The 54,140-nt window shown below is 66.9% G+C and carries 58 protein-coding genes and 2 riboswitches; of the genes, 21 read left to right on the top strand and 37 right to left on the bottom strand.

From position 1 onward, the window contains the following. The first annotated feature begins 25 nt into the window (after positions 1-25). On the top strand, positions 26-1,243 hold the full coding sequence (locus DU478_RS14360; RefSeq protein WP_114511657.1) for an MFS transporter: 1,218 nt from the start codon (positions 26-28) through the stop codon (positions 1,241-1,243). Between the two features lie 29 nt (positions 1,244-1,272). Further along, positions 1,273-2,610 (top strand): glutamate--tRNA ligase, encoded by a 1,338-nt coding sequence (gene gltX / locus DU478_RS14355; RefSeq protein ID WP_114511656.1) that lies wholly within the window; start codon positions 1,273-1,275, stop codon positions 2,608-2,610. On the opposite strand, the gene DU478_RS14350 is transcribed toward gltX, so the two are convergent. Both DU478_RS14350 and DU478_RS14345 read right to left on the bottom strand, forming a co-directional pair. Continuing rightward, positions 2,607-3,833, bottom strand: coding sequence for a DUF2254 domain-containing protein (locus DU478_RS14350; RefSeq protein ID WP_233501288.1), 1,227 nt, complete (start codon positions 3,831-3,833; stop codon positions 2,607-2,609). The two genes, gltX and DU478_RS14350, sit on opposite strands and share 4 nt — an antisense overlap. A gap of 17 nt (positions 3,834-3,850) precedes the next feature. Further along, entirely contained in the window at positions 3,851-4,414 is a 564-nt protein-coding gene (locus DU478_RS14345) for a gamma-glutamylcyclotransferase family protein (protein WP_114511654.1), read from the bottom strand. A gap of 93 nt (positions 4,415-4,507) precedes the next feature. On the opposite strand from DU478_RS14345, the gene DU478_RS14340 reads away from it, so the two are divergent. The 4 genes from DU478_RS14340 (at position 4,508) to gcvP (ending at position 9,996) form a co-directional block, all read left to right on the top strand. Further along, positions 4,508-4,996 (top strand): RrF2 family transcriptional regulator, encoded by a 489-nt coding sequence (locus DU478_RS14340; RefSeq protein ID WP_114511653.1) that lies wholly within the window; start codon positions 4,508-4,510, stop codon positions 4,994-4,996. 6 nt (positions 4,997-5,002) lie between these two features. Continuing rightward, positions 5,003-5,089: riboswitch (glycine riboswitch) on the top strand. A gap of 4 nt (positions 5,090-5,093) precedes the next feature. Continuing rightward, a riboswitch (glycine riboswitch) is annotated at positions 5,094-5,160 on the top strand. Between the two features lie 88 nt (positions 5,161-5,248). Then, on the top strand, positions 5,249-6,502 hold the full coding sequence (gcvT, locus tag DU478_RS14335) for a glycine cleavage system aminomethyltransferase GcvT (protein WP_114511652.1): 1,254 nt from the start codon (positions 5,249-5,251) through the stop codon (positions 6,500-6,502). 2 nt (positions 6,503-6,504) lie between these two features. Continuing rightward, complete coding sequence (gene gcvH, locus DU478_RS14330) at positions 6,505-6,885, top strand: glycine cleavage system protein GcvH (protein WP_114511651.1); 381 nt, start codon at positions 6,505-6,507, stop codon at positions 6,883-6,885. Positions 6,886-7,149: 264 nt separating this feature from the next. After that, positions 7,150-9,996, top strand: a complete 2,847-nt coding sequence (gene gcvP / locus DU478_RS14325; RefSeq protein ID WP_114511650.1) for an aminomethyl-transferring glycine dehydrogenase — start codon at positions 7,150-7,152, stop codon at positions 9,994-9,996. A 126-nt stretch (positions 9,997-10,122) separates the two neighbouring features. Here the strand turns inward: gcvP and DU478_RS14320 are convergent, their stop codons facing one another. The 3 genes from DU478_RS14320 to DU478_RS14310 form a co-directional block, all read right to left on the bottom strand. Then, entirely contained in the window at positions 10,123-10,986 is an 864-nt protein-coding gene (locus tag DU478_RS14320) for an inositol monophosphatase family protein (RefSeq protein WP_114511649.1), read from the bottom strand. 72 nt (positions 10,987-11,058) lie between these two features. Then, complete coding sequence (locus tag DU478_RS14315) at positions 11,059-13,575, bottom strand: ABC transporter permease (RefSeq protein WP_114511648.1); 2,517 nt, start codon at positions 13,573-13,575, stop codon at positions 11,059-11,061. After that, positions 13,572-14,264 (bottom strand): ABC transporter ATP-binding protein, encoded by a 693-nt coding sequence (locus DU478_RS14310; RefSeq protein WP_114511647.1) that lies wholly within the window; start codon positions 14,262-14,264, stop codon positions 13,572-13,574. The genes DU478_RS14315 and DU478_RS14310 overlap by 4 nt, the downstream gene beginning before the upstream one ends. A 16-nt stretch (positions 14,265-14,280) precedes the next feature. Between DU478_RS14310 and DU478_RS14305 the strand changes: the two genes are divergently transcribed. Beyond that, positions 14,281-14,955, top strand: a complete 675-nt coding sequence (locus tag DU478_RS14305) for an arylesterase (protein ID WP_114511646.1) — start codon at positions 14,281-14,283, stop codon at positions 14,953-14,955. Positions 14,956-15,006: 51 nt separating this feature from the next. On the opposite strand, the gene DU478_RS14300 is transcribed toward DU478_RS14305, so the two are convergent. Further along, the gene (locus DU478_RS14300) at positions 15,007-15,213 is read right to left on the bottom strand and encodes a cold-shock protein (RefSeq protein ID WP_114511645.1); all 207 of its coding nucleotides are present in this window, start codon (positions 15,211-15,213) and stop codon (positions 15,007-15,009) included. A gap of 289 nt (positions 15,214-15,502) precedes the next feature. Here DU478_RS14300 and DU478_RS14295 point away from each other — a divergent pair, with 289 nt between their 5' ends. Further along, a complete protein-coding gene (locus tag DU478_RS14295) occupies positions 15,503-15,766 on the top strand; it encodes a hypothetical protein (RefSeq protein WP_114511644.1) in 264 nt (87 codons plus the stop codon). A gap of 43 nt (positions 15,767-15,809) precedes the next feature. Here DU478_RS14295 and DU478_RS14290 read toward each other — a convergent pair whose 3' ends face one another. From DU478_RS14290 to DU478_RS14275, 4 genes are all read right to left on the bottom strand, one after another. Then, positions 15,810-16,013, bottom strand: coding sequence for a hypothetical protein (locus DU478_RS14290; protein ID WP_114511643.1), 204 nt, complete (start codon positions 16,011-16,013; stop codon positions 15,810-15,812). A 75-nt stretch (positions 16,014-16,088) separates the two neighbouring features. After that, positions 16,089-17,273, bottom strand: a complete 1,185-nt coding sequence (locus DU478_RS14285) for a geranylgeranyl reductase family protein (RefSeq protein WP_114511642.1) — start codon at positions 17,271-17,273, stop codon at positions 16,089-16,091. Between the two features lie 25 nt (positions 17,274-17,298). Further along, positions 17,299-17,859 carry a L,D-transpeptidase gene (locus DU478_RS14280; protein WP_199488348.1) on the bottom strand — a complete coding sequence of 187 codons (561 nt, stop codon included), beginning with the start codon at positions 17,857-17,859 and terminating at the stop codon, positions 17,299-17,301. A 223-nt stretch (positions 17,860-18,082) separates the two neighbouring features. Next, positions 18,083-18,289 (bottom strand): cold-shock protein, encoded by a 207-nt coding sequence (locus DU478_RS14275; protein ID WP_114511641.1) that lies wholly within the window; start codon positions 18,287-18,289, stop codon positions 18,083-18,085. A gap of 382 nt (positions 18,290-18,671) precedes the next feature. Here DU478_RS14275 and DU478_RS14270 point away from each other — a divergent pair, with 382 nt between their 5' ends. After that, the gene (locus DU478_RS14270; RefSeq protein WP_114511640.1) at positions 18,672-18,956 is read left to right on the top strand and encodes a hypothetical protein; all 285 of its coding nucleotides are present in this window, start codon (positions 18,672-18,674) and stop codon (positions 18,954-18,956) included. A gap of 35 nt (positions 18,957-18,991) precedes the next feature. Beyond that, positions 18,992-19,312 (top strand): REP-associated tyrosine transposase, encoded by a 321-nt coding sequence (locus tag DU478_RS14265; protein WP_407703168.1) that lies wholly within the window; start codon positions 18,992-18,994, stop codon positions 19,310-19,312. Between the two features lie 41 nt (positions 19,313-19,353). On the opposite strand, the gene DU478_RS22695 is transcribed toward DU478_RS14265, so the two are convergent. After that, positions 19,354-20,076 (bottom strand): hypothetical protein, encoded by a 723-nt coding sequence (locus DU478_RS22695; RefSeq protein ID WP_147276352.1) that lies wholly within the window; start codon positions 20,074-20,076, stop codon positions 19,354-19,356. A gap of 9 nt (positions 20,077-20,085) precedes the next feature. Continuing rightward, complete coding sequence (gene ettA / locus DU478_RS14260) at positions 20,086-21,741, bottom strand: energy-dependent translational throttle protein EttA (RefSeq protein ID WP_114511638.1); 1,656 nt, start codon at positions 21,739-21,741, stop codon at positions 20,086-20,088. A gap of 253 nt (positions 21,742-21,994) precedes the next feature. On the opposite strand from ettA, the gene DU478_RS14255 reads away from it, so the two are divergent. The 3 genes from DU478_RS14255 to dacB all read left to right on the top strand — a co-directional run bounded on the left by DU478_RS14255 (position 21,995) and on the right by dacB (position 26,625). Continuing rightward, complete coding sequence (locus tag DU478_RS14255) at positions 21,995-24,310, top strand: methyl-accepting chemotaxis protein (RefSeq protein ID WP_158545790.1); 2,316 nt, start codon at positions 21,995-21,997, stop codon at positions 24,308-24,310. Positions 24,311-24,394: 84 nt separating this feature from the next. Further along, a complete protein-coding gene (locus DU478_RS14250; protein ID WP_114511636.1) occupies positions 24,395-25,009 on the top strand; it encodes a nicotinate-nucleotide adenylyltransferase in 615 nt (204 codons plus the stop codon). A gap of 122 nt (positions 25,010-25,131) precedes the next feature. Further along, positions 25,132-26,625, top strand: a complete 1,494-nt coding sequence (gene dacB, locus DU478_RS14245; RefSeq protein WP_114511635.1) for a D-alanyl-D-alanine carboxypeptidase/D-alanyl-D-alanine endopeptidase — start codon at positions 25,132-25,134, stop codon at positions 26,623-26,625. An 18-nt stretch (positions 26,626-26,643) separates the two neighbouring features. Here dacB and DU478_RS14240 read toward each other — a convergent pair whose 3' ends face one another. Both DU478_RS14240 and DU478_RS14235 read right to left on the bottom strand, forming a co-directional pair. After that, positions 26,644-27,072, bottom strand: coding sequence for a L,D-transpeptidase (locus DU478_RS14240; protein WP_114511691.1), 429 nt, complete (start codon positions 27,070-27,072; stop codon positions 26,644-26,646). 153 nt (positions 27,073-27,225) lie between these two features. Next, the gene (locus tag DU478_RS14235) at positions 27,226-27,627 is read right to left on the bottom strand and encodes a tellurite resistance TerB family protein (RefSeq protein WP_114511690.1); all 402 of its coding nucleotides are present in this window, start codon (positions 27,625-27,627) and stop codon (positions 27,226-27,228) included. Positions 27,628-27,802: 175 nt separating this feature from the next. On the opposite strand from DU478_RS14235, the gene DU478_RS14230 reads away from it, so the two are divergent. Both DU478_RS14230 and DU478_RS14225 read left to right on the top strand, forming a co-directional pair. Beyond that, positions 27,803-29,380 (top strand): lysine--tRNA ligase, encoded by a 1,578-nt coding sequence (locus DU478_RS14230; RefSeq protein WP_114511634.1) that lies wholly within the window; start codon positions 27,803-27,805, stop codon positions 29,378-29,380. An 83-nt stretch (positions 29,381-29,463) separates the two neighbouring features. Then, complete coding sequence (locus tag DU478_RS14225; protein ID WP_114511633.1) at positions 29,464-29,874, top strand: DUF4864 domain-containing protein; 411 nt, start codon at positions 29,464-29,466, stop codon at positions 29,872-29,874. Here DU478_RS14225 and dtd read toward each other — a convergent pair. The 11 genes from dtd to DU478_RS14170 all read right to left on the bottom strand — a co-directional run bounded on the left by dtd (position 29,871) and on the right by DU478_RS14170 (position 39,203). Continuing rightward, the gene (gene dtd / locus DU478_RS14220) at positions 29,871-30,314 is read right to left on the bottom strand and encodes a D-aminoacyl-tRNA deacylase (RefSeq protein WP_114511632.1); all 444 of its coding nucleotides are present in this window, start codon (positions 30,312-30,314) and stop codon (positions 29,871-29,873) included. The two genes, DU478_RS14225 and dtd, sit on opposite strands and share 4 nt — an antisense overlap. Continuing rightward, positions 30,311-31,213, bottom strand: coding sequence for a carbohydrate kinase family protein (locus DU478_RS14215; protein ID WP_114511631.1), 903 nt, complete (start codon positions 31,211-31,213; stop codon positions 30,311-30,313). The genes dtd and DU478_RS14215 overlap by 4 nt, the downstream gene beginning before the upstream one ends. A 61-nt stretch (positions 31,214-31,274) precedes the next feature. Further along, on the bottom strand, positions 31,275-32,384 hold the full coding sequence (locus DU478_RS14210; RefSeq protein WP_114511630.1) for a TFIIB-type zinc finger domain-containing protein: 1,110 nt from the start codon (positions 32,382-32,384) through the stop codon (positions 31,275-31,277). Positions 32,385-32,426: 42 nt separating this feature from the next. Beyond that, a complete protein-coding gene (locus DU478_RS14205; protein ID WP_114511629.1) occupies positions 32,427-32,852 on the bottom strand; it encodes a hypothetical protein in 426 nt (141 codons plus the stop codon). A gap of 13 nt (positions 32,853-32,865) precedes the next feature. Further along, a complete protein-coding gene (locus DU478_RS14200) occupies positions 32,866-33,984 on the bottom strand; it encodes an SPFH domain-containing protein (RefSeq protein ID WP_114511628.1) in 1,119 nt (372 codons plus the stop codon). A gap of 26 nt (positions 33,985-34,010) precedes the next feature. Continuing rightward, positions 34,011-34,985, bottom strand: a complete 975-nt coding sequence (locus DU478_RS14195) for a DUF2927 domain-containing protein (protein WP_114511627.1) — start codon at positions 34,983-34,985, stop codon at positions 34,011-34,013. Beyond that, positions 34,982-36,181, bottom strand: coding sequence for a toxic anion resistance protein (locus DU478_RS14190; protein ID WP_114511626.1), 1,200 nt, complete (start codon positions 36,179-36,181; stop codon positions 34,982-34,984). Before DU478_RS14190 ends, DU478_RS14195 begins: the two co-directional genes overlap by 4 nt. Positions 36,182-36,208: 27 nt before the next feature. After that, on the bottom strand, positions 36,209-37,093 hold the full coding sequence (locus DU478_RS14185) for a 5-bromo-4-chloroindolyl phosphate hydrolysis family protein (protein WP_114511625.1): 885 nt from the start codon (positions 37,091-37,093) through the stop codon (positions 36,209-36,211). A 177-nt stretch (positions 37,094-37,270) separates the two neighbouring features. Continuing rightward, complete coding sequence (locus DU478_RS14180) at positions 37,271-38,113, bottom strand: hypothetical protein (protein WP_114511624.1); 843 nt, start codon at positions 38,111-38,113, stop codon at positions 37,271-37,273. Next, the gene (locus DU478_RS14175) at positions 38,106-38,303 is read right to left on the bottom strand and encodes a hypothetical protein (protein ID WP_114511623.1); all 198 of its coding nucleotides are present in this window, start codon (positions 38,301-38,303) and stop codon (positions 38,106-38,108) included. The genes DU478_RS14180 and DU478_RS14175 overlap by 8 nt, the downstream gene beginning before the upstream one ends. Positions 38,304-38,408: 105 nt before the next feature. Beyond that, positions 38,409-39,203: a pseudouridine synthase gene (locus tag DU478_RS14170; RefSeq protein WP_114511622.1), complete on the bottom strand. Its 795-nt coding sequence runs from the start codon at positions 39,201-39,203 to the stop codon at positions 38,409-38,411. Between the two features lie 63 nt (positions 39,204-39,266). Between DU478_RS14170 and DU478_RS14165 the strand changes: the two genes are divergently transcribed. Together DU478_RS14165 and DU478_RS14160 are read left to right on the top strand one after the other, a co-directional pair. Beyond that, positions 39,267-39,725 carry a nucleoside deaminase gene (locus tag DU478_RS14165; RefSeq protein ID WP_114511621.1) on the top strand — a complete coding sequence of 153 codons (459 nt, stop codon included), beginning with the start codon at positions 39,267-39,269 and terminating at the stop codon, positions 39,723-39,725. A gap of 1 nt (position 39,726) precedes the next feature. Next, a complete protein-coding gene (locus tag DU478_RS14160; RefSeq protein WP_114511620.1) occupies positions 39,727-40,278 on the top strand; it encodes a pseudouridine synthase in 552 nt (183 codons plus the stop codon). 192 nt (positions 40,279-40,470) lie between these two features. Here DU478_RS14160 and hemF read toward each other — a convergent pair whose 3' ends face one another. The 4 genes from hemF to clpS form a co-directional block, all read right to left on the bottom strand. Beyond that, positions 40,471-41,364, bottom strand: a complete 894-nt coding sequence (hemF, locus tag DU478_RS14155) for an oxygen-dependent coproporphyrinogen oxidase (protein ID WP_114511619.1) — start codon at positions 41,362-41,364, stop codon at positions 40,471-40,473. A gap of 85 nt (positions 41,365-41,449) precedes the next feature. Next, the gene (locus DU478_RS14150; RefSeq protein WP_114511618.1) at positions 41,450-42,250 is read right to left on the bottom strand and encodes an SDR family NAD(P)-dependent oxidoreductase; all 801 of its coding nucleotides are present in this window, start codon (positions 42,248-42,250) and stop codon (positions 41,450-41,452) included. A 46-nt stretch (positions 42,251-42,296) separates the two neighbouring features. Continuing rightward, complete coding sequence (locus tag DU478_RS14145; protein WP_114511617.1) at positions 42,297-43,286, bottom strand: class I SAM-dependent methyltransferase; 990 nt, start codon at positions 43,284-43,286, stop codon at positions 42,297-42,299. 54 nt (positions 43,287-43,340) lie between these two features. Further along, on the bottom strand, positions 43,341-43,703 hold the full coding sequence (gene clpS, locus DU478_RS14140; protein ID WP_114511616.1) for an ATP-dependent Clp protease adapter ClpS: 363 nt from the start codon (positions 43,701-43,703) through the stop codon (positions 43,341-43,343). 86 nt (positions 43,704-43,789) lie between these two features. Here clpS and DU478_RS14135 point away from each other — a divergent pair, with 86 nt between their 5' ends. Both DU478_RS14135 and DU478_RS14130 read left to right on the top strand, forming a co-directional pair. Next, positions 43,790-44,488, top strand: a complete 699-nt coding sequence (locus DU478_RS14135) for an HAD family hydrolase (RefSeq protein WP_114511615.1) — start codon at positions 43,790-43,792, stop codon at positions 44,486-44,488. 254 nt (positions 44,489-44,742) lie between these two features. Then, entirely contained in the window at positions 44,743-46,179 is a 1,437-nt protein-coding gene (locus tag DU478_RS14130; protein WP_233501280.1) for a D-alanyl-D-alanine carboxypeptidase family protein, read from the top strand. 217 nt (positions 46,180-46,396) lie between these two features. On the opposite strand, the gene ccoS is transcribed toward DU478_RS14130, so the two are convergent. From ccoS to DU478_RS14105, 5 genes are all read right to left on the bottom strand, one after another. Next, positions 46,397-46,555 (bottom strand): cbb3-type cytochrome oxidase assembly protein CcoS, encoded by a 159-nt coding sequence (gene ccoS / locus DU478_RS14125; RefSeq protein ID WP_114511613.1) that lies wholly within the window; start codon positions 46,553-46,555, stop codon positions 46,397-46,399. After that, on the bottom strand, positions 46,552-48,738 hold the full coding sequence (locus DU478_RS14120; RefSeq protein ID WP_114511612.1) for a heavy metal translocating P-type ATPase: 2,187 nt from the start codon (positions 48,736-48,738) through the stop codon (positions 46,552-46,554). Before DU478_RS14120 ends, ccoS begins: the two co-directional genes overlap by 4 nt. A 4-nt stretch (positions 48,739-48,742) precedes the next feature. Continuing rightward, a complete protein-coding gene (locus DU478_RS14115; RefSeq protein WP_114511611.1) occupies positions 48,743-49,204 on the bottom strand; it encodes a FixH family protein in 462 nt (153 codons plus the stop codon). Beyond that, on the bottom strand, positions 49,201-50,772 hold the full coding sequence (ccoG, locus tag DU478_RS14110; RefSeq protein WP_233501274.1) for a cytochrome c oxidase accessory protein CcoG: 1,572 nt from the start codon (positions 50,770-50,772) through the stop codon (positions 49,201-49,203). The genes DU478_RS14115 and ccoG overlap by 4 nt, the downstream gene beginning before the upstream one ends. 149 nt (positions 50,773-50,921) lie before the next feature. Continuing rightward, positions 50,922-51,806, bottom strand: coding sequence for a LysR family transcriptional regulator (locus tag DU478_RS14105; protein ID WP_114511610.1), 885 nt, complete (start codon positions 51,804-51,806; stop codon positions 50,922-50,924). A gap of 97 nt (positions 51,807-51,903) precedes the next feature. Between DU478_RS14105 and DU478_RS22930 the strand changes: the two genes are divergently transcribed. After that, complete coding sequence (locus DU478_RS22930; protein WP_158545789.1) at positions 51,904-52,044, top strand: hypothetical protein; 141 nt, start codon at positions 51,904-51,906, stop codon at positions 52,042-52,044. Further along, a complete protein-coding gene (locus tag DU478_RS22925) occupies positions 52,037-52,177 on the top strand; it encodes a hypothetical protein (protein WP_158545788.1) in 141 nt (46 codons plus the stop codon). The genes DU478_RS22930 and DU478_RS22925 overlap by 8 nt, the downstream gene beginning before the upstream one ends. 125 nt (positions 52,178-52,302) lie before the next feature. On the opposite strand, the gene ccoP is transcribed toward DU478_RS22925, so the two are convergent. Genes ccoP through ccoO form a run of 3 tightly spaced genes read right to left on the bottom strand, consistent with a single transcriptional unit; the run spans position 52,303 to position 54,140 of the window. Next, positions 52,303-53,181, bottom strand: a complete 879-nt coding sequence (gene ccoP, locus DU478_RS14100) for a cytochrome-c oxidase, cbb3-type subunit III (protein WP_114511609.1) — start codon at positions 53,179-53,181, stop codon at positions 52,303-52,305. Next, positions 53,178-53,363 carry a cbb3-type cytochrome c oxidase subunit 3 gene (locus DU478_RS14095; RefSeq protein WP_114511608.1) on the bottom strand — a complete coding sequence of 62 codons (186 nt, stop codon included), beginning with the start codon at positions 53,361-53,363 and terminating at the stop codon, positions 53,178-53,180. The genes ccoP and DU478_RS14095 overlap by 4 nt, the downstream gene beginning before the upstream one ends. A gap of 12 nt (positions 53,364-53,375) precedes the next feature. Continuing rightward, on the bottom strand, positions 53,376-54,140 hold the full coding sequence (ccoO, locus tag DU478_RS14090; RefSeq protein WP_114511688.1) for a cytochrome-c oxidase, cbb3-type subunit II: 765 nt from the start codon (positions 54,138-54,140) through the stop codon (positions 53,376-53,378).

The raw sequence follows: 54,140 nt of genomic DNA, 5'->3' as shown, positions 1-54,140 counted from the left end.
ACGGGGCTTGGCGTAGGTTTGGCCCATGAAGGCGCTGCTGAGCAACCCCGTCTACGTGAAGCTTTTCGCGGCGCAGGTCGTGGCCCTGTCCGGCACCGGTCTGCTGACCGTGGCGCTGGGGCTTCTGGCCTATGACCTCGCGGGGGCGCGGGCGGGCGCGGTGCTGGGCCTCGTCTACACGATCAAGATGGTGGCCTACGTGGGGCTGTCGCCGCTGGCGCAGGCCTGGGCGGTGCGCCTGCCGCGCCGCGCGGTGCTGGTGGGGGCCGATGTCGTGCGGGTCGCCGTGGCGCTCTGCCTGCCCTTCGTGGACGCGCTTTGGCAGGTCTATGTGCTGATCTTCGTGCTGCAGAGCGCCTCGGCCACCTTCACGCCGGCCTACCAGGCGGTGCTGCCGGACATCCTGCCGGACGAGGGCGACTACACGCGGGCGCTGTCGCTGTCGCGGCTGGCCTATGACCTCGAGAACCTCACCAGCCCGATGCTGGCGGCGGCGCTTCTGGGCGTTGCGGCCTATCCGGCGCTCTTCTGGGGGACGGCGCTGGGATTCGCCGCCTCGGCGGCGCTGGTGCTCGCGACGGTGCTGCCGGAGCCGGGCGGCGCGGATGCGGCGCCGTTTCGTGAGCGGGTGTCGCGCGGCATCCGCATCTACCTCGCGACGCCGCGGCTGCGCGGGTTGCTGGCGCTGACGCTGGGCGCGGCGGCGGCAGGGGCCTTCGTGCTGGTCAACACGGTGGTGCTGGTGCGCGCCGGGTTCGGCCGCGGCGACGCGGCGCTGGCCCTGGCTATGGCCGCTTACGGGGCGGGGTCGATGACGGCGGCGCTGGCGCTGCCGCGGGTGCTGGAGCGGTGCGGCGACCGCCCCGTGATGATCGTGGCCGGGGTCTGCCAGACCGCACTCACCGTGGCGCTGGCGATCTGGCTGGCCGTGGCGGGGCTGCCGGCCTGGCCGGTGTTCCTGCTGCTCTGGGCCGGCCTGGGCGCCTGTTATGCGGGGGTTCTGACGCCATCGGGACGGCTGCTGCGGCGGTCGTCCGGACCGGCGGACCGGCCGGCGCTCTTCGCGGCGCAATTCGCGCTCAGCCATGCCTGCTGGCTCATCACCTACCCGCTGGCGGGCTGGGCCGGGGACCGGCTGGGCATGGGGGCGGCGCTGGCGCTGCTGAGCGCGCTGGCGGCGCTGGGCCTTTGCGCGGCGTGGCGGCTCTGGCCCGCGGATATGGACAAAAGCCGCGACCTGTGAAAAGGCATCCGCCAACAGGAGACAGCCCGATGACCACCACCCGTTTCGCCCCGTCGCCCACCGGATACATCCACGTGGGCAACCTGCGCACCGCGCTTTTCAACTACCTGATCGCCCGCAAGGCCGGGGGGCAGTTCATCCTGCGCATCGACGACACCGACCCTGTGCGGTCGAAGCAGGAATACGTGGACCAGATCAAGCGCGACCTGGAATGGCTGGGCCTGACCTGGGACCGGGTGGAACGGCAATCCGAACGGCTTGACCGCTATGCCGAGGCCGCGGACAAGCTGCGCGACATGGGGCGGCTCTACGAGGCGTTCGAGACGCCGACAGAGCTCGACCTCAAGCGCAAGAAGCAGCTCAACATGGGCCGTCCGCCGGTCTATGACCGCGCCGCGCTGGCACTGTCCGAGGACGACAAGGCGAAACTGCGCGAGGAACGCGGGCCGGGCGTCTGGCGCTTCAAGCTGGACCAACAGCGTATCGAATGGACCGATGGCATCCTGGGCGACCTGTCGATCGACGCGGCCAGCCTGTCGGACCCGGTGCTGATCAAGGCGGACGGGCAGAACCTTTATACCATGGCGTCGGTGGTCGATGACACGGAAATGGGCGTGACCCACGTGGTGCGCGGCTCCGATCACGTCACCAACACCGCGACGCAGATCCAGATCATCCAGGCTTTGGGCGGCACGCCGCCGGCCTTTGCCCACCACAGCCTGCTGACCGGGCCGCAGGGCGAGGGCCTGTCGAAGCGGCTGGGGTCGCTGGCGCTCAAGGACCTGCGGGCGCAGGGCATCGAGCCCGAGGCGCTGCTGAGCCTGATGGCGCGGCTGGGCTCGTCGCAGCCGGTGGAGCTGCGGATGAGCCTCGACGAGATCGCCGACGGCTTCGATCTGGCGCAATTCGGCTCGGCGCCCACGAAGTTCGACGTGAACGATCTTTTCCCGCTGACCGCGCGCAAGCTGCACCAACTGCCGCTGGAGGCGGTTGCGGACGACATCGCGGCACTGGGCGTGCCCGAGGACAAGGCGGCGCTGTTCTGGCGCGTCACCCGCGAGAACATCACCACCCGCGCGGACCTTGCGGCTTGGTGGCAGATGTTCCGCGACGGGGCGGAGCCGGTCGTGGCCGACGAGGACCGGGACTTCGTCGCCGAGGCGATGGCATTGCTGCCCGAAGGCCCCTATGACGCCGACACCTGGTCCAGCTGGACCGCTGCGGTGAAGGACAAGACGGGCCGCAAGGGCAAGGGGCTTTTCATGCCGCTCCGCCTTGCTGTCACCGGGCAGCAGCGCGGGCCTGAAATGGCCGATGTCATGCCGCTGATGCAGGTGGTGCGGGCGCGCGCCCTGGCGCAGGGCTAGCGCCGGATCAGCTCCCTGACCGCCTCGCGGTCGGCCTGAAGCGTCAGGGCGGCCTCTGCATGTTCACGGGCATAGTCCAGCGTGTCGCGCGCAGCCTCGGCCAGGGGCGGCCAGTCGCTGCCGGCCAGATCGTTCAGCGCCTTGATGATCGTGCCGATCACCTCCGGCCGGCCGGCGCCATCGCGGATGATCACGTCGATGCCATCCTGCACGAGGTCCGCCGCCGTGATGCGTGGCACATAGGCGCGGGGGTAGCGGATGTCGCGCGGTTCGGCCCGCTCCTCGTGGGCATGATCCCAAAGCAGGTTCTTGACCCGCTGGACCACGTCGATGGCGGTGCCGGGGTCGTTGACGCCCGGCGACAGGGCACGGGCGGCGATCTCGGACAGGACGATGAGGCCGAAACGCGCGTCCTGTTCCAGCGTGCGTTCCCGTTCGAGGGTGAAATGGTCCGCTGCCTCTTCGACCAGCTTGGCATCGGCGCCCGAGAGATATCCCAGCACGCCACCCGTCAGAGCGTAGCTGCCCGGTTGCGCCGTGACCCACAGGCGCGCGTCGCAGCGCTCCAGCGCTTCGTGCATGGCGGGCATGTTGACGAATTGCACGTAGCCCGAGCGGTTCGCGAGGATCGCCACGGCATCAGGCGGCGGGGCGTCGCTCTTCGACGAATCGTTGGCGCCCAGGCAGGGCGCCTCGGCAACCGTTTTCAGGCAGTCCCGCGCGGCGTTCTCGACCATGCGCAGGGTGTGGTCCATGCTGCCGAGCTGGCTCAGGTGGTCGATCCAGCGCAGGATCGCGATGATCACCAGCGCGATGCTCAGCACCGTGAGCGCGAAGATCACCACCGCCGCCGCGTCGCCGTAGAATTCGGCGCGGAACATGACGATGGCGGTGAGCGAAAAGAGGAAGGTGCTGACGAAGGTCGCCAGCACCGTCTGCGTCGTGCCGTCCTGCATCAGGATGCGGTAGGCGCGCGGCGTCGCCTGTCCGGCGGCGGACTGGAAGGCCTGCACCATCACCCCGAGCGAAAAGGTCGTGGCGGCCAGCATCGTGGAGGCGAGGATGTTCAGGATCGGCAGCACCGCGTCGCGGTCGAAGCGGTCCTTGAAGCTGTCGGGAATGAGCGGGTCGAGCGCCGGGGCCACGAAGACGGCGATCAGTGCCAGCACCGTCATAAGCACCACTCGCACGCCCAGGCGGCGCGCCAGGCGCAGAAACAGCATGAGCGCTTTCGACACCATCAGGCGTAGGTCCGGCAGCCGAGCCGCGCCAGCGCGTCGTCGACGAAGGCATGCTCGTCGGGCGACAGGCTTTGCGCGCGCGGATAGCGCGGGGCGTCGCGGTCGTTGAGGATCGGCGCCTCCCAGCCGGTGGTGGTGTCGAGGAACCGCTCGGCGCCGTCCTGCCCGTATTCCTGAAGGTAGCCCTGCAGCACCACGTCGATGTAGCTCAGCAGCACCGGGTGGTCCGCGTCCGGTGCGTGCAGCCGGTCCGGCGGGATCGCGTAGATCGCGACATCGGCGCCTGGAACGGCGGACTGCGCCAGGTCCGGGCCGGCGGGCAGCCGGTCATAGGCCGCCTCGCGCAGGTCCAGCGCCGCCCAGTCGCCATCCGGAACCGGTGCGATCAGCCCATCGATGGCGCAGTCGTCGTCGCGGATCACCGTCAGGAAGGCGACCTGCCGGTCGGCGGCAACGCGCCAGGCGCGGCGCCAGCCCTGCACGGTGGCGCGGTGGGCGGGGGCGTAGATGTGGGTATGGCGGTTCACCAGCGACCCGTAGCCGAAAAAGTAAGCGGTCTGCATGCGGTCATAAGGAGCAGCCGGTTGATGTAAGTCAAATACGCATTTGCCCGCATGCCCTAGAAGGGCTCGGAAATCATCCGGGGGACGATCGTCATGCGCGTAACCAAACGCACCGATATTGCCATGCGCGTGCTGATGTATTGCGCCGTTCACGCCGACAAGCTGGTCACCAAATCCGAGATCGCCACCGCCTGCAACGCGTCGGGCAACCATGTGGCGCAGATCATCAACCAGCTGGCGCAGCTGGGTTTTCTCAACACCCGGCGGGGACGGCACGGCGGGTTGAGCCTGGCGGGGCCCGCCTCCGGCATCTCGGTCGGAGCGGTGTTCCGCGCCGTCGAGGGGCCGGTTCCGCTGGCCGAATGCTTTGCCGATTCCGGCAATGCCTGCCCGCTGTCCGCCGACTGCCGCTTGCGCGCTGTGCTGTCGAAGGCGGCAGAGGCGTTCTATGCCACGCTCGACCCGGTCACGGTCGAGGAATTGGTCAGCGGCAATGCGCCGCTGCTGAAGCTCCTGTCAGGCGGCGCAGAGCCCGAGCGGGATTGCGGCGAGGTGCTTGTCTCTGCTGCGCAACTGATCTAGCGTCAGGCCAACGCGATGGGAGAACCGGCTTTGCCGGTGCCGAAGGAGCAACCGCCCCGGAAACTCTCAGGCCCAAGGGACCGTAGCGGCACATGGACTCTGGAGAGAGATGCGGCTTGCCCGCATCCGCCGAAGGGATAACGATCTCAGGCGACGGGACAGAGGGGGCGTTGGATGCGGGACGCAAGGTGCGCCCCGCGCACGCTGACTGAAGCCGGGCGGACTGGACCCGGTGCGCCGCACGGGGGATACATGGCCGAAACAGACGGAACCGACCGCAAGGACGATCTGGAGCAATACGCCGTGCGCGAGGATGTCTGCGCCTGCGGCGTCGCGCACGGTCCGGGCGAACACCATCATCATCACCCTGCCGCTGCGGAAGACGACGGCGGCCCACTGCGCACGCCGCTCTACGACCTGCATGTCGAGCTGGGCGCCAAGATGGTCGAATTCGCCGGCTACGAAATGCCGGTCAGCTATCCGCTCGGGGTGATGAAGGAACATCAGCACACCCGCGCCAAGGCCGGGCTCTTCGACGTCAGCCACATGGGGCAGGTGGTCCTGCGGTCGCGACGCGCCGATGCGGCGCAGGCGCTGGAACGGCTGGTGCCGGTGGATGTGGCGGGGCTTGCCGAGAACCGTCAGCGCTACGGCTTTTTCACCAACAATGCGGGCGGGATCGAGGACGACCTGATGATCGCCAACCGCGGCGATCACCTGTTCCTCGTGGTCAACGCCGCCTGCAAGGAGGCCGATGTCGCCCGCCTGCGCGCGGGGTTGGAGCCGGATGTGGTGGTCAAGTCCCTCGACAGCCGCGCCCTGCTGGCGCTGCAGGGGGCCGCTGCCGAAGACGTGCTTGCGGGCCTCAATGTCGCGGTGCGCGAGATGCGCTTCATGGACGTGGCGACGCTGGAGCTTGCGGGCGCGGAATGCTGGGTGTCGCGGTCGGGCTATACCGGCGAGGACGGGTTCGAGATCTCCGTGCCCGAGGCCGCGGCCGAGACCCTGGCCCGCGCGTTGCTGGCGCATCCGGACGTGGAGGCGATCGGCCTTGGCGCCCGCGACAGCCTGCGGCTGGAGGCGGGGCTGTGCCTTTATGGTCACGACATCGATTCCGAGAGCTCGCCGGTCGAGGCGGGCCTCACCTGGGCGATCCAGAAGGTGCGGCGCCCCGGCGGCGCCCGCGCGGGCGGCTATCCCGGCGCCGATCACATCGCCTGGCAGATGGCCGAGGGCGTGGCCTGGAAACGCGTGGGCCTGCGCCCCGAAGGCCGCGCGCCGATGCGCGAGGGCGTCGAAATCTTTGCCCAGGCCACCGGCGGCGATCCGGTGGGCCGCGTGACCTCGGGCGGGTTCGGCCCCACGGTCGGCGCGCCGGTGGCGATGGGCTACGTGTCGGCGGCTTCGGCCGCGCCCGGCACGGTTCTGTATGGCGAGGTGCGGGGCAAGCGGCTGCCGGTCGCGGTGGCGGCCCTGCCCTTCGTGCCCGCCGGTTTCAAGCGATGAACATGCAACGGGAGACAAGCATGAAGTTCACCGAAGAACATGAATGGCTGCGTGTCGAGGATGGCGACGTGGTCGTGGTCGGGATCACCGAACACGCCGCCGAACAGCTGGGCGACGTGGTGTTCGTGGAACTGCCCGAGGTGGGCACCACCGTCACCAAGGACGAAGAGGTCGTGGTGATCGAAAGCGTCAAGGCCGCGTCGGACATCCTGGCCCCCATCGACGGCGAGGTGGTCGAGGTCAACGAGGCGCTGGTCGACGAGCCGGGCAAGGTCAACGACGACCCCGAGGGCGAGTCGTGGTTCTTCAAGGTCAAGGTCGAGGACTTGTCGGTGATGGACGACTACATGGATGAAGCGGCCTACAAGGCGTTCATCGGCTGAGGCCGGAGCGCGCCGGTCACCAGGGTTCTGCTCCCTGACCGCTGATGCGGTGGGACTGACCTCCGGGGCGCGTGGCATCCCGGGAGGCAATCCCGCCGGGCGGCGGGAACACCGGGGGGCCAGCCCCCCGGACCGCCGGAACACCGGGGGGCCAGCCCCCCGGGCCCCCCGGAGGTTTATTGGCAAGATGAAGACGGGGGCGGCGCCCCGAGCTGCGGTCGCACACGCTGGCGGCGTGGCCTGTTCCAGATGACGAGGTAAGACATGACCTACGAACCCACCGATTACCTGCCCTACGATTTCGCCAACCGGCGTCATATCGGCCCGTCTCCGTCGGAGATGGCGCAGATGTGCGATGTGCTGGGGGTGGCGGACCTTGGGGCGCTGATCGACGAGACCGTGCCGGAGGCGATCCGGCAGGCGGAGCCGCTCGAGTTCGGCAAGCCGCTGTCCGAGCGGCTGCTCATGCATCATATGCGCGAGACGGCGCAAAAGAACCAGGTGCTGAGTTCGCTCATTGGCATGGGCTATCACGGCACGGTGACGCCGCCGGCGATTCAGCGCAACATTTTCGAGAATCCGGCCTGGTACACCGCCTACACGCCCTATCAGCCCGAGATCAGCCAGGGGCGGCTCGAGGCGCTGCTGAACTACCAGACCATGGTGAGCGACCTCACCGGGCTCGAGATCGCCAATGCGTCGCTTCTCGATGAGGCCACGGCCTGTGCCGAGGCGATGACCATGGCGCAGCGGGTGGCGAAGTCGAAGGCGAAGGCCTTCTTCGTCGACGAGAACTGCCATCCGCAGAACATTTCGGTCATGCGGACCCGCGCGGCGCCGCTGGGGATCGAGGTGATCGTGGGCAGTCCGGAAGATTTGGACGCGTCCAAGGTCTTTGGCGCGATCTTCCAGTATCCCGGCACCTACGGGCATTTGCGCGATTTCACCGACCTGATCGCGGCGTTGCACGAGCACAAGGCCATCGCGGTGATGAGCGCCGATCCGATGGCGCTCTGCCTGCTGAAGGAACCCGGCGCCATGGGCGCGGACATCGCCGTGGGCTCGACCCAGCGCTTCGGTGTGCCGATGGGGTTCGGGGGCCCGCACGCGGCCTACATGGCCACGCGGGATGCCTACAAGCGCGCGATGCCGGGGCGGATCGTCGGCGTCTCTATCGACAGCCACGGCAACCGCGCCTACCGGCTGGCGCTGCAGACCCGCGAGCAGCACATCCGGCGCGAGAAGGCCACCAGCAACGTCTGCACGGCGCAGGCCCTGCTGGCGGTGATGGCGGGCTTCTACGCGGTGTTTCACGGGCCCGAGGGCCTGCGCGCCATCGCGCAGCGCATCCACCGCAAGACCGCGCGGCTGGCGCGCGGCCTTGAGGCGGCGGGCTTCAAGGTGGAGCCCAGGGAATTTTTCGACACGATCACCGTGGACGTGGGGCTCTTGCAGCGCGGGGTGTTGCAGGCCGCCGTGCAGCAGGGCGTGAACCTGCGCCGGGTCGGCAAGACGAAGGTGGGGATCACCGTCGACGAAAGCACCCGGCCCGAGACCATCGAATCGGTCTGGCGGGCCTTTGGCCTCTGGCGCAAGGACGACGACCTGAGCGCCGAGTACCGGCTGCCCGACGCATTGTGCCGCAAGAGCGGCTACCTGGAGCATGACGTCTTTCACATGAACCGGGCCGAGACCGAGATGATGCGCTACATGCGGCGGCTGGCGGATCGCGACCTGGCGCTCGACCGGGCGATGATCCCGCTGGGATCCTGCACGATGAAACTCAACTCCGCCGCCGAGATGATGCCGGTGAGCTGGCGCGAATTCGCACATATGCATCCCTATGCGCCGAAGGACCAGACCAAGGGCTATGCCGAGCTGATCGCCGACCTGTCGAAAAAGCTTTGCGAGATCACCGGCTACGACGCGATCTCCATGCAGCCCAATTCCGGTGCGCAGGGGGAATATGCGGGTCTGCTGACGATCGCCGACTGGCACAAGGCGAAAGGTCAGGGGCACCGCAACGTCTGCCTCATCCCGATGAACGCGCATGGCACCAACCCGGCGAGCGCGCAGATGGTCGGCTGGAAGGTGGTGCCGATCAAGGACGACGCGCGCGGCGACATCGACCTCGAGGATTTCCGCGCCAAGGCCGAAGAGCATGCGGAGAACCTGGCCGGCTGCATGATCACCTATCCCTCGACCCACGGCGTGTTCGAAGAGACGGTGCAGGAGGTCTGCGAGATCGTGCACAGGCACGGCGGGCAGGTCTATATCGACGGGGCCAACATGAACGCCATGGTCGGGCTCTCGCGCCCCGGCGATCTCGGCGGCGACGTGAGCCACCTGAACCTGCACAAGACCTTCTGCATTCCGCATGGCGGCGGCGGGCCGGGCATGGGGCCGATCGGGGTGAAACAGCACCTCGTGCCGCATCTGCCCTCGCACCCGCTTGAACCGGGTGTGGGGTCGGTGTCGGCGGCGCCCTTCGGGTCGCCGTCGCTGCTGCCGATCAGCTGGGCCTATTGCCTGATGATGGGCGGCGAGGGGCTCACGCAGGCAACGCGGGTGGCGATCCTCAACGCCAACTACATCGCGGCGCGGCTGCAGGGCGCCTACGACATCCTTTACAAGGGTAACGCGGGCCGGGTCGCGCATGAATGCATCATCGACACGCGCCCCTTCGAGAAATCGGCGGGCATCACCGTGGAAGACATAGCCAAGCGCCTGATCGACTGCGGGTTCCACGCGCCGACGATGAGCTGGCCGGTGGCGGGCACGCTGATGGTGGAGCCGACGGAAAGCGAAACCAAGGCAGAGCTCGACCGGTTCTGCGACGCGATGCTGGCCATCCGCGCGGAGATTCGCGCCATCGAGGATGGAGAGATGGATCGCGAGAACAACCCTTTGAAGAACGCGCCGCACACGGTCGAGGACCTGGTGAGCGACTGGGACCGGCCCTACAGCCGAGAGCAGGGCTGCTTTCCCCCGGGGGCGTTCCGGGTGGACAAGTACTGGCCGCCGGTCAACCGGGTGGATAACGCCTATGGCGACCGGAACCTCGTGTGCACCTGCCCGCCGATGTCGGACTATGCGGAGGCGGCGGAGTAGACAGTCCGGGGGTTGGGACCGAAATTCTCGAGAATTTCGGTCCGTTTTCCTCGAGGAAAACGGCGCCGCGAGGGGCATGACCTCGGTGCGAAAGAGGCGCGGCGGGGAGACCCGGCGCGCCTGTGTTCATTCGGACAGGAAGCTCCACAGATCCCGCAGCCGGTTCCAGGTGGCGAGGTTCGCCGCCGCCAGCAGGTAGCCGTCGCGCGTGTCGGCGCGGTAGTCCGACCCGTCCAGCATCGCCACGTGGCAGCCCGCGCGCCGGGCGATCAGGGCACCGGCGGCATGGTCCCACGGGGTCAGACCGGCGCTCAGCACGAAATCCACGTGGCCCTGCGCCAGCATCCGGAATTCATGGCAGGCACAGCGCAGCGACATGGCGCGGCTGAACTTCGGGAAGGTGGCGGCCATCGCAACGCGCTTGGCCTCGGGCAGGTGATAGAGACCGGCGAAGCCCGCGAGGTCCGCGACCTCGCCGCCCGCCGAGGCGCTCAGGGTGCGGGGTGCGCGGCGGGGCTGAAGCATCTGCGCCGGACCGACCTCGTCGGCCACGACCGCGTCGTCCATCACCGGATCGTAGAGCAGGCCGAAGACCGGCACGCCGAAGCGGGTGACAGACAGGATCACCCCGAATTGTGTCAGACCGTTGGCGTAGTTCCAGGTGCCGTCGACCGGGTCGATGGTGAAGGCCATCTCGGCCTCGGCGATCTTGGCGATGATATCGGCATTTTGGGACGCGTCCTCTTCGCCCACGATCAGCGCGTTGGGAAACATCTGCACCAGACCGCGGGCGATCATCGCTTCGGCGCGGCGGTCGGCTTCGGTCACCAGGTCCTGCGGGCCGGTCTTCTGCGCGATGTCGTCCGCCGAAAGCGCCCGGAAACGCGGCATGATCTCGGCGCGGGCGGCGCGGCGCACGAGGTTCAGCACGCGAGTACGCTGTGCGGGCGTGAGCGGGGCAGAGATGGGCATGGGCAGGCTGTCGGTCATCGCGAACGCTCCGGGTTGTGCGGGTTGCGCAGGGTTTGCCACTGGATCCGCCGGGGCGCAACAGCCGCGGGCCTATTCGCGGGCCCGCAGTACCTGCGCGGGCCGTGCCGAGATCGGGCGCCAGGCGAAGGCAAGGCCCGCCAGCAGGGTGGCCAGCACGCCGCCGACGATGATGCCGAAGGCGGAGGACCAGACCACCGCATAGGTCGTGTCCATGATGAAGGCGCTGACCGCCCAGCCGCCCAGAATGCCCGCCGCTAGTGCCACGACACCGGCCGCCGCGCCCAGCAGCGCCGCGCGCAGGGCGAAACTGCGCAGGATGCGGGCGCGGCTGGCGCCGAGGGTCTTGAGAACCGCTGCCTCGAAGGTGCGCGACTGTTCGCCCGCCGCAGCGGCGCCGATCAGCACCAGAAAGCCGGTGAGCAGCGTCGCCGCCGCGCCCCAGCGCACCGCGCCCGCGATCCCTTCGAGCAGTTCCGACACCCGGTCGATGGCATCGGCCACGCGGATCGCGGTGATGTTGGGAAACTCCTGCGCGAGATCCCGCAGGATCTGCGCCTCGGCCTCTGGCTCGGCATAGACGGTCGAGATGAAGGTATGCGGCGCGCCCTGCAGGGCGCCGGGGTTCATCGTCATGACGAAGCCGATCCCGGCGGTCGAGAAATCCACCTCGCGGAAGCTGGTGATCGTCGCGGTGATGTCGCGGCCCAGGATGTTGACGGTGATCTCGTCACCGAGCTTCAGCCCGATCTCGTCCGCCTCTTCCTGGGCAAAGCTGATCTGCGGCGGGCCGTCGTAGTCCTCGGGCCAGAATTCACCGGCGGTGATGGTGGTGTTCTCGCCCGGGGTGGCGGCATAGGTGATGCCCCGGTCGCCGCGAATGACCCAATGCTCGCCCGCGACCTCGGTGGCCGAGACGCCGTTGATCTGGGTGATCACCCCGCGCAGCATCGGCGCGCTGTCGATGCGGCTGACCGCCGGATCGTTCTCCAGCCGGTCCAGGTAGCCCGGCATCTGGTCGCGCTGGATGTCGACGAAGAAATAGGACGGCGCCACCTCCGGCAGGTCGCGGCTGATGGCGTTGCGCAGGTTGCCGTCGATCTGGCCCACCGCGGCCAGCACCGCAAGGCCCAGCCCAAGCGACAGCACCACCGACGACGCGCCTTCCCGCGGACCGCCGATGGCGCCGAGCGCCCAGCGCAGGATCGGCCGGCCCCGGGCCGCGGGTGTGGCGCGGCGGGCGAGCCAGCGAATGCCGAGCGCGGCGAGGCTCAGGATCACCAGCGACCCCAGGATGCCGCCCGCGGTCCAGCTGGTGAGCCACGGATCGCCGGAGAAGACCATCGCCGTGCCGATCAGTAGCACCGCCAGAACCGCGGTGCCCAGCAGGTAGCGCGGAGCGGGCAGGGCGCGGGCGCCCTCCATGGCATCGCGGAAGAGCGTCGCGGCGCGCACGTCCTCGGTGCGGGCAAGCGGCCAGAGGGTGAAGAGCAGCGCCGTCAGGACGCCGTAGATCGCCGCCTCGACCAGCGGTCCGGGATGCAGCGCGAAGATCGCCGGGATCGGCAGCGACGCGGTGATCATCGGCGCGAAAAGCAACGGGATCGCCGCGCCGAGGATCAGGCCCAGCGCGATGCCCAGTAAGCTCAATACGCCGATCTGGATGAAATAGGTCTGGAAAATCGTCGCGCGGCTGGCGCCGAGTGTCCGCAGCGTCGCGATGACCGAGGTCTTGCGCGTCAGGTACGACCGCACCGCCGCCGAGACGCCGATGCCGCCCACCGCAAGGCCAGAGAGACCCACCAGCACCAGGAACGCGCCCAGCCGTTCGACGAACCGGGCCACCCCGGGCGCGCCGTTGCGCGCGTCGCGCCAGCGCAGGCCGGTGTCGCGGAAGCGGTCCTCGGCCTCGTCCTCGAGCGTGTCGAGGTCGGTGCCGGGCGGGAGGGTCATGCGGTATTCGGTCTCGAACAGGCTGCCGGGTTCCAGAAGGCCGGTGCCCTGCAGGGCCTCGGTGCGCACCATCGTGCGCGGGCCAAGGTCGAAGCCGCCGCCGGCGTTGTCCGGCTCCACTGTCAGCAGCGCCGAAAGGGTGAAATCCTTGCTGCCGAGGCGGAAGCTGTCGCCGGGGGCGAGACCCAGCCGGTTGGCGAGAATCGGCGCCATCACCGCGCCGTCGCCCGCCAGAGCCTCGGCCAGCGGCATCGAGGGCTCCAGCGTAACGCTGCCGGTGAGCGGGTAGGCGTCGTCCACGGATTTCACCTGCGTCAGTGCGCGTTCGGCGGCGCCTTCGGGATCGACCACGACCATGGAGCGGAAATCGGTGACCTCGGACACGGCGGTCGAGACGCTTTCGAGCCAGGCGCGCTCGTCCTCGTCGGCAAAACGATAGGTGAATTCCGCCTGCGCATCGCCGCCCAGCAGCACCGCGCCCTGGTCCGCGAGCCCCGCCTGGATGGCGGAACGGACCGACCCGACACCGGCGATGGCGGCAACGCCGAGCGCGAGACAGGCAAGAAAGATGCGGAAGCCGCGCAGGCCGCCGCGCAATTCGCGGCGGGCGAACCGGGCCGAGACGGACAGGCTCATTCTGCGGCCCGCAACTGCTGATCGGCGATGCGGCCATCGGTGAGGCGGATCATCCGGTCGCATTTCTGCGCCAGGCTGTTGGCATGGGTGACAAGCACCAGAGTCGCCCCGTGCCGGTCGCGCAGCCCGAAGAGCAGGTCGATGATCGCCTGCCCGTTCTCGCCGTCGAGGTTGCCGGTGGGTTCATCCGCCAACAGCAGCTTGGGCCGGGGTGCCGCGGCGCGGGCCAGTGCGACCCGCTGCTGTTCGCCGCCGGACATCTGCGCCGGATAGTGCCCCGCGCGATGCGCGAGACCCACGGCCTCGAGCTCGGCTTCGGCGCGGTCGAAGGCGTCGGCATGGCCCGCAAGTTCAAGCGGGGTGGCCACGTTTTCCAGCGCGGTCATGGTCGGGATCAGGTGGAAGGACTGGAACACCACGCCCATGTTGTCGCGGCGGAACCGCGCCAGCCCGTCCTCGTTCAGCGCCGTGAGGTCCTGGCCCAGCGACAGCACCGACCCGGACGTGGCGCGCTCCAGCCCGCCCATGATCATCAGCAGCGACGATTTGCCCGACCCCGAGGGGCCCACGAGGCTCAGAGTTTCGCCCTGCGCGACGTCCAGCGTGATGTCATGCAGGATTTCCACCATCCCGGCATTGCCCCTGAGGCGCAAAGTCACATCTTTTAGGGCAAGTACGGTATCTGACATGGAAAGGGCCTGTTCGATGAGGAGTTTGGTGTCATATGGGGCCGCCGGGTGGCGGAGCAAGGCTTTGGCCGTGGCTTTGGCCGCGCTTCCCGCTGTCGCGGCAGAGGCCGAGACCCTGGAGATCGTGGCCCTGGGCGACAGCCTCACCGCCGGATACGGCCTGCCGCAGGGCGAGGGCTTCGTGCCGCAGCTTCAAAACTGGCTGACGGAACGCGGCCATGACGTGACCGTGGTCAATGCGGGCGTGTCCGGCGACACCACGGCGGGCGGATTGTCACGGGTCGACTGGGCGCTGAGCGACGACACGGATGCGATGATCGTCACGCTGGGCGGCAACGACCTTTTGCGCGGGATCGACCCGTCGAATGCCCGCGAGAACCTCGATGGTATCCTGCAGGCCGGGCAGGCGCGCGACCTCGAGATCCTGCTCGTGGGCATGACCGCGCCGGGGAATTACGGGCCGGAGTACAAGGCGAGCTTTGACGCGATCTACCCGGAGTTGGCGGAGCAATACGGCACGCTCTATGAGGCGGAGTTTTTCGGGGCGCTGACCGAAGACGGCGACGGCCCCGATGCGGCGCGCAGCTACATGCAGGCCGACGGGATCCATCCCAATGCCGAAGGGGTCGCCCGGATCGTGGCGGCGCTGGGACCGCGGGTCGAGGAACTGATCGCCGAAGCGGCAGAGTAGGAATGCAAACGGGCGCCGCAGGGGCGCCCGTCAAGATCCTGTCGCGCGGGCTCAGGCCAGCGCGATGTTCACCGCCGCTTCGCGGCCATCGCGGCCCGGCTCGATGTCGAAGGTGACCTTCTGATTGTCCGCAAGGCCGGTCAGGCCCGACCGCTCGACCGCGGAGATATGCACGAACACGTCCTTGCTGCCGCCATCGGGCGCGATAAAGCCGTATCCTTTGGTGGTGTTGAACCATTTGACGGTGCCAGTTGCCATCGTCTTGCTCCTCATCTTCAACTGCCCGCGGGATTGCGGCAGGTCGGCTCGGTCAGTGACAGATCGAATAGCTGAGCCGTGAAGGAGCAGTGGGTCGATAGTGGTAACGTCGCAGCATTTTTTATGTGGCCTGACCCGAGTCGTTGCAAGCGAAAGTTGTTTGAGCCTTGTTTTGCGCGGTTTTCTGTCCGTCCTCCGCGAATTTTGCGGGCAGCGCGGCATTGTTGTCGCAGAGACCTTGCTTCGCCAAGGACCCGTGCCATGTTCAGCGAAAAGAAGGAATTTCGGTATGGCACAAACAGGAAAAACCACGTCGGGACAACCGGATCAGGCGACACTTGAGGCCCGCTACGCCGCAGCATCGGCGCGGATTCGCAAGCTACAGAGGGTCGAAGAGGGGCAGGCCGGCGCGCTGATGTTCGCCGCCATGGCCTATGGCGACACGCTGAACGGAAGTTCCGGTCTGCGGACGCTGTCGCATCTGGCAAAGCTTCTGTGCATCGCGGCCCTGTTCATCGTCCCGAACCTGCTGGTGATCCACGTCATGCTGTGACGCCCTGTGCGGACATGGCGGGCGGGTCGTGGGTGGCTGCCGATCAGACCGCTTTTACGGCCGCCGCATCAGCGCTCTCGTCCTCTCGGCGGATCGCACCGAACAGGACCATCGCCAGGCCCATGGCAAGGCTTGTGAAAAGGTAAAAGGCCAGCGCCGTCAAGGCGGAGAGGTCCCAGATCATCCAGCCGGCAGCTGCACCGAAGAAACCAAGCACACTGCCCATCATCAAGCCGACCAATGCCATGACTGTCTCCTCAGCTTGCCGCCACTCTGGGGCCCAAATCCTTACAACTCATTAAGACGCGGAATTCGGGCATCTCTATGGCGCGCGCGAGGCGCTGTTCTGACCGCCGCCGAAAACCGACCGCATCCCGCGCCAGGCATAGCGGGGCAGGCGGGCGACGACCTGCCGTGTCAGCGCGTCGTATTCGCACTCTCCGGCCAGCATCCGCATGTAATCCCGGCGCAGGTTCGAAGACCGGCGGAACCCGTTGATGAAGCCCTGGCGAAAGGCGGGCATGAAGACCAGGGGCCGGATCAGCCGCGCTTGGGCGATGGAGCGGTGAATGGGGCGCAGGGCGTGGCGATATCGGGGCAGAACGCTGTCCGGGTCGCCGGCCTCGAGCGCGACCATGGCGGCCTGCGCGGCGTACTGGCCGCTTTTCATCGCAAAGGCGATGCCTTCACCGGTGATCGGATCGACCAGCCCGGCGGCATCCCCCACCAGCACCGTGCGCCCGCGTCCCGGAACCTTTCGCGGATCGCCGAAGGGCAGGAAGTGGCCCTTGACGGGCCGGTCGTCGGGCAGGCCAAGAACTTGGAGATAGCGGCGCAGGGCGGATTTCATGTCGGCGTTGCGGCTGAGCACCCCGCCCAGACCGACAGTGCGGCCGCAGGTTTTCGGAAAATCCCAGCCGTATCCCCACTCGGCGGCGCCGAAATCGATGCGCACGCCGGTTGCGGCGGGATCGTCCGACGGGTGTTCGACCTCGAGCGCAAAGCCGATGCGCTGTTTGTCGAAAGGCTGCCCGAAGATCGCCCGCGCGGTGGGGCTGTTGACCCCGTCGGCGGCGATCAGCACGCGTCCTGACAGGCTACGGTCGGCGAGCGTCACCTGCGCGGCATCCGGGTCAATCGCCAGCACACGGACGCCGGTCAGGTCGGCGGCGCCCGCGTCGAGCGCGGCCTGCATCAGCGCCTGGTCCAGCGTCCGGCGCATGGTCATGTGGATCGGCGGCACCTCGTCGAAGGTGCCGAGCGTCTGGCCAAAGGCGCAAAAGGTGACGGAAGTGCGGGTAAGGTGCGGCGCCGACGGTGCCTCCGCGCCGAAAATCTCGCGGAAATAGCGCATGGATCGGCCAGTGAAGCCGCCCCCGCAAAGCTTGTCGCGCGGGAACACGTGCCTGTCGATCAGCGCGACGCTGAGGCCCGCCCGCGCCGCGGTCACGGCGGCGGCGCTGCCGCCGGGCCCGGCGCCCAGCACCAGAACATCGAACCGGGTCATCCCCGGCCTGCCCGGCGGGCCCGGATCATAGGACGGTGACTTTGGTCCCGACCGGCACGCGTTGATACAGGTCCATGACGTGTTCGTTGATCATGCGGACACAGCCGTTCGACACCGACCGCCCGATCGACCGCGGTTCGGTGGTGCCGTGGATCGCGTTGAAGGTGTAGCGATTGTTGCGGTAGAGATAGAGCGCGCGTGCGCCCAGCGGGTTGCCCGGACCGCCCGGCTGCACGTAGTCGTTGCCCTTGAAGCGGCCATAGGCCTGCGGATCGCGTTCGATCATCGCATCGGTGGGCCGCCATGTCGGCCATTCCTTGCGGCTTCCGACCTCGTAGGTGCCCGAGATCTCCTGTCCGGCCTTGCCGAGACCGACGCCGTAGCGCATCGCCTGACCGGGCGCGTCGATGAAATACAGCATGTGGGCCTTGGGCACGATCAGGATCTGACCGGGGGCGTAGGCCGCGGCAAAGCGGACGCGTTGCGGGGTGAATTTCTTGTCGACCTGGAACCCCTGCGCGAGCGCCGGCAGGGGAAATGCCGATGCAGCGGCGGCGGAGGTCAGGAATGTGCGGCGAGAGATCATGGCAGTGCTCTTTATCCGGAATTTTTGAATGCAGGCATCTTGCCCATCACTTGTGCGAATTCAATGCGCGCCGGGACGGGTTGGTTTCAAGGTGTGGCAGGATTCGCGCGGTTTTCGCACATGCGCCGCTCACGTCGCCGTGAGACCCGGGCTGCGCGGCGGGCCGAAAACGCAAACGGCCGCCCCGGGGGGGGACGGCCGCAGAATGTCCTGTGCGCGAGGCTCAGGCGAGGGCGAGGTTGACCGCGCTCTCGCGGCCGTCGCGGCCGGCTTCGATGTCGAAGGTGACTTTCTGGTCGTCACGCAGGCCGGTGAGGCCCGAACGCTCGACAGCGGAGATGTGGACGAAGACGTCCTTGGAGCCGCCGTCGGGCTGGATGAAGCCGAAGCCTTTGGTGGCGTTGAACCATTTCACGGTGCCAGTGGCCATGTGAAGTTTCCTTTAGTTTTCAATGCTGTCCGCAGTATGCGACAGCCCGGCAAGATATCGTTCGTATCGAAGAACTGCGCGCCGGTGAAGGAAAACAGAAGGTCGAGTAGAAGATCGTCAGCGCTCGTCGTATGACAGGTCCGGAGTGATCACGCAAGGGATTTCGCAAGCCCAAGCGACGACCCGCGTTCGACGAACCGGGAACCTCTGCACGCAGAAGCGCGCCGCGCAGTCCGTGACGGACGGGCGAGGCCGGGAATATTTTCGCGCCCCTCTAGGCGACGGCAGGGGCCGTTCGTATCTTCGCCTCGACGGCGCGCGACTCGGATCACTTTGCCCGTGGGCGGACAAGGGAGATCGCGGCGCCGGTCTTGGAGACATCATGTATCTTCTGGAAGGCGTGGCCGCGGTTCTGCTGTCGGTCTGCATCTATGCCTGGGCCTATGGCAAGCACCACGGCCCCAATGCGCCGGGCTGGGCCAAGGGTCAGCTTTTCGCCTCTCTGGTCAGCCTGTTCCTGGTGGCGTTCTTCCCGCTCGGCACGGGTTTCGTGGCGCTGGGCCTGACCGAGCCGATGACGCCCGCGGGATGGGCGGGTCTGGTGGCGCTGGTGGTGATGCCCTTCGTGATCTGGAAGACGGTACCGCGGCTGGCGGGCCTGTCGTAACGGTCGATTAACCAGGACGCGGCCAGACTGCGGGGATGTCGTGTTATCGCCGTCCCCGCCGCTCTGCGGCTTGTGTGTTCTTTACAGTCTGCCTCGCCCGTCCCGGCGCGCGGCTTCTGGTCGACGAGATCGACATTTTGCGCGAGGCCGTGGCGGTGACGCGCCGGCGGAGGCCGTTCGCCATCGACGCCTGGGTGGTTCTGCCCGATCACATGCACGCGCTCTGGACCTTGCCTGAAGACGACGCGAACTATTCCGATCGCTGGGGCGCGATCAAGGCGCGGTTCTCGAAATTCGTGCGGCGGGTCCGACCGTCCGTGGTTATGGCTAGCTTCTGGCGGGGCCCGCGGGATTAGGCCACCCTGCAAATAAATCTAAGCTGACTTCAGTCGTGTCGCTAAAGAGAGTTAAAAGATGAATAAGTTATCCGTATGAATAGCTCAAAGCTAGGAATGACTAGTAGGGCATACCCAATTAGAGCGAGCAAGACTGCGAGTATCAATGAAATTCGCCGTTCCCTCCCCTCTCTGAAATATGTTTCTTCCAATATTCCTGTAAGCAGGGGTTCATAACGCCTTACTGCTTCGTTCCAGTCAGCTTTTTTGCCACTCTCATAGGCTTCTCTAATACTTTTTCCCGGTTTGGCGCCTGTGCACAGTTCCATAAAGTTTTCAAAGTCACGGTCGTAATATTTTCCGCCACTGGTAAAAGGATCAAACTCAGAGTGTCTGATCTTGTAGTGGGCCTCGGAAAAAAATCTGGGAGAGGCAAAACTAAGAATTTTCTTCTTATATGTTTCGAATGTATCACCTAGTTTTATTACCTGGGGTCGGCGAACCCGATAGAATATTTCACCAATTCCTAGGAAAATGAAACCAAAATAAACAAAGCGTAGTCGAGCGCTCGCAGTGAGTGTACTCGCATAGATTTCGTTCGATGTGACATTCTCAAATGTCAAATATTGAGATATGCCATCATTAAAAATAATTAGATATCCGACGAGCGGGATCCCTGCTGCAACTCTCGCCAAGGTACCTCGAAAAAGGAACGAGTAACCCTCCCAGTGAAAGTTGTATTCGAAAATATGCCATTTAATTTTTATGGTTTCCCATGATTTCAAAAGCATATCCTACCGCGTGAACTTCTTGTGCTTCATCCGCTTGGGTTCCGCCGCATCCGGCCCGAGCCGCAGCTTCTTGTCTTCCTCGTAATCCTCGAAGTTGCCTTCGAACCATTCCACGTGGGCGTCGCCTTCGAAGGCGAGGATATGCGTGCAGATCCGGTCGAGGAAGAAGCGGTCGTGGCTGATGACCACGGCGCAACCGGCGAAATCGACCAGCGCATCCTCGAGCGCGCGCAGCGTCTCGACGTCGAGATCGTTGGTCGGTTCGTCGAGCAGCAGCACGTTGCCGCCCTCTTTCAAGAGCCGCGCCATGTGCACGCGGTTGCGTTCGCCGCCCGACAGCAGGCTGACCTTCTTCTGCTGCGTCGTGCCCTTGAAGTTGAAGGCGCCGCAATAGGCGCGGGAGTTGACCTCGGCATCGCCGAGCTGGATCACCTCGGCCCCGCCGGTGATCGCTTCCCAGATGTTGTCATCCGGGTTGAGGTCGTCGCGCGACTGGTCGACATAGGACAGCTGCACCGTGTCGCCCAGGGTGATCGTGCCCTCGTCAGGTTTTTCCTGGCCGGTGATCATCTTGAACAACGTGGACTTGCCCGCGCCGTTGGGGCCGATCACGCCGACGATGCCCCCCGGCGGGATCGAGAACGACAGGTTCTCGATCAGAAGCTTGTCGCCCATGTGCTTTTTCAGTCCCTCGACCTCGATCACCTTGGACCCGAGCCGTTCGCCGTTGGGAATGACGATCTGCGCCTTGCCGACGCGCTCGCGCTCGGACACTTCGGCCAGCTTTTCGTAGGACGAGATCCGCGCCTTGGACTTGGCCTGCCGCGCCTTGGCGCCCTGCCGGATCCAGGCAAGTTCGCGCTCCAGCGTTTTCTGCTTGGCCTTGTCCTCGCGGGCTTCCTGCTCCAGCCGCTTGGCCTTCTGGTCGAGCCAGGAGGAGTAGTTGCCCTCGTAGGGAATGCCGCGTCCGCGGTCGATTTCCAGGATCCAGCCGGTGATGCTGTCGAGGAAATAGCGGTCGTGGGTGACGATCAGGATCGTGCCCTTGTAGTCGATCAGATGCTGCTGCAGCCAGGCGATGGTCTCCGCGTCGAGGTGGTTCGTCGGTTCGTCGAGCAGCAGCATTTCGGGTGCATCCAGCAGCAGCTGGCACAGCGCCACGCGGCGCTTTTCGCCGCCCGAGAGGGTGGTCACGTCGGCATCGTCCGGCGGGCAGCGCAGCGCCTCGAGCGCCACGTCGACCTGGCTGTCGAGATCCCAGAGGTTCTCGCTGTCGATCTCGTCCTGCAGCTGCGCCATCTCGTCGGCGGTCTCGTCCGAGTAGTTCATCGCCAGCTCGTTGAACCGCTCGAGCTTGGCCTGTTTCGCGGCGACGCCCAGCATGACGTTCTCGCGCACCGTCAGCTTTGAATCCAGTTCGGGTTCCTGCGGCAGATATCCGACACGCGCGCCCTCGGCGACCCAGGCCTCGCCCGAGAAATCCTTGTCCTGTCCGGCCATGATCCGCATCAGGGTGGATTTACCCGAGCCGTTGACGCCGACGACGCCGATCTTCACGCCGGGCAGGAAGTTCAGCCGGATGTTTTCAAAGCATTTCTTGCCGCCCGGATAGGTCTTGGAGACGCCGTCCATGTGATAGACGTATTGATAGGCTGCCATCTGAAAGCTCCGTCGATAGGGGGATTCCCCGCAGGGATTTGCGGCTATCTAGGCGATTTGTCGAGCCGGTGCCAGTGGGGCCGATGCGGATTAGGGGGATGGTAAGGTGTTCGTCGCTACTGTCGGCCGAACCGATCCCGGTCATGCGCGTGGTGCCCTGTGTATGTTTGCCATCAGTTATCCCCTTGCAAACGGTCTCAGGAACCGCCGCCGCCTGTTCGGACGCACGAGCTTCCGGCGCAAGCTGCCGCTTATGATCGCGGTGCCCTTCGTGCTGCTGGCGGCGATCATCTGTTACATCGACTACCGGCTGAAACTCGAAGAGGCGCATGCCGCGCGGTTCGTGTTGCTGGAGGCGATGATGGACGAACGCGAAGCGGCGCTCGATGCCTGGTATCGCGAGATCGAAAGCGACATCCGGACGGTGGCCTCCTACGGCCGGCCCGACCGGGTCATCGCGGAGTTTCAGAGCGCCTGGCGCGCGCTGGGCGCGGCGCCGGGCGAAACGCTGCGCCGGCTCTACATCACCGACAACCCGAATGCCGTCGGGGAGAAGGACTTGCTGGACGATGCCGGCGACGGCTCCTTGTTCAGCCGCCTGCACGCCACCTATCACCCCGGCATGCGCACCATGCAGAGGGAACTTGGGTACTACGATGTCTTTCTGTTCAACACCGAAGGCGACCTGGTCTATTCGGTGTTCAAGGAGCTGGATTTCGCGACCAATTTCCGGGACGGCCCCTATGCCGACAGCGGCCTCGGAGAGGCATTTCGCGGGGCCAGCGGTGCCGCAGACGGCGAGTTGGTGTTGACCTCTTTCGCGGCCTATGACCCCAGCGCCGGGGCTGCCGCAAGTTTCGCTGCAATGCCGGTCTTCGACCGGTCCGGCACCCGCGTCGGGGTCGTCGCGATGCAGATTCCGATCGACCGCGTGGCCCGGATCCTGTCGCAAAGCGCCTTGTTGGGACAGACCGGCCTGGTCTACCTCGTCGGTCCGGACGGGCGGGCGCGCAGCGCATCTCCGTTCGAAGGCGGGCATGACGTGCTCGACCCGCTCCCCGACCTGCCGCAGATCGCGGCCGCACAAGCGGATGACCACAGTCTCCTGACCGATGTGCCCGGCCTCACCGGACAGCCGGTCGAGGCGCAGGGGCGCCGGTTCGACTTTGCCGGGCAGTCCTGGGCGATGGTACGCGAACAGGACATGCAGGAGGCCCGGGCGGAGGACACGGCGATGTGGCGCCTTTTCCTGCTCCAGGTCGCGGCAGCTGCGCTGGTCGCGGCGGCGGTCGGCCTTACGCTGGCAAGATCCCTGAGCCGCCGCATCGGCGAATTATCGACCAGCGTCGAAGACGTGGCGCGCGGACATCTAGAGGCCGAGGTGAATCAGCTGCGCACCGGCGACGAAATCGGAGACATCGCCCGCACGCTTCTGCTCTTTCGGAAAAAGCTCCTGGCCGCGGACGAAGCCAAGGCCGCGCGAGAGGTGATGCTGGCGGAGCAGCGCGAGGTGGTGACGGAGCTTCAGGCCGCGCTCGAGAAGCTGGCGTCGGGCAACCTGGATTGCCGCATCGATCGGGAATTGAGCAACGATTACGAGGGGCTGCGCCAGCATTTCAATGCGACGGTAAATGAACTGGCCGCGATCATCGCACAGGTCAGCGCCACCTCGGCCGAGATCGAGAGCGACACCGAGCGGCTCAACGATTCGTCAAACAAGCTGGCGGTGCGCACCGAAAACCAGGCGGCCACGCTCGAGCAAAGCACCGCGGCGTTGCAGCAGGTCACCACGACCCTTCAGAGCTCTGCGACCGATGTGCGCGAGGTCGTGCGGGTGATCGAAAAGATGCGCGCAGGCACGGACAGCAGCACGGCCCTCAAGGATCATGCGGTAGAGGCCATGGCCCGGATCGAGGAGTCCTCCAAGAAGATTTCCCAGATCATCGGCGTGATCGAGGACATCGCCTTTCAGACCAATCTCCTGGCGCTCAACGCGGGCGTCGAAGCGGCCCGCGCCGGTGAGGTCGGGCGCGGGTTCGCCGTTGTCGCCTCTGAAGTCCGCGCTCTGGCGCAACGCTCGCACGACAGCGCCGGGGAAATCCGCGACCTGATTTCCGAAAGCGCCCGGAGCGTCCAGGACGGGGTCGACCTCGTGTCGGACCTGGGTCAGGGCATTGACGGGATTTCGGGCATGACCCGCGACATGGCGGGACGCGTGCAGCGGATCGCGGAAAGCACCGAAGACCAGTCCCGGTCGCTGAGCGACGTGAGCACGGGCGTGATCGAACTGGACGGGATGACGCAGAAGAATGCCGGCATGGTCATGGATTTCACCGAAGCGGGTAAAGCGCTGAACGGCAAGGCGCTCGAACTGCGCCGCATGGTCGCGCATTTCAAGGGCGCGGCCCTCTTGAATCCGGAGACCATGGCGCCGATCCCTGCCGAAATCTCGGTCCAGCCGCCTGCGGCCGGCCCTCGCACCTGGGAAAAGGCCAGTACCGAAACGTCGCCGCCAGCTTCTCTGCCGCCGCTCGCGGTCGCCAATGGCGGTCCCTGGCAGGACTTCTGATTGCCGGTCGGTCGTGGAAAGCCGTTGAAATCCCTCGGTGCCCGGTGTTTCTGAATGGTCAGACACCGTGGAGACGATGGACCGATGGCGCAGCGCAGAAGAACGAGCGGGCTTTCGCTGCGGGCGGGCATGACCGTGGGGCTGCTGGGCGGATCTTTCGACCCGCCGCATGGCGGACATGTCCACATCACCCGCGAGGCTCTGAAACGCTTCGGGCTGGACCGCATCGTCTGGCTGGTGAGCCCCGGCAATCCGCTCAAGGAACAAGGCCCTGCGCCTTTGGGTCGCCGGATCGCAGCGGCCCGGGCGATCATGGATCATCCGCGCGTGATTGTCAGCGACGCCGAGGCCCGGCTGGGCACGCGCTACACCGCCCAGACGCTGGAGGCGCTGACCCGGCTGCATCCCGGTGTCCGTTTCGTCTGGCTGATGGGGGCGGACAACCTCACCCAGTTTCACCGCTGGGAGCATTGGCGCGCGATCCTCGATACCGTGCCCGTCGGGGTCATCGCCCGGCCCGGGGAACGCACCGGCGCGCGGCGCAGCCGGACCGCGCGGATGTATCGCTCGGCCCGCATCGCCGGTCGCGCCGCACGTCTTCTGCCGCGGGCCGATGCTCCGGCGTGGTGTTTCATCAACGTGCCGATGGCGGACATCTCGTCGAGCGCGATCCGGGCGCGCGGCGACTGGGCCCAGTGACCGGGCGCAGTGACAGGGAAACCGGACAGCGATCACGGTCACGCAGAGTTGCGCTCCGGAAAGCACTATGGGTCCGGTGCGGGTGCTTGTCTGTCCTGCGGCGCTCGGGTTAACTCCGTACCATGACACATGCGTTTTCCCGGCGGTCGTTCCTGGCCGCACTCGCTGCCGGAACGGCAGGCCCGGCTCTGGCCAAGGCGCCGCTCACATCCCTGCATCCTGTGGCCCGTGGCGAGGACCTGCGGTTGCGCACGCTGCGCACCCCGGACGAAATCATCGCCGCCGCGCGGCTCGATGGCCGGATCGGGTTCGCGGTCGCGGATGTGTCGACGGGCAAGCTGCTCGAAGCCCACGACCCGGATATCGGCATGCCCCCGGCCAGCGTCGCCAAGGCCCTGACAGCCTCCTACGCGCTCGAAACGCTGGGACCGGGGCATCATTTCGTCACGCGGCTGGTGGCGACCGGGGGCATCGTCGACGGGGCGGTACAGGGGGACCTGGTGCTGGTGGGCGGCGGCGATCCGACGCTCGACACCGACAGGCTCGCGACCCTCGCGCAGCAGTTGAAGGACGCGGGCATCCGCGAGGTGCGCGGCCGGTTCGCGGTCTGGGGCGGATCGCTGCCGTTCACGCCGGTCATCGACGACGAACAGCCCGACCAGGTGGGCTACAACCCGGCGGTGTCGGGCATCGCGCTGAATTACAACCGGGTGCATTTCGAATGGCGCCGCCAGGGATCGGATTACGCCATCAGCATGGACGCGCGGTCCGAGGCCTACCGGCCCGAGGTGGTCATGGCGCGGATGGTCGTGGTCGACCGCAACGGTCCGCTCTACACCTATCGCGATGCCGGCCAGCGCGACGACTGGACGGTGGCGAAATGGGCGCTGGGCAAGGGCGGGGCGCGCTGGCTGCCGGTGCGCAAGCCAGAGCTTTACGCGGGCCAGGTGTTCCAGACCTTCGCGGGCGCGCAGGGCATCCGGCTCAAGGCGCCGGTGGTGCTGGACGCGGCACCGGAAGACGCGACCGAGGTCGCGCAGCTGCAAAGTCCGCCGCTGCGGATCATCCTGCGCGACATGCTGAAGTGGTCGACGAACCTCACCGCCGAGATGGTCGGGCTCGCCGCCAGCCGCGAACGGCTGGGCGAGGTCGCGTCGCTCAAGGCCTCTGCCGAAGAGATGAACGGCTGGGCCAAGCAGGCGCTGGGTCTGCGCAGCGTCGCGTTCGAGGATCATTCGGGGCTCGGCGACGACAGCCGCATATCCGCGGCCGACATGATGCGGGCGATGCTGGCGGTGCGGGAGCGGCTGGGATTGAAGCCGCTGCTCAAGAGCTTTCCCATGCGCGATGACCAGCGGCGCATCGTGGCGGACCATCCGCTGGCGGTGCATGCCAAGACCGGGACGCTCAACTTCGTCAGTGGCCTTTCGGGCTTCGTCGACCTGCCGGACGGGACCGAACTGGCCTTTGCCATCTTTGCCGCGAACACGGCGGAACGGGACAAGCTGAGCCGGGAGGAACGTGAACGCCCGCCCGGCGCGTCCGAATGGAACGGTCGGGCCAAGCGGTTGCAAGAGGCGCTGATCGAACGCTGGGGCGTGCTCTACGCCGCCTGACCGGCACCCGCGCGCCGATTAGTTGTGGATCACGACGCGCAGGTTCTTCATCCCCACCTGCTGCGTCAGCGAAAACAGCCGTGCCGCATGTTCCGGGTGCAGCCGCACGCAGCCGGCCGAGGCCGGACGGCCCAGGCGGCTGATCTGATCGGTGCCGTGGATCGCGTAATTGCCGCGAAAGAAGATCGCGAAGGGCATCGGCGCGTTGTCATAAAGGCTGGACCTGTGATGCCGCGACAGGAATTGCGGCGTATAGGTGCCACGCGGCGTGACCTTGCCGCGGCGGGCGGTCGACACCGGCCAGCGATAGGCGACCTTGCCGTCCTGGATCACGGTCATGGTCTGGCTGGAGACGTCGACCTGTGCCACCAGCGGCGCGGCGGCACCGAGGATCGGCAAAAGGCAGAGAAGGGCGGCGCAAAGAAGGGTATACGTGCGGCGGGTCATGAAAAAAGCTCCGGAAAAATGGGCGGTCTGAAAAGTCACGGGTGAAATGAACCCGTTGGTATCAGAGTACCCAATTCTCGCGGCAAAACCAGTCCGGTATTCCCGACCCGGCGCACGCTCGCTCCACCCGTGCGGGCGTCCTTGCCGGTTGCGTCAGCCGCGCATGTGCCGGGCGCGGGCGCCGCGTTCTATGGCGGCGGCATGCAGCCGGTCGAGGTCGAGTTCGTAGCGGATTTCCTCGAGCAGCCGCAGTTCGGCCTCGCCCAGCTTGCCGTCGGCGGCGGCCACGTCGCAGGAGAGCGCATAGGCGGTTTCGTTCAGCCGCTCGGGCAGGTTGTTGCGAATGAGACCAAAGAGCGCATCCAGCCCGTCTTCCTGTTCGAAGAGGTCGAAGACCAGCTGCGCCATGACGTTCATCCGGTCGACATCGTATTCGGCGAAGATCGGGAGGTTGTTCACGGCGGACTGGATCTTCACCAGCTCCGCCGTGCGGATGTCCTCGTCCGAGGCCGAAACCGCGATCATCAGCGCGACCAGGCAGTCCTGCGCGCTCATCGGATGGGCGGCGGTGTCGTTCGTGTCGCTGCGTGTGATGGTGTCTTGCACGGAAAGGCCTTTCTGAAGGGGCGGCGGTGTTGCGGCGCAGAATATTGACGCTTCGCCCCGCCCGCAATAGGGAGTGACGCGTGAGACCCGGGGCCGGCATGGCCCCGCTTGAAGGAGTATCCCCATGTCCGGACTGCGTGACGCTGCGATGACCTCGAAGGCCTGGCCTTTCGAAGAGGCGCGCCGGGTGCTCAAACGCTACGAGAAAGCGCCGCCCGAGAAGGGGTATGTCCTGTTCGAGACCGGCTATGGCCCCAGCGGCCTGCCGCATATCGGCACCTTCGGCGAGGTCGCGCGGACGACGATGATCCGCCGCGCCTTCGAGCTGATTTCGGACATCCCGACCCGGCTGATCTGCTTTTCCGACGACGTGGACGGCATGCGCAAGGTGCCCGACAACGTGCCGAACCCGCGCGCGCTGGACGAACACCTGCAAAAGCCGCTGACCTCGGTGCCGGACCCGTTCGGGACGCATGAAAGCTTCGGCCATCACAACAACGCCATGCTCCGGCGGTTCCTCGACACCTTCGGGTTCGAGTACGAGTTCATCTCGGCCACCGAATTCTACGCCAGCGGACAATTCGACGAGATCCTGCTGCGCTGCGCTGAACGGTACGACGACCTCATGGCGATCATGCTGAAATCGCTGCGGGACGAGCGGCAGCAGACCTATTCGATCTTCCTGCCGATCCATCCCGAGACCGGCCGGGTGCTTTACGTGCCGATGAAGCATGTGGACGCCGCCAAGGGCGAGATCACCTTTGACGACGCGGACGGGCGCGAATGGACGCTGCCGGTCACCGGCGGCAAGGTGAAATTGCAGTGGAAACCGGATTTCGGGGCCCGCTGGGCCGCGCTTGGCGTCGATTTCGAGATGTACGGCAAGGATCACAGCACCAACACGCCGATCTACGATGGCATCTGCCGGACGCTGGGCGTGAAGCCGCCCGAGCACTTCACTTACGAGCTCTTCCTGGACGACCAGGGTCAGAAGATCAGCAAGTCCAAAGGCAACGGTCTGTCGATCGACGAATGGCTGACCTACGCCAGCACCGAGTCGCTGTCGTATTTCATGTATCTCAAGCCCAAGACCGCCAAGCGGCTGTGGTGGGATGTGATCCCCAAGGCGGTGGACGAATATCACCAGCAGCTGCGCGCCTTTCCGGGGCAGGATGCGGCGGGGCAGATCAACAACCCGGTCTGGCACATCCACGGCGGCGACGTGCCGGAAAGCCGGATGGTCGTGCCCTTCGCGATGCTTCTGAATCTCGCGTCGGTCTCGGGCGCCGAGGACAAGGAGACGCTCTGGGGCTTCATCCTGCGCTACGCGCCCGATGCTTCGCCCGAGAAGAACCCCGACCTCGACCAGGCGGCGGGCTTTGCGATCCGCTACTACGAGGATTTCGTGAAGCCGAAAAAGGTCTTCCGCGCGCCGGACGAAAAGGAAGAGGCGGCGTTGCGCGATCTTGCGGCGCGGCTTCAGGCCTACGACGGCCCGGTCGAGGACGAGGCGCTGCAGACGCTGGTCTTTGCCGTCGGCAAGGACCACGGGTTCGAACCGCTGCGCGACTGGTTCAAGGCGCTTTACGAGGTGCTGCTGGGCGCCTCCCAGGGCCCGCGGTTCGGCGGGTTCATCGCGCTTTATGGCGTCGAGGAGACCATCGCGCTGATCGAAAAAGGGTTGGCCGGAGAGCTGGCCTGAAACTCGGGCCGGGCGGTCTGCGTGATTGACGAAAGGGAAAGGGGACATACCCTCTTTCCCACCGTCGCCGAGGAGACGCCCCAGTGAGACAGTTTTTCTACGTCCTGATCGCGGTCATCGGCCTGGCGCAGGCCGCACCTGCCCAGACCGGTCCCGAGGCCGAGATCGAAAACACCATCCAGAGCCAGCTCGATGCCTTTCTGGCGGACGATTTCGTCGCCGCATTCGACTATGCCGCGCCCAATATCCAGGGCATGTTCCGCACCCCTCAAAATTTCGAGATGATGGTGAAACGCGGATACCCGATGGTCTGGCGCCCGGATGACGTGACCTTTGGCGACCTGCGGGCCGACGGCGCCGAGATGGCGCAGCGCGTGATCATCCGCGATCAGAAAGGGGAAACCCATGTGCTGGAATACCGGCTGGTGGACCAAGGCGGGATGTGGCGCATTTCCGGCGTGCAGATCCTGCCGCAGCCGGGGGTGTCGGCCTAAGACGCGGTATCGAGCCAGATCGTCACAGGCCCGTCGTTGACCAGCGCCACGGCCATGTCCGCGCCGAAACGCCCGGTTGCGACGGCGATGCCCTCGGCCTGGAGCCTGCCGGCGACGTATTCGTAAAGACGCTTGCCGTCGTCCGGGCTGGCCGCCGGAGAGAACCCGGGGCGGTTGCCGCGTGACGTGTCGGCGGCGAGCGTGAACTGGCTCACCACCAGCGCTGCGCCGCCCGCGTCGCGCAGGTTGAGGTTCATCTTGCCCGCCTCGTCCTTGAAGATGCGCAGCTTGACGATTTTCTGCACCAGCTTGTCGGCCTCGGCCTCGGTGTCGCCCTGCATCGCGCAGACAAGGATCAGCAGGCCCGGCCCGATCTCGCCGATCACGGCTCCCTCGACGGTGACGCTGGCCTGGGTCACGCGCTGCAGCAGCGCCCTCACAGCTCGCTCTCCCAGGGCGGGTTCGCTCCGGCGCGGCTGACCGTGATGGCCGCCGCCTGCGCGCCCAATGCCACCGCCGGGCGCAGCGCGTCGAGGCTGGCAGAGCGCAGCGCATCGCGGGTGAGCAGGCCGGCCTTGTGCAAGCCAGCCAGAAGACCGGCGTTGAACGTGTCGCCTGCGCCCACCGTGTCGATCACCACCGCCTTTTGCGCCGCAACGCGCATTTCCGCGCCATTGATATGGGCATCGACACCCTCGGCCCCACGGGTCACGAGCACCAGTGCGGTGCCGCCGTCGATCAGCTCGCCGGGGGTCGTGCCCAGCCAGTCCATGTCCTCGTCCGACACCTTGACGATGTCTGCCATCGCCAGCATGTCCGACAGCCGGGCGCGGTAGCGCGGCTCGTGGGTGATGAAGCCGGGGCGGATGTTCGGGTCGATCATCACCACCCGGCTGCCGGCTTCGCGCGCACAAAAGGCGGCATAGGTGTCTGCGGCCGGTTCCGACACCAGGCTGATGCCGCCGAAGAAGAGCGCGGAAACGTCGTCGTCCAGCACCGGCAGATCGCCTTCGGACAGCATCCGGCCCGCAGTGTTCTCATCGTAGAAGGCGTATTTCGCGTGGCCGTCCACCAGCGTGACGAAGGCCAGCGTCGTGGGCCGTTCGGACCGCGGCGCCAGGCTGTAATCGACGTGCGAGGCGTCGAGCGTGGCGCAGAGTTGCAGGCCGAAAAGATCGGTGGAGAGGCCGCCGAAATAGCCCGCGGGCGCCCCCAGCCGTCCCAGCGCCATGGCGGTGTTGAACACCGCGCCGCCCGACAGCGGCGCAAAGGCCGGTGCGCCGTCGGCGGTTTCGCGCGGCAACATGTCGATCAACGCTTCTCCGCAGCACAGGATCATCGCGGTCTCCTCCCAGATGTTTGCGCTAACTAGCCGCGCTTGGCCTGCAAGGGCAAGCCGGTCATTGGTTCATCGCCACCACGTAGCCGATCCCGCCTGCCACGATCAGGCCCAGCAGCACGGCAAAGGCGATCTTCCAGGCGGACCACGGCCGTTCGCCCTGTACCCGCCCGCTCTGGCCATTGACGACGAAGCGGTAGGTGGTGCCGCGATACTTGTAGGCGGCCAGCCAGACCGGCAGCAGGATGTGCTTGAAGGTCACGTCCTTGACGTCGGTATCGACCGAATGCACCCGCTGCCGGTCGCCGCCGATATCGAATTTCACGTCGCGTTCGATCTGCCGGTCCATGATCTGCCGCGCCTCGGTGAAACCGTCCTGAAGCTGCACCGTGTAGCCTTCGGCCCGGAAACCGGCGATGAATTCGGGGCGGTAGGGTTCGAGCGCGGTCAGGTCCCAGGGTGGCAAGGCATCGGTATAGCGTTTGGGCAGGCTGGTCGAGGCCAGCACCAGCACGTCGTCGAAGAACCGCGCGACGCGGCCGCTTGCCGGGCGCCAGCGCACCTTTTGCACGGTGACAGTCGTGGGTTTGCCGTCGCGCATGACCGTGCGCGTTTCGTGATAGACCGTGCCGCGTTCGCCGATGTAGCGCGACTTGGTGTCGGCATCGAAGGTCCAGTAGGGCACGTAGATGCCCTGCATCCGCCGTCCCTTGCGGGCATAATCCTTGAGCCCGTTCGGCGCGAACCACAGGCTGCCCAGCCAGCCGGTCATGGCGGCGCGCGCCGCTTCCTCGTCGAGGCGGAAAGGCAGCAGGCCGCGCGGCTTGATATGGCGGTGGGTGCCGGTGTCGGTGACCACGGGCGTCGCGCAGAACGGGCATTCGGCGGCATGGGTGTCGGCGTCGAACTCCACCTGCGCGGCGCAGTTGGGACAGGTGGACACGCGCGTTTCCTCGATCTCCTGCGCGGGCAGAAGGTTGTCGAGCGCGGTGCGGAAATCCAGCTCCTTGATGCCGCCCGCCCAGGGACCGGCCTCGCGGACCTCTTCGGTGTTGCCGCAGTGGTCGCACTTGAGCTCTCCGGTGCCGGGATCGAAGCGCAGGTCGGCGCCGCACTGGCCGCAGCCAAAGCGGTGTTCCTGGATCGGGGCAGGGGGCGGGGTATCGGTCATGCGGTCAGGCTCCGGTCGGCGGGTTTGCGCAGGATGGCAAGGTCAGAGGACCTTGTGAAGCGCCCGCGGCGTGATGATCCGCAGCGCCCCGTCGCCCAACGCGGTGTGGCGCCAGAGGTGGAATATCGCGTGCAGGGAGGAGGCCGAGAGCAGGATCATCAGCGCCAGCGAAATGTCGGGGCCGGGCAGCGGGGCGCCCAGCTGGTACGCGGCGGCGACCAGTGCCACATAGACCATCAGCGCGTACATACCGCGGTGCATCCAGGGGTGTGCGGTGCGGGCTATGCCGTCGAGCTTTGGGCCGGGCCGCGTCATCAGCCCTTGGCTCACGGCGATCGCGGTCATGGCGAGCGCGGTCAGAACTAAGGCCCAGACCAGCGCCGCGCTGCCGGTGCCGCCCGCTACCAGCAGGATCAGCAGGACGAAATTCGTCCAGTGCAGCAGGATCGTCGCGCGGCGTCGGGTCATCGGTGCGCCCCGTTCAGCTGCCGGGCGGGGGCGGCGGCATCACGGTGAAGAGTTGCGCAAGCTCGGTCACGTCCTCGGCGCGCATCCAGCCGTCCTGGCCGGCGGTCCAGACATAGGTTTCGCGGCTTATCTCTCCGGCGCTGGCCATGCGGCCCAGGGCGGCGCGGGAAAACGGGCCCTTGGTCTGGCCGTTCTCGGCCACGTGCCAGACATGCTCGACCGGCGGCGGCGGCGGCGCGGCTGCAGCAGGCTGCTGCGTCGCGGGAGCCTGGCCCCAGGGGCCCTGGTTCGCCATCTGGTTGGCCATCGCCATGCCCATGCCGGCGCCGAGGCCCGCGGCCATGCCGCCACCCGCCGGATTGCTCGCCGCGGCCGTCATCGCCTCTGCCGCGGAATACTGCGTGAACTTCCCCAGATCGCCCGCGAGGCCCATGGACGTGCGTTTGTCCAGCGCCTGTTCGACGGCGGGGGGCAGCGAGATGTTCTCGATATACATCTCGGGCATGGTCAGGCCGTAGGTCGCCAGCGTCTTCGACACTTCGGAGGCCACCAGCTTGCCCAGGTCGCCGGTGTTGGCGGCCATGTCGAGCACCGGGATGCCGGAGCCGGCCAGCACGCGGCTCACCTCCTGCACGATGATGTTGCGGATCTGGTAGCTGATCTCGTCGCGGGTGAACTCGCCGTCGGTGCCGACGATCTCGACCAGGAACTTCGCCGGATCGGTGACACGGATCGAATAGGTGCCGAAGGCGCGCAGCCGCACCGGGCCGAATTCCGGATCGCGCGCCATGATCGGGTTCTTGGTGCCCCACTTGAGATCGTTGAAACGCGTCGTGTTGACGAAATAGACCTCGGACTTGAACGGGCTCTTGAAGCCGTGGTCCCAATGCTGGAGCGAGGTCATGATCGGCATGTTGTTGGTCTCGAGCATGTAGAGACCCGGGGTGAACACATCCGCCAGCTGGCCCTCGTGTACGAAGACCGCCGCCTGCCCTTCGCGTACCGTCAGCTTGGCGCCGTACTTGATCTCGTGGCCTTCGCGTTCGAAGCGCCAGACCATGGTGTCGCGGGTGTCGTCGGTCCAGTGGATGACGTCGATGAACTGGCCGGACAGGAAATCGAAAATGCCCATGGATTTATCCTTCTGCAGTATACGTGTCAGCTGGGTCCGCCGGTGAGCCCGGCGGCGATCTCGGCGGCGATGGGAAGCGCCTCGTCCTTGGTCATGCCGGGGCGCAGGCGCGGGTCGTAGAGGATGCGCAGCAGCAACTCGTCGTGGGTGGTGAGCAGCGCGAATTCGTCGTCGTCGTTGAAGATCGAGGGTCGCGCCGAGGGGCTATCATTGCCGACGCCCAACCCCTGTGCCACCTCCTCGTGGATGCACGACTGCGTCAGCAGGTCGGGATGTTCGGCGCGGATCAGGGCGATGGCCTGGTCGTAGTCATAACCGCCCTGCCGGTCGGAAAAGGCGATGACAAGGCAATGGATCGCGCGCGGCAGCCGGTCGAAAATCGAAAGCGATGCATCGCTGGCCTCGGGCACCAGTTGCTTGACCCGGGGTTTGACGCCGGCCATGTCGTCTTCGCCCATGAACAGAACGTGGAAATTCGGCGACGCGTCGGACATGGTGATCGAATGGCCGGTGACCCGCGCCAGACGGGCCACGTATCCCGCCAGCTTTTCGGCGTCGCGGCGGCGCGACGGGGCATCGACCGAGGCACCGAACTCGGCGGTGACGCGGACCGGCTGGGTCCATTTCTTGACCCGCCCGTCGCGGTCCGACGAGGGCCGGAAGCCGGCGCCGCGGACGTATTCCTCTTCCAGCGCGATGCGTTCGAAATTGCGCACCAGCATGGCGTCGGTAAAGGGCGTGTCCACCCCGCCGCCGTCGGTGCGCAAGAGCCCGCGCGACAGCAGGTCGGCCTGCACGCGGTTGTAATACTGTTCGAGCGCCTGGCTGGCTTCGGACCGGCGCGGCGCTTCGGGCGGCTTGCGCGGCGACGGCGCGGGCCGGTCGGGCCGCGCCTGCGGTTTGGTGTCCGGCGGGGCGGGCGGTGCCGGATCGCAGGCCGAAAGCGCCGCGATCGCCGTCAGGACCAAAGCGGCCCGCGTGCCCCAGCGACCGGGTCTCATCCCTTGGGAACCGCTGTGCCGGCGTTGTCGCCCACGCCATCGCGCCGGGCCTTGGCCGACGCCAGCGTGTCGCGCAGCTCGGCTTCCATCTTCTGCAGCTCGGCCTCGGCGGCGGCGCGGCGGGCCTTGCCCTCGTCGGCGATCTGCAGGCTTTCGTTGATGGTGCCGATCAGGTCGGCATTGGCCTGCTTGACCGCTTCGATGTCGAAGACCCCGCGCTCCATTTCTTCGCGGATCATCTTGTTGCTGTCGCGCAGGTTCTTGGCATTCGAGGTCAAGAGCTCGTTGGTCAGGTCGTTGGCATCGCGGACGGCCGACGCCGCCTCCGCCGAGCGCTGGATGGTGACCGCCTGCGCCAGCTGGGTTTCCCAGAGCGGCACGGTGTTGACGAGGGTCGAGTTGATCTTCGTCACCAGGCTCTTGTCGTTTTCCTGCACCAGCCGGATCGATGGCAGCGACTGCATCGTCACCTGCCGTGTCAGTTTCAGGTCGTGCACCCGGCGTTCCAGGTCGTCACGGGCGGCGCGCAGGTCGCGCAGCTCCTGCGCCTTCATCACCTGGTCGTTCTCGGCGGCGGCCTTCACCTCGGCCTCCTTGGCGGGGATGTCGGTGCCGTCGATCTCGGCCAGCTTGGCCTCTCCGGCGGCGATGTAAAGCGCCAGTTCGTCGTAGAACTGCAGCGTCTTTTCATACAGCATGTCGAGCGACTTGATGTCCTTCAGAAGCGTGTGCTCGTGCTTCAACAGATCGTCGGTGATGCGGTCGATCTGGCCCTGCACATCCTCGAATTTTGCGGTGAATTTGGCAAAGGGCGCGGCACGGCCCAGCAGCTTTTCCCACCAGCTGCGTTCGCGTCGCACGTCGAGTTCGGAGACGGAAAAGCCGCGGATGGCGCTGACGATGGTGCGCAGGGAGTCGCCCGCGGGCCCCACGTCCTTGTTGCGCACGTCCTGCAGCATCGCCTGGCTGATCTCCTGCAGCTCGGACTGCGCCGCAGAGCCGAAGGACACGATGCTCTGGGTGTCGGCCATGTCGATCTCGGCCATCCGCGACCTGATCTCTTCGCCCACCGGCGCGTCGGCCTGCGCCAACGGCACCACGGCGTCAGCGTCTTTGGGTTCGGGCAGGACAAGCGCGTTGACCTCGTCAACCATGGCGACGGAGGCTTCGGCTTTGGCGCGGACTGTATCGGACATGGGTGGTTTCCTTTTGAAAACGGATGTTTACGACGGACGCACGCCTTCGCGTTGCAGCCGGTCGCGCAGAACCTCGATTTCGACCGTGAGGTCGGAGTTGGTGTCGAGCAACAGCTTGCGGGTCTTCAGGCCGAAGCTTTCCTCGAGATCGGTCAGCAGCTGCAAGAAATCGCTGCGGGCGTCCTGATCGCGGGTGCGCGTGTAGACGTCGGCGAACTTCACCGCCGCATCGCGCGCGCCCATGAGGTAGACGCCCAGGAACTTGCGCGCCGCGGTGAGGTCGCGTGGGTCTTCCTCGACCGTGCGGATCAGGTCACGGGCCTTGAGCTGGAACCGCTCCACCCGCGCCTCGATCTGGCGGTCGCCGGAGCGGCGGGCGGCCTCGGCCATGCCGGAGAGGTATTTTTCCGCCTCGTCCACCACGGCGGCGACGCGGTCTTGCTGGAAGGTGTCGACGCCTTCCATCCCCTTGTCGCGCATCGGGTCGATGCCGAAGGCGCCCAGGTGCAGCGCGCCGGTGGCCACGGCAAAGATCACCGGTGCCGCGACACCCGGTTCGGAGGTCCAGGCGGCGATGCCGGCGCCGATCCCGGCCAGCACGGCGGCGAAAAGCTTGCGCGGAAGGGCGGGGCGTCGGGCGACCTTTCGGGCGTTGTATTCCGCCTCGGCCCGCAGGCCGTCCCGCAAAAGCCACGCCCCCAGCAACAGCGCGCCCGCGCCGAGAAGTCCCGCGGCCAGACCGGCAGCCCCCGCCGTCAGCGACGTCGCGGCCAGCACGATCGGCGGCAGGAACAGCACGTTGCTGCGCGCGCCGACAGGATCGACCTTTGCGCCGTCGAAGGCGGGGCGGTCGTCTTGAGAGGATGAGGAAGAGCCGTCGGGGCTGTACTTGCCCCCGAAACGCTGCGCCATGGGTCAGAGCCCCCCGAGCAGGCCGGAGCTGAGCCCGAAAAGCAGGACGATCAAAAGCACATACGCGATTTTCTGCAGCCCCGTGCCGGACATCGGACCCTCCGGGTTCGTCTCGGTTCACGGGGAACTTATGTCATCCGGTGCGGCTGTGCTAGGGGGAACTCCGCCGCTGCAGCGTCACGCGGCGCTTTCGTGCGTCATGCGGTCGAGCAGCAGGTCGGTTTCCAGTTCGAAGGCATCGCGGGTTTCCGAATCGCGCCGCTTGCGTGCCCGCTTTTCAAAGGCCCTGGCCAGCGCGTCGAGCTTGGCGACATAGCGTGTACGCGCCTGGGGAGCCTCTTCGCCCTCCCAACTGTCCACCAGGCGGTCGACCTCGAAATTCAGCATCTGGAGGAATTTCATCAGCGGCTTACGCAGGGCGCGTAACTCGGAAGGGTCGCTGGACAATGCCCGCAAGAGCCGCATCACCGCGGTCTGCACCGCCTGGGTGCGACGCACAAGCTCGGCATCCCCGAGCGGGGACAGGTCGGCGACCATGCGGTCGAGCGCGGCATTGGTCGCGCCGATCAGTTCCGCGGCGCGCTGGCGCAGGACGAATTCGGGATTGTCGGTGCCCTTGTCGCGCATCGGGTCGGGACCGAAGGCCGCGATGCCAAGTCCGGCGGCCAGCATGCCGACAAGGAACGGCACCCAAAGGCTCGCGAATTGCGGGATCGCCAGGACGATCACCAGGAGACCGATCTGCACACACCCGAAGATCTTGCGCGGAAACCGCGGCTTGTACGCCACTTCGGCAGCGTCATAGGCGGCCTGAACGCGCTGACCCTGACGGATCATCGACAGGCCGGTCGCAAAGAGCCCCAGCAACAGGGCAGCCGCAACCAGGCCGATGAAGGAGCCGTGAAAGACCCAGAGGAACAGCGGGCAGGCGGCGAAGAACAGGAGTCCCAGCGGCGGGCCGGGCACGGGCGGCTCTGCGACCGGTTCGGCGCGTTTCAGAAAGGGCAGGCGCTTAGGCATAGCAGGTCACGAATATCAGCACCCAAAGCCCCGCGAAGGCCAGGTTCGGCCAAAGCTGACCGGTCTGGCGCGACCGCGTCGTCACCGCGCGCAGGGTCTGCGCCGTGTCCCGCGCCACGTGGCGCAGGTTGGCCACGAACAGGAACGTGGTGCAGAACATGATGGCGAGGGCTACGAAGGTGATCAGCATGCCCCAACTCATGCCCGCCAATCGGGGCGAAAAAACGGCACGGGCCGGGAAAAACGGAGGATTCTAAACCTTGGTTAACACGGGTTTAGCCGTTTCGGAACGCGGTCACGGGGTGTCCCGGCGCGGCTGCTTTCGGCGGCGCGTGGGCACCGGCTTGTCGGGTTTCGGACCGTCGAGGCCCAGCTGGTCTCGCACCACCTTGCGGCGCACCTCCTCGACGGCGCCGGGCTTCAGCTGGCCCAGCTGGAACGGCCCGTAGGACACGCGGATCAGCCGGTTCACCGACAGGCCGATATCCTCCATGGCGCGGCGGATCTCGCGGTTCTTGCCTTCGCGGATCGCCACCGTCAGCCAGGCATTGGCGCCCTGCTGGCGGTCGATCGACACGATCATCGGCTGGAAGCGCTGCCCGTCCACGGTCAGACCCTGGCGCAGCGGTTCGACCGTCGCATCGGTGGGCCGCCCGTTGACGCGCACGCGATACTTGCGCAGCCACCCCGTCGAGGGCAGTTCCAGCTTGCGCTTGATGCCGCCGTCGTTGGTGAGCAGCAGGAGCCCTTCGGAATTGAGGTCGAGCCGGCCCACCGACATCACCCGCGGCAGCTCCTCGGGGAGGTCGTCGTAAATCGTCGGGCGGCCCTGTTCGTCGCGCGTGGTGGTCACAAGGCCCGTCGGCTTGTGATAAAGCCACATGCGCGGCGCGTCCGGCTCTCCCAGCGGCTTGCCGTCGACGGTGATCTTGTCGGCGGATGTGACGTTCAGCGCGGCGCGGGTGATGACGGCGCCGTTGACGCTGACGCGGCCGGCCTCGATCATGCGTTCGGCTTCGCGGCGCGAGGCGATGCCTGCGCGCGCGAGAACCTTGGCGATGCGGTCGCCGGGAGGGGTGTCGGTGCTCATGCAGGATGCGCTACCGCAATTTCCGGGCTTGGGGAAGGGTGCTGCGCAGGGTAGGAACGCGCCATGACCTTTGCCACCCATATGGAGGCCGCCCTGGCCGAGGCTCGCACCGCCGGCCGCCGCGATGAAGTGCCGGTGGGCGCCGTGGTGGTGTCGCCGCGTGGTGCGGTGATCGCGGCGGCGGGCAACCGCACGCGGGAACTGAATGATCCCACCGCCCATGCGGAGATGCTGGCGATCCGCGCGGCCTGCGCGGCGCTGGGTGTCGAGCGGCTGGTGGATCACGATCTTTACGTCACGTTGGAGCCGTGCCCGATGTGCGCCGCCGCCATCTCTGCCGCGCGCATCCGCCGGCTCTATTACGGCGCGGCCGATCCGAAATCCGGCGGCGTGGCGCAGGGGGCGCGGGTGTTTTCTCATCCGCAATGCCATCACCGGCCCGAGGTCTACGACGGCATCGCCGCCGAAGAGGCCGAAGCGCTGCTGCGCGGCTTCTTCCGCTACAAGCGGTCGGAGGGCTGAGGTGCCGCGGGTGATCCTGTTCAACAAGCCCTTCGGCGTGCTGTCGCAATTCACCGACAAGGGCACCGAGGGCAGTCCGCGCCCGACCCTGTCGCGATACATCGAACTGCCCGGCGTCTACGCCGCCGGGCGGCTTGACCGCGACAGCGAAGGCTTGCTGGTGCTGACCGACGGCGGTCGGCTGCAGAAACGCCTGAGCGATCCGGCCTTCAAGCAGCCCAAAACCTACCTCGTGCAGATCGAAGGGACGCCGACCGCGGATCAGCTCGACGCGCTGCGGCGGGGCGTGACGCTGAAGGACGGGCCGACCCGGCCCGCCGAAGCCGAGGAGATCGCGGCCCCGGAGCTCTGGCCGCGCGATCCGCCGGTGCGGTTCCGCAAGACCGTGCCCGAGGCCTGGCTGCGGCTGACGATTCGCGAGGGTCGCAACCGGCAGGTGCGGCGGATGACGGCGCATGTGGGCCTGCCCTGCCTGCGCCTTGTGCGCTGGTCGGTGGCGGGCTGGACCCTTGACGGACTCGCGCCGGGGACGTGGATCGACGCGCCGCGGTGATCGTCCGTTTCGGTCGATACGAGAGACGTCGTCCGATGGCTTGGGCTTCGGCGCAAAAGGATCGCCCCAAAGGGCGATACGAGAGACCAGTCTCTCGTGCTCTCTGAGGGTTATTGTGAACCGAAGAAGGGGGGTCTCTTCTCCGGTTTCAAAATACCTCCGCCGGAGGCATGAAATTCTTCTGGCGCGCCTTCAGACCCATTTCGCCAGCGGCGGCAGGCTCATCAGGACGGCATTGGCGTCATGGCCGGTTTCCAGCCCGAACCTGGTGCCGCGATCGTAGACGAGGTTGTATTCGGCATAAAGCCCGCGGTGCACCAGCTGAATATCCTTGTCGGCCTCGGTCCAGAGGTGTTCCTTGCGCCCTTCCACCAGCGGCAGATAGGCGGGCAGGAAGGCGCGGCCGATGTCGCGTGTGAGCGCGAAGTCCGCTTCCCAGTCGCCGGTGTTGTGGTCGTCCATGAAGATGCCGCCGACGCCGCGGGCGCGGTGGCGGTGCGGGATGTAGAAATATTCGTCCGCCCAGGCCTTGAGTTTCGGATAGAAGTCCGCTCCGTGCGGGTCGAGATGCGCCTGCTGCGTGGCGTGGAAATGCGCCGTGTCCTCGGCATATTCGATGCAGGGGTTCAAGTCCGACCCGCCACCGAACCACCAGGCGTGCGGGGTCCAGAACATCCGGGTGTTCATGTGCACCGCCGGGGCATGCGGGTTCTGCATATGGGCGACGAGACTGATGCCGCTGGCCCAGAAGCGCGGATCCTCGGCCATGCCGGGGATGCCCTTGCGCGCGGCCATGGCCATCTGGGCCCGTTCGCCCAGCGTGCCGTAGACGGTCGAGACGTTGACGCCGACCTTTTCGAAGACCCGGCCGCCGCGCAGCACCGACATCAGGCCGCCGCCCGCGTCCGACCCGTCGTCCGAGGTGCGCCTGGTCTCGGTCACCTCGAAGCGGCCCGGAGCCGTATCTGAGAGCGGGCCGTTGGTGTGGCCGGTCTCGAGCGTCTCGAAGGCGGTCACGATCTGGTCGCGCAGCTCGCGGAACCAGGCGGCGGCGCGGGTTTTTTCCGAGGCGAAGTCTTCGGTCATGGGTCTTCCTGTCTGGTTGCGCCGCACCTTGCGCGAATGCGCGGCGGGCGACAACCGGGTAACGCGGCGGGATCGGGGTGCCGGATCAATGCGCCGGCGCGGTCACCGGGTCGAGCAGGGTGCGCCCGCCGTCGACGGTCATGATCTGGCCGGTCATGAAGCTGGCCGCGTCCGAGCAGAGGTATTGCACGGTTTCCGACAGTTCTCCGGGCGCGGCGATGCGGCCCATGGGCGTGTGGTCCTCGATATCGGCGCGGTATTCGGAATGATCCTTGAGCGTGCTCTTGAGGCTGGCCGACATCACCGACCCGAAGGCCACGGCGTTGACCCGGATGCGGTGCGGGGCCAGCGCCACCGCCATCGACCTGGTCATCTGGTCGAGGGCGGCGCAGGACACCGAATAGGCCAGCAGATCCGGATGCGTGCGCCGCGCGGCGATGGAGCTGAGGTTGACGATGGCCCCGGCATGGCCGCCGTCGTGGCCTTCGGCCTGCTTGATCATGCGTTTCGACACGACCTGCGTCAGCCGCAGCGCGGTCATCAGGTTCTGTTCCAACAGCTTGTCGACGGATGTGTCGTCGCCGTCGAGCGGATCGGAGGGCAGCAGCTGGCGCGAGCCGTTGACCAGGATGTCCACCCGGTCGAAGGCGTCGAGCGTGGCCGACAGCAGATTGGCCAGCGTCAGCCGTTCGCGCAGATCGCCGGCGAAATAGCGGATCGTGTCCTCTTCGCTGGCGGCGCCCACTTCCTTGGCCAGCCGCGCCTCGTCCATATCGGCGAACATGACGTTGGCGCCTTTCTGGGCCAGGTGCCGCGCGATGGACAGGCCAACGCCATTGGCGGCGCCGGTGACGATGGCGGTCTTGCCTTCGACGGAGAATGACATGCAGGGGATCCTGGCTGTGGCGGAGTCGCGGGGACGTTAGCGCAGATCAGCGCCGCGCGCGAGAGGGGCGTTGCGCATGCAGAACCTTGAACTTGGAGCTTCCGGCCGCCTCGCTCACTTGCGCGAACAGGTCGTTCAGCGTCGCCTCGTAGGGCAGGTGCCGGTTGGCGACCAGCCACAGGTGTCCGCCGGGTTTCAACGCGCCCGCCGCGGCGGCGATGAAGGCGCGGCCCAGGTCCGGGTCGGCCTTGCGCGAGGTATGGAAGGGCGGGTTCATCACCACCGTGTCCAGGCGTTCAGGGAACACCCAGGTCGGCACGTCGGCCCAGTGGAACCGGGCGCGGGGGTCTGTGATGTTGGACCGTGCGCAGTCGAGCGCCGCGTGATCCGCCTCCACGAGGTGCAGGGTGTCGATGCCCTCGCGCTCCAGCACCCGTGCGGCGAGGTAGCCCCATCCGGCGCCGAAATCCGCAACCGCCGCGCCCAGCTTGGCGGGCAGCGTTTCGGCCAGCAGCGCCGAGGCCGGATCGACGGCGTCGGCGGAAAAGACGCCGGGCGCGGTGATCCAGCCATCGGCGTTGGGCGCGGGTCCGGCGCTGGCCCAGTCCGACAGGATGTCGGACGCCGGGAACCAGAAGGCCTTGCCATGCGCCTTGGACACTTGACCATCGAGCGTCAGGCGCGCGCGGAGGTGTTTGAGCATCGGTTCGATCCCGTCGGTCTTCTGCCCGTCGATCATCACAACACCATCGGTGATCGCATTGGCCAAGGCCACGTCCGCAAAGGCGCGGTCGCGGGCACGCGGCAGGAACACGATCGACGCGGCATAGCGCCCCTCGGGCGCTGGCGCACAGTCGAAGCCGCGGGCGCGCAGGGCGTCGAAGTCGGGCCGGAAGCCCTGCACGGCATGGCAGCGGTCGCGGGGCAGGGCGGCAAGGTCGGTGTCGGCCTGCGGGTTCATGAGCAAAATGCGGCCCGCGTCGGGCAGAACGAAGGTGCCCGCCTCGAGGCAGGTGGTCAGTCGGGACGTGGCCATGTGGTCAGACTTTCGGGACGGGGCGGGCGGCCTGTCCGGTTGCGCCGGGGCCGCTCACTCTTTTTCCATGGTGCATTGCAGCGGGTGCTGGTGGCGCCGGGCGAAATCCATCACCTGGCCCACCTTGGTCTCGGCGATTTCGTGGCTGAAGACGCCGACGACGGCGACGCCCTTCTTGTGCACGGTCAGCATGATCTCGAACGCCTGGGCGTGGTTGAGCCCGAAGAAGCGTTCCAGCACGTGCACGACGAATTCCATCGGCGTGTAATCGTCGTTCAGCAGCAGCACCTTGTAAAGCGGCGGGCGCTTGGTCTTGGGCTTGGTTTCCAGCACGACACCGGCATCCCCGTCGCCATCGTCGGGGGTGTTGGCGCCTTGCAGCTGCGGCGCGATTTGGCTGTGGCGTAGCTCGAACATGAAGCTCCGGTCGTGTTACGGGTTGGAGGATGTATATAACCTGCCCATGGCGCGAGAAAAGAGCCGAAGCAGGAGGTCGGGGCAGAATGGCGCGGAATTTGGTGACAATCGGCTTCGATGCCGACGACACGCTCTGGCACAACGAACGATTTTTCAAGGATACGCAGGCGCGATTCGCCGATCTGCTGGCCGATCATACGGACCGCGCGGGGCTCGACGCGCGGCTCGAGGCGGCGGAGCGTCGCAACATCGGGCACTACGGGTTCGGCGTGAAGGGGTTCACCCTGTCGATGATCGAAACCGCAATCGAGGTGACCGACGGGCAGGTGCCGGCCAGCGTGATCGCGGAGCTGCTGGCGGCGGGGCGCGAGATGCTGGCGCACCCGGTGGAGCTCTTGCCGCATGCGCGGGAGGCGGTCGAGGCGGTGGCGGGCACGCATCACCTCGTGCTCATCACCAAGGGCGATCTGCTGCACCAGGAGCGCAAGCTGGCGCAATCGGGGCTTGGAGAGCTGTTCGATGCGGTGGAAATCGTGTCGGACAAGGACCGCAGGACCTATGCCCGCATCTTCGACCGCAGTCCGGGAGGGCCGGCGGCGGCGATGATGGTCGGCAATTCGATGAAATCCGACGTGATCCCGGCGATCGAAGCCGGCGGCTGGGGTGTCTTCGTGCCGCATGACCTGGCCTGGTCGCTCGAACACGCCGAGCCGCCGGAGCATCCGCGCTACCATACGTTGCAGGACCTTGGCGCGCTGCCCGCACTGGTCGCGGCTCTGGGATGAGTCGTCCGCCACATTCCTGCCACAATCGCCCTAATGGTAGGGCCGGATGCCACAAGCCCCACATCTGGTTCCAGACGCAAGGAAATTTCTGCGAAGCGCTTTGTTTTGAAGGGTTTATTGCTCAGCCTTCATGTGCTACGATTATTCCATAAGCAGAAAAAAGTTCACCGGAAAAATCCGGGGACGAACGAGGCAGAGAAGGCAGATACATCGTGACAGGACGGCATAAAACGCCGGGCCTCATGGGCCTGTGTATGATTCTTCTGACAGGGTTGATCTGGGTCGTTCCGCTGTCAGTCATGGCAGCACCTTACGCCGCCATGGTCATCGACGCACGCAGCGGCGAGGTGCTGCATTCCGAAAATGCCGACACCCGGCTGCATCCCGCATCGCTGACCAAGATGATGACCCTCTACATCGCATTCGAGGCGGTGCAGAACGGCGAGATCAGCATGGACACAGAGGTGACGATTTCGCGGAATGCCGCGGCGGAACCGCCGTCGAAACTCGGGCTGCGCGCGGGGCAGAAGATCAAGCTGCGCTATCTCGTGCGGGCGGCGGCGGTGAAATCCGCCAATGACGCGGCCACCGCCATCGGCGAGGCGATCATGGGCTCCGAAGCGGCCTTTGCGCGACGCATGAACCGCACCGCCAAGGCGCTGGGCATGACCCGCACCACTTTCAAGAACATGCACGGTCTGACCGAAGACGGACATCTGTCGACGGCGCGCGACATGACCATACTCGGGCGGCACGTGCTCTACGATTACCCGCAGTATTACAACCTCTTCTCGCGCCAGAGCACCGATGCCGGCATCAAGGCGGTCAACAACACCAACCGCCGGATGCTGTCCTCCTACCGCGGCGCCGACGGGATCAAGACCGGCTACACCCGCGCTGCGGGCTTCAACCTTGTCGCCTCTGCCGAGCGCGGCAGCGAGCGGATCATCGCCACGGTCTTCGGCGGCAACTCCACCGCCTCGCGCAACGCGCAGGTGGCCAAGCTGCTGGACCTCGGGTTCGAGAAGGCGCCCAGCCGCGTCGCCTTTCGCGCCCCGAGCCGCCCGCCCTACGAAGGCAAGGGCGATCTGCTGATCGCGAAATCCTCGGACCCGACGCCCGGCACGCACGCCAAGTCGATCCGCGTGGCCTCGGCTGCCGTGACGCAAAGCCTGCGTCCGAAGGCGCGCGGCGGCGCGGCAGAGCCGCTGCCCGACCTGCTGGTCGCAGAGGTGGGCAAGGACATCGACGCGGTCCTGAGCGCCGTGCAGGACGTGTCGTCGCGCAACGCGGTCGAAACGGCCGTGGCCGCCGTCGCCGTCGATCCGGGCGCCGTGGCGCCGGCGCAAAGCGTCAAGCCGCAGCGCCGTCCGTCCGAGGTCATCCTGGCCAGCGTCCGCGCCGAACCGGCGCCGGAGTCGGCCGAGGTGGTGAGCCGGGTCTCGACCTCCGGCGGGCGCCACTGGGGCATCAATGTGGGCCGCTATCCCAGCAAGTACGACGCCGAAAAGGTGCTGCTGAAGACCGCTCTGGCCGAGATGTCGACCCTCGACGGCACCCTGCGCAAGGTGGTGGCGCGCAATTCGGGCTACGACGCCAACTTCATGGGCATGACCCGCGACTCCGCGGATCTGGCTTGCCGCCGCCTGCAGGCGCGCCAGGTGACCTGTTTCATGATCGGGCCGAGCTGAGCGGCTCCGCATCGGGGAAATTGCAAAGGGCGGTCGGGAGGCCGCCCTTTTCCTGTCCGGTGCGTCGGAGAATTGTGCGCGTGGCGCCAGGGCCGTCGGCCGCGGCGCATCCGTTGAACGTCAGAAGGGTCATCAGACCTGCCGCGGGGACGGAAAACCTTCAGAGCAAAAGGCCGCCCAGATCATCGGTTTCGTCGCGCCCTCTGCGGCCTGTCGCTCAGCCCCTTGGCCGGTCGTCGAAATCGTCGCGCAGGATGCGCTGCGCGTCGCCTTCGGGATCGTCGTATTGCCGCGTGCGCAGCGTGTAGAGAAAGGCCGCGAGGCCGAGGCCGCCGAGGATCAGCGAGATCGGGATCAGGTAGGCGAGGATGGTCATGCTTTGCCTTTCAGGCGCAGGGCGTTCAGCGAAACGGTGATGGACGAGGTGGACATCGCCAGTGCCGCGATCAGAGGCGAGCAGAGTCCGGCCACGGCCAGCGGCACCGCGATCACGTTGTACCAGCTGGCGATGCGGAAATTCTGCCGGATCCGCCGGGTGGCGAGCCGCGCCGTCGCCAGGGCCGCGGGTAGGGGGGCGAGGCTCTGGCCCAGGAGCACGATGTCCGACGCCGCCCGCGCCGCGTCGAGCGCCGTGGCCGGGGAGATCGACACATGCGCGGCGCTGAGTGCCACCGTGTCGTTGAGCCCGTCGCCGACCATCAGCACCTTGCGGCCCTCTGCGGCAAGCGCGGAAATGCGCGCGGCTTTGGCCTCGGGCCGGGCCTCGGCCTGCCAGTCGGAGATGCCCAGCCGCTGTGCCAGTTGCGCCACGGGTGTCGCCGCGTCGCCCGAAAGCAGCACCACGTGCAATCCGGCGTCGCGGAAGCCCCGCACCGCTGCATCCGCGCCTGTGCGCACGGTGTCGGCGAAGGTGATCGCGCGCGGTGGCTGCTGTCCGTCGGACAGCCAGGTGGCCGTCGCCGTGCCGGGCGCCGTCCCGACCCATGCGGCGCGCCCGAGGCGCAGGGTGACGTCGTTCACGCGGGCTTCGGTGCCCTCGCCCGGGATTTCGCGCAGGTCGGTGACCGTGGCAGGCGTCACGCCGCGGTTGCGCAGCGCCGCTGCAAGCGCCCGTGCCAGCGGATGCGACGAGCCTTCGGCCAGCGCCAGCGCGAGGCGCTGATCGTTTGTCGGCAGGTCGTCCAGGTTGGTGGGATGCAGCGCCCCGTCGGTCAGCGTGCCGGTCTTGTCGAAGACCACGGTATCGACCTCGGCCAGCCGTTCCAGCGCGGTGGCGTCCTTGATCAGCAGCCCGCGCCGATAGAGCCGGCCCGAGGCGGCGGTGGTCACCGCCGGAACCGCCAGCCCCAGCGCGCAGGGGCATGTGATGATGAGCACGGCGGCGGCAATGCCGGTCGCGGTGCGCAGGTCCCAGGTGGCGAGGTACCAGCCCAGGAAGGACAGCGCCGCAAGGATGTGCACCCCCGGTGCATAGAGCCGCGCCGCGCGGTCGGCGAGCGAGGTGTAGCGCGACCGGCCCGACTCGGCGATGGCCACCAGGTCGGCGAGACGGTGCAGAGAACTGTCGCGCCCCACGGCGGTGGCCCGCAGCACCAGCGGTCCGGTGAGGTTGACCTCTCCCGCGCTGATCGAATCGCCGGGACCCGCGGGCACCGGCAGGGTCTCTCCTGTCAGGAGCGCGCGGTCGCGTTCGGACCGGCCCTCGGTCACGACGCCGTCGACAGGAACGCGCCCGCCGGGGCGCACCCGGACCAGGTCGCCGACGCGCAGGGCGGCAACGGCCACCTCTTCATCGGCGCCGGTGGGCGTCAGGCGCCAGGCCCGCGGCACTTCGAGCGCGGTCAGTTCCTGTGCTGCGGACCGCGCGATGGCGCGGGTGCGGTGATCGAGGTAGCGGCCCGCCAGCAGGAAAAACGTCAGCGTGATCGCCGCGTCGAAATAGGCATGTGCGCCGGACTGCGCGGTTTCCCATACCGAGGTGCCAAGCGCCAGCAGGATCGCGAGCGCGATCGGCACATCCATGTTCATGCGTCCCGCACGCAGGGCACGTGCGGCGCTCACAAAGAAGGGCTGGGCCGAAAAGGCGGCGGTGGGCAGGGCGATGGCGGCAGAAACCCAGTGAAAGAGGTCCCGCGTGGCACCCTCGGCCCCGGACCAGACGGCGACCGACAGCAGCATGATGTTCATCATGGCGAAGCCTGCCACGGCAAGCCGCATCAGCAGATCGCGCCCGGCGCGGTCGCTGTCGCTGCCGCGCAGAGCCTCGCGGTCGAGCGCGTGGGCTTCGAATCCGGCAGAACCCAGCAGGGACACGAGATCGTCGGTGGTGGTGCCGGGGGCGGCGCTGACCGTGGCGCGCTTCAGGGTCAGGTTCACCCGCGCGGCGCTGATACGGGGATCGGCCAGCAGCGCACGTTCGACCCCCGCGATGCAGGCGGCGCAATGGATGCCGGGCAGCGACAGCAGCAGATCCGCCTCGGTCGGAGCGGCGGCGGTGCGCGCGATCTCCTGAGCGGCGGGCGCGGCGAGGCAGGCGGGGCAGGCGGAGACCTGGGTCATGGGATCACCGTGTCACGTGCAGGATCACGCGCTGCTCGAACGCGGTGCCGTCGAGCGCGCGGGCCTTGAGGCGGATGTTCCAGTTGCCGGGGCCAAGTGCTTCGCGCGCCACATAGGCGCGGCCGTCGAAGGTGAAGGCGGGCGTGCGGTCGTCGCGGGTGCTGGTGGCGCGGCCCAGCACCGCGTCGAGCCTGCCGACCTGGACCGGGGCGCCTTTCGCATCGGCGATGAGGAGGCGCACCAGCCCGTCCTCCGCCTCGGCCCGGAGCGTCCAGCCAAGCGACTCTTGCGCGTCGCGGCGGGCGTCGAAATTCTGGCTGGCGACGTAGGAATTCTTGACCTCGAGCCCCGGAAATGTGTGCACCGCGCTGTAGGCCAGCAACAGGTTCACGGTGATGATGACGCCGAAGAAGCTGCCGAAGATGGCGGCGGCGTGCCAGCCGGTCAGGGTTCGTGCGGGTTTCATGGGGCCCCTCGTCCGTTGAAGTTGGTGTCGCTGTAGGCCCGATCGCCGTTCGACGTGTCCTCGACCCAGAGGCGGAAATCGGTCCGGTGGTCCTCTGCCGGGTCCGATCCGGCGGGGGCGGTGACGTAGACGCGCTGCAGCTTCGTTTCGTTGGCGGGCACGTCGGTGGTCCCGTAGACCGTGCCTTCGAGGCTGACGCGCAAGGCGGGGTGGCCGGTCGCCGTGATGCGGAAGGGCCGGTCCTCGCCGTGCTTGTTCAGAAGCCGCACGTCGTAGCTGTTGCGCACCGAACCGTCCGACAGGGTCACGAAGGTCGGGTTGCGCACCGGCGCCACGGTCATCTCGATCTCGGGCCGGATGAAGAGCGCAAAGAGCAGCCCCAGCCCCACCAACGACCACAGCGCGGTATAGAGCATCGTGCGCGGCCGCAGGATGTGGGCGAGGATCGGGCGCGGCGGCTTGCCCGCACGCTCTGCCGGTTCGTCGCTGAGCGCCAGGTAGTCGATCAGGCCACGCGGCTTGCCGATCTTGTCCATCACCTCGTCGCAGGCGTCGATGCAGAGCGCGCAGGTGATGCATTCCATCTGCTGGCCGTCGCGGATGTCGATGCCCATGGGACAGACGTTGACGCAGGCCATGCAATCGATGCAGTCGCCGGGGCCGTCCGCGAAGGCCGCCGCGTTCACCGGCGCGGCGGCGGCGGCTTTCAGCTTCGGGTAGGGCGTCGCCGGATAGGTGGCGCCGCCGGGTCCGTTCTCCACGCCGGCGGCGCGGGTGGTGGCTTCGGCGGCGGCGGCCTCTGCGGCGTGTCTGCGGCGCACGTTGCCCTTGCCGCGCGGCTCTCCGCGCCAGACGCGGTAGCCGACGGTCAGGGTCTCCTCGTCCATCATCGCCGCCTGGATGCGCGGCCAGGGGCAGGCGTAGATGCAGATCTGTTCGCGGAAGAAGCCGCCGAAGAAAAAGGTCGTGGCGGTCAGGATAGTCATGGTGATGTAGGCCGCGGGATGCGCGTCGCCGGTCACGAGGTCGCGCGCCAGCGTCGGCGCATCGGTGAAGTAGAACACCCAGGCGCCCCCGGTGGCGAGGCCGATCAGCAGCCAGACCGTCCACTTGGTCAGCCGCAGCCGCGCCTTGCGCAGGTCCCAGCCCTTTTGACGGTGCAGGCGCAGTCGGGCATTGCGGTCGCCCTCGATCCAGCGTTCGACAAGGATGAAGAGGTCGGTCCAGACGGTCTGCGGGCAGGCGTAGCCGCACCAGACCCGCCCCAGCGCCGAGGTGAAGAGGAAGAGGCCAAGACCCGCCATGATCAGAAGGCCCGCAACGAAGTAGAATTCATGCGGCCAGATCTCGATCCAGAAGAAAAAGAACCGCCGCCCGGCAAGGTCCACCAGCACCGCCTGGTCCGGCAATTCCGGGCCGCGGTCCCAGCGGATCCAAGGGGTGACGTAATAGATACCCAGGGTGACGATGAGGATCACCCATTTGAGATTGCGGAATTTTCCCGAAACGCGGCGCGGAAAGATCGGTTCGCGCGCGGCATAGAGGCTGGGAGGAGACTCGGTGGTCATTGGACGGATGTGCTCCGGATGGGCAAAGGGTGTTTCGAGGCCCTTTTGACAACCCGCGCGGCAGGCGGCTTTGACCTGAGTCAAATTCTACATCTTCGAGTGATGATTTGTGCGCGGTCAGGTCCGTGGTGGCCCTGAAGCCGCCTGCCTCAGCCTTTCGGCACCGCCACCTCGCGCCGCAGCCAGGTGACGAAATCGCGCAGCGGCGGGCGCATCACGCCGGGGGCGGTGACGATGTGATAACCGTCGGTTTCGCGTTCCTCGAACAGCAGGCGCAGGCGGCCCGAGCGCAGGTCCTCCTCGACCGACACGCGGGTCGAGATGGCGATGCCCTGGCCCGAGCGCGCGCCGTCGAGCATCAGGTTGCCGGGGACGTGGATCACGCCCAACTGACGCAGTCCGGTGATGCCCTTCCCGGCGAACCAGAGCGAGCTTTCGGAGGTACCAAGCTCCTGAATCCAGGGGTATTTCAGCAGCTCTTCGGGATCGGTGGGCTGCAGGTCGCCGATCAGCGACGGGGCGGCGACCACCACAATCGGGGCGACGATCAGCATCTCGCTGTCGAGCCCGGGCCAGGAGCCGTTGCCGTAGCGCAGCGCCACGTCGATGCCGCCGGGGCTGGGGTCGGTGATCTGCGGGCTGGGGTTGATCATGATGTCGATGTCGGGATGCGCGGCGCTAAAGGATGCGAGCCGCGGCATCAGCCAGTTCGACGCGAAGGACGGCGTCGTCGCCACGTGCAAGGGCCGGTCGGCATCGGCGCCGGTGAGCGCGTCCAGCACCTGCGCGATGCGGCCGAAGCCTTCGGCCAGGGCGTCGGCCAGCTGCTGGCCTTCGGGTGTCAGGGCCAGCGCGCGCCCCGACCGGTCGAGCAGGGCGAGGCCCAAGTGGGTCTCCAGGTTGCGCATCTGCTGGGAGATGGCGGCGTGGCTTACGTTCAAGAGCGCGCCCGCCCGGGTGACCGACCCGGTTTCCGCATAGGCGGAAAAGGCGCGCAGGGCGGACAGCGGGGGCAGGCGGTGCCAGTCTTTCATGTCAGTTCAACTTACACGTTGTCAGGATTCCTGACTCGCATGAGAGCGCCATAAGCGCAATATTTCTTTCATCGAAACGCGAAGCAGGAGATGCGTCATGTTGGGAATACTTGCACAGAGCTGGATGACCGCGGCCCGCCAGACCCCCGGCACCGAAAGCCGCAACCTTACCGAGGAAGACCGCCGCTGGCTGCGCGAGGCGCGCGCCGCGCGGGCGAAGGGTGGGCGCGATGATTGATCCCGTGATCTACCAGGCCGAAGCGGCGATGCGCCGCGATCTCGTGGAAACCCCGCGCTGGCCGTGGATCGGCGGACGGTGGCGCACGCCCGGCGCGGCGCCGGTCCGTCCCCGCTTCTGGGCGGCGCGGTAGCGCACAGCCCATGAAAAATGCCGGCCCCCTTGCGCGAACAGGACGGGGACCGGCACCAGCCCCTGGCAACGGGGACGCTGACCAGGGGTTTCACGAACATCCGGGGCGCCGACGCCCCGGACGGATCACTCGGGCACAGGCGCCTCGCCGCCGCCCAGGCTGTGGACATAGGTGGCCACGGCGCGAACCTCGGCCTCGGACAGGCGGTCGCTCCAAGCGGGCATGACGCCGAAACGCGAGTAGGTGATCGTCTCGACGATTCGGTCATAGGAGCCGCCGTAAAGCCAGATCGCATCCGCGAGGTTGGGCGCGCCCTGGGTCCGGTCGCCTTCARCATTCTCGCCATGGCAGGCGGCGCAGTTGTTGAGGAAATGCTCCTCTCCGGCGGCCACGAGCGAGGCGTCCTGAGGCTCCCCCGACAGGGACATCACGTAGTTGGCGGTGGCGGCGATTTCCTTGTCGCCGAGGATGTCGCCAAAGGCCGGCATCTGCGACCAGCGCGCATCGGGATCGGTCTCGTTGCGGATGCCGTGGGCGATGGTCTGGTGGATCGCCTCGAGATCACCGCCCCAGAGCCAGGCATCGTCCAGCAGGTTGGGATAGCCCGCCGCCTGCACGCCCGCCGCGCCCGAGCCGTGGCACTGCGCGCACCAGGTGCGGAACACCGCCGCGCCTGCCGACGTCGCGTATTGCAGAAGCTCCGGATTTTCCGGGATCGCCGTCAGCTCGGCCTCGACCAGGCGGGCGTTGATCGCGGCGTTGGCCTCTTCATTCTCGGCAATCGCCTCGGCAACGTTGGCGCGGGTGGAAAAGCCCAGGAGCCCCGGCGTCGCGTCGCGGATGCCCGGCCAGGCCGGATAGGCGATGGAATAGAGCACGCCCCAGACGATGGTCAGGTAGAAGGTCCAGAGCCACCAGCGCGGAAGGGGCTTGTTGTATTCCAGGATCCCATCCCATTCGTGGCCGGTGGTTTCGTAGTCCAGGTCATCTTTGTCGGTGCTCATCGCGCGCCCTCCTTGTCGGCGGCAGGTCTGTCGTCATTGCGGAACGGGATGTTCGCCGTTTCGCGGTGGATGGATCGGCTGCCCGGCCGGAAGGCGAAGGCGATCACCGCCGCGAAGAACAGGAACAGGATCAGCAGGACCCAGCTGTCGGCCAGTTCGCGCAGGAAGGAATAGGTTTCCATCGTCGTATCTCCTCAGCGGCTTGCATCGGGCGTGAAGGTCGAGAAATCGACCAGCGTGCCGAGCATCTGCAGGTAGGCGATCAGCGCATCCGCTTCGGTGACGCCGGGCGCGCCGTCGAAGTTCGACACCACCGCCGTCTCGCCGTAGCGTTCGATCAGCCCGTCATAGTCGCCCTCGGGATCGGCCTGGGCGCGGAAGTCGGCGCGGGCGTTCTCGATCATCTCGTCGGTGTAGGGCACGCCGACCATGCGGTGGGTGGCCATGAGCTCGTCGACATGTTCGCCGCGGATCAGGGTCCGTTCGAGGTAGTCGTATTTGGGCATGACCGACTCCGGCACCACCGACTGCGGATCGCGCAGGTGGTCGAGGTGCCAGGCGTCCGAGTAGCGTCCGCCGACGCGGGCAAGGTCCGGACCGGTGCGCTTCGATCCCCATTGGAACGGGTGATCGTACATCGATTCAGCCGCGAGGCTGTAGTGACCGTAGCGTTCGACCTCGTCGCGCATCGGGCGGATCATCTGGCTGTGGCAGACATAGCAGCCTTCGCGGACATAGATGTCGCGGCCCGTGAGCTCGAGCGGGGTGTAGGGGCGCATGCCCTCGACCTCTTCGATCGTGCCTTCGAGGTAGAAAAGCGGCACGATCTGCACCAGCCCGCCGATGGTCACGACAAGGAAGCTCAGGATCAACAGCAGCGTGGCGTTGGTTTCGATGAACTTGTGCTTGTCGAAGAACGACGTGTGATGCGGCAGCTCGTTGGGAATGGCGCCCGGCAT

It is taken from the genome of Thalassococcus profundi (assembly GCF_003344785.1).
GTDB classification, from domain to species: domain Bacteria; phylum Pseudomonadota; class Alphaproteobacteria; order Rhodobacterales; family Rhodobacteraceae; genus Puniceibacterium; species Puniceibacterium profundi.
Note: the sequence above shows the minus strand (reverse complement) of the source record. Positions and strands in the feature narration are given on the sequence as shown.

Coding starts and splice junctions, on each gene's coding strand:
- DU478_RS14360 (WP_114511657.1), top strand. CDS start 26: ATGAAGGCGCTGCTGAGCAACCCCGTCTACGTGAAGCTTTTCGCGGCG.
- gltX (WP_114511656.1), top strand. CDS start 1,273: ATGACCACCACCCGTTTCGCCCCGTCGCCCACCGGATACATCCACGTG.
- DU478_RS14350 (WP_233501288.1), bottom strand. CDS start 3,833: ATGCTGTTTCTGCGCCTGGCGCGCCGCCTGGGCGTGCGAGTGGTGCTT.
- DU478_RS14345 (WP_114511654.1), bottom strand. CDS start 4,414: ATGCAGACCGCTTACTTTTTCGGCTACGGGTCGCTGGTGAACCGCCAT.
- DU478_RS14340 (WP_114511653.1), top strand. CDS start 4,508: ATGCGCGTAACCAAACGCACCGATATTGCCATGCGCGTGCTGATGTAT.
- gcvT (WP_114511652.1), top strand. CDS start 5,249: ATGGCCGAAACAGACGGAACCGACCGCAAGGACGATCTGGAGCAATAC.
- gcvH (WP_114511651.1), top strand. CDS start 6,505: ATGCAACGGGAGACAAGCATGAAGTTCACCGAAGAACATGAATGGCTG.
- gcvP (WP_114511650.1), top strand. CDS start 7,150: ATGACCTACGAACCCACCGATTACCTGCCCTACGATTTCGCCAACCGG.
- DU478_RS14320 (WP_114511649.1), bottom strand. CDS start 10,986: ATGACCGACAGCCTGCCCATGCCCATCTCTGCCCCGCTCACGCCCGCA.
- DU478_RS14315 (WP_114511648.1), bottom strand. CDS start 13,575: ATGAGCCTGTCCGTCTCGGCCCGGTTCGCCCGCCGCGAATTGCGCGGC.
- DU478_RS14310 (WP_114511647.1), bottom strand. CDS start 14,264: ATGTCAGATACCGTACTTGCCCTAAAAGATGTGACTTTGCGCCTCAGG.
- DU478_RS14305 (WP_114511646.1), top strand. CDS start 14,281: ATGAGGAGTTTGGTGTCATATGGGGCCGCCGGGTGGCGGAGCAAGGCT.
- DU478_RS14300 (WP_114511645.1), bottom strand. CDS start 15,213: ATGGCAACTGGCACCGTCAAATGGTTCAACACCACCAAAGGATACGGC.
- DU478_RS14295 (WP_114511644.1), top strand. CDS start 15,503: ATGGCACAAACAGGAAAAACCACGTCGGGACAACCGGATCAGGCGACA.
- DU478_RS14290 (WP_114511643.1), bottom strand. CDS start 16,013: ATGGCATTGGTCGGCTTGATGATGGGCAGTGTGCTTGGTTTCTTCGGT.
- DU478_RS14285 (WP_114511642.1), bottom strand. CDS start 17,273: ATGACCCGGTTCGATGTTCTGGTGCTGGGCGCCGGGCCCGGCGGCAGC.
- DU478_RS14280 (WP_199488348.1), bottom strand. CDS start 17,859: ATGATCTCTCGCCGCACATTCCTGACCTCCGCCGCCGCTGCATCGGCA.
- DU478_RS14275 (WP_114511641.1), bottom strand. CDS start 18,289: ATGGCCACTGGCACCGTGAAATGGTTCAACGCCACCAAAGGCTTCGGC.
- DU478_RS14270 (WP_114511640.1), top strand. CDS start 18,672: ATGTATCTTCTGGAAGGCGTGGCCGCGGTTCTGCTGTCGGTCTGCATC.
- DU478_RS14265 (WP_407703168.1), top strand. CDS start 18,992: ATGTCGTGTTATCGCCGTCCCCGCCGCTCTGCGGCTTGTGTGTTCTTT.
- ettA (WP_114511638.1), bottom strand. CDS start 21,741: ATGGCAGCCTATCAATACGTCTATCACATGGACGGCGTCTCCAAGACC.
- DU478_RS14255 (WP_158545790.1), top strand. CDS start 21,995: ATGATCGCGGTGCCCTTCGTGCTGCTGGCGGCGATCATCTGTTACATC.
- DU478_RS14250 (WP_114511636.1), top strand. CDS start 24,395: ATGGCGCAGCGCAGAAGAACGAGCGGGCTTTCGCTGCGGGCGGGCATG.
- dacB (WP_114511635.1), top strand. CDS start 25,132: ATGACACATGCGTTTTCCCGGCGGTCGTTCCTGGCCGCACTCGCTGCC.
- DU478_RS14240 (WP_114511691.1), bottom strand. CDS start 27,072: ATGACCCGCCGCACGTATACCCTTCTTTGCGCCGCCCTTCTCTGCCTT.
- DU478_RS14235 (WP_114511690.1), bottom strand. CDS start 27,627: ATGAGCGCGCAGGACTGCCTGGTCGCGCTGATGATCGCGGTTTCGGCC.
- DU478_RS14230 (WP_114511634.1), top strand. CDS start 27,803: ATGTCCGGACTGCGTGACGCTGCGATGACCTCGAAGGCCTGGCCTTTC.
- DU478_RS14215 (WP_114511631.1), bottom strand. CDS start 31,213: ATGATCCTGTGCTGCGGAGAAGCGTTGATCGACATGTTGCCGCGCGAA.
- DU478_RS14210 (WP_114511630.1), bottom strand. CDS start 32,384: ATGACCGATACCCCGCCCCCTGCCCCGATCCAGGAACACCGCTTTGGC.
- DU478_RS14205 (WP_114511629.1), bottom strand. CDS start 32,852: ATGACCCGACGCCGCGCGACGATCCTGCTGCACTGGACGAATTTCGTC.
- DU478_RS14200 (WP_114511628.1), bottom strand. CDS start 33,984: ATGGGCATTTTCGATTTCCTGTCCGGCCAGTTCATCGACGTCATCCAC.
- DU478_RS14195 (WP_114511627.1), bottom strand. CDS start 34,985: ATGAGACCCGGTCGCTGGGGCACGCGGGCCGCTTTGGTCCTGACGGCG.
- DU478_RS14190 (WP_114511626.1), bottom strand. CDS start 36,181: ATGTCCGATACAGTCCGCGCCAAAGCCGAAGCCTCCGTCGCCATGGTT.
- DU478_RS14185 (WP_114511625.1), bottom strand. CDS start 37,093: ATGGCGCAGCGTTTCGGGGGCAAGTACAGCCCCGACGGCTCTTCCTCA.
- DU478_RS14180 (WP_114511624.1), bottom strand. CDS start 38,113: ATGCCTAAGCGCCTGCCCTTTCTGAAACGCGCCGAACCGGTCGCAGAG.
- DU478_RS14175 (WP_114511623.1), bottom strand. CDS start 38,303: ATGCTGATCACCTTCGTAGCCCTCGCCATCATGTTCTGCACCACGTTC.
- DU478_RS14170 (WP_114511622.1), bottom strand. CDS start 39,203: ATGAGCACCGACACCCCTCCCGGCGACCGCATCGCCAAGGTTCTCGCG.
- DU478_RS14165 (WP_114511621.1), top strand. CDS start 39,267: ATGACCTTTGCCACCCATATGGAGGCCGCCCTGGCCGAGGCTCGCACC.
- hemF (WP_114511619.1), bottom strand. CDS start 41,364: ATGACCGAAGACTTCGCCTCGGAAAAAACCCGCGCCGCCGCCTGGTTC.
- DU478_RS14150 (WP_114511618.1), bottom strand. CDS start 42,250: ATGTCATTCTCCGTCGAAGGCAAGACCGCCATCGTCACCGGCGCCGCC.
- DU478_RS14145 (WP_114511617.1), bottom strand. CDS start 43,286: ATGGCCACGTCCCGACTGACCACCTGCCTCGAGGCGGGCACCTTCGTT.
- clpS (WP_114511616.1), bottom strand. CDS start 43,703: ATGTTCGAGCTACGCCACAGCCAAATCGCGCCGCAGCTGCAAGGCGCC.
- DU478_RS14135 (WP_114511615.1), top strand. CDS start 43,790: ATGGCGCGGAATTTGGTGACAATCGGCTTCGATGCCGACGACACGCTC.
- DU478_RS14130 (WP_233501280.1), top strand. CDS start 44,743: ATGATTCTTCTGACAGGGTTGATCTGGGTCGTTCCGCTGTCAGTCATG.
- ccoS (WP_114511613.1), bottom strand. CDS start 46,555: ATGACCATCCTCGCCTACCTGATCCCGATCTCGCTGATCCTCGGCGGC.
- DU478_RS14120 (WP_114511612.1), bottom strand. CDS start 48,738: ATGACCCAGGTCTCCGCCTGCCCCGCCTGCCTCGCCGCGCCCGCCGCT.
- DU478_RS14115 (WP_114511611.1), bottom strand. CDS start 49,204: ATGAAACCCGCACGAACCCTGACCGGCTGGCACGCCGCCGCCATCTTC.
- ccoG (WP_233501274.1), bottom strand. CDS start 50,772: ATGACCACCGAGTCTCCTCCCAGCCTCTATGCCGCGCGCGAACCGATC.
- DU478_RS14105 (WP_114511610.1), bottom strand. CDS start 51,806: ATGAAAGACTGGCACCGCCTGCCCCCGCTGTCCGCCCTGCGCGCCTTT.
- DU478_RS22930 (WP_158545789.1), top strand. CDS start 51,904: ATGTTGGGAATACTTGCACAGAGCTGGATGACCGCGGCCCGCCAGACC.
- DU478_RS22925 (WP_158545788.1), top strand. CDS start 52,037: ATGATTGATCCCGTGATCTACCAGGCCGAAGCGGCGATGCGCCGCGAT.
- DU478_RS14095 (WP_114511608.1), bottom strand. CDS start 53,363: ATGGAAACCTATTCCTTCCTGCGCGAACTGGCCGACAGCTGGGTCCTG.
- ccoO (WP_114511688.1), bottom strand. CDS start 54,140: ATGCCGGGCGCCATTCCCAACGAGCTGCCGCATCACACGTCGTTCTTC.